Source organism: Mobilisporobacter senegalensis (assembly GCF_003752155.1).
In the GTDB taxonomy this organism is placed as follows: domain Bacteria; phylum Bacillota; class Clostridia; order Lachnospirales; family Lachnospiraceae; genus Mobilisporobacter; species Mobilisporobacter senegalensis.
This window is the reverse complement of the sequence record NZ_RJVG01000001.1, coordinates 230,686-288,356: the sequence shown is the minus strand read 5'-3', so window position 1 is coordinate 288,356 and position 57,671 is coordinate 230,686. Positions and strand designations below refer to the sequence as shown.

Annotated in this window: 54 protein-coding genes (2 of these 54 only partly in view); 49 read left to right on the top strand and 5 right to left on the bottom strand. The window is 35.3% G+C overall.

Annotated features, from left to right (window positions below):
* Positions 1–623 carry the end of a glutamine-hydrolyzing GMP synthase gene (gene guaA, locus EDD66_RS01205; protein WP_123607721.1) on the top strand. The gene continues 919 nt to the left of window position 1, outside the view, so 623 of the gene's 1,542 nt are visible here — the last part of the coding sequence; the start codon falls outside the window, past its left edge; it ends in the stop codon at positions 621–623.
* A gap of 74 nt (positions 624–697) precedes the next feature.
* Here guaA and EDD66_RS01200 read toward each other — a convergent pair whose 3' ends face one another.
* Together EDD66_RS01200 and EDD66_RS01195 are read right to left on the bottom strand one after the other, a co-directional pair.
* Complete coding sequence (locus tag EDD66_RS01200; protein WP_123607720.1) at positions 698–2,764, bottom strand: AIPR family protein; 2,067 nt, start codon at positions 2,762–2,764, stop codon at positions 698–700.
* Between the two features lie 93 nt (positions 2,765–2,857).
* Positions 2,858–3,364 (bottom strand): helix-turn-helix domain-containing protein, encoded by a 507-nt coding sequence (locus EDD66_RS01195; RefSeq protein ID WP_123607719.1) that lies wholly within the window; start codon positions 3,362–3,364, stop codon positions 2,858–2,860.
* 432 nt (positions 3,365–3,796) lie between these two features.
* On the opposite strand from EDD66_RS01195, the gene EDD66_RS01190 reads away from it, so the two are divergent.
* The 20 genes from EDD66_RS01190 (at position 3,797) to EDD66_RS01095 (ending at position 26,816) form a co-directional block, all read left to right on the top strand.
* The gene (locus EDD66_RS01190; protein ID WP_123607718.1) at positions 3,797–3,985 is read left to right on the top strand and encodes a MerR family transcriptional regulator; all 189 of its coding nucleotides are present in this window, start codon (positions 3,797–3,799) and stop codon (positions 3,983–3,985) included.
* Positions 3,986–4,006: 21 nt separating this feature from the next.
* Positions 4,007–5,116 (top strand): site-specific integrase, encoded by a 1,110-nt coding sequence (locus EDD66_RS01185; RefSeq protein ID WP_123607717.1) that lies wholly within the window; start codon positions 4,007–4,009, stop codon positions 5,114–5,116.
* On the top strand, positions 5,094–5,414 hold the full coding sequence (locus EDD66_RS01180) for a plasmid mobilization protein (RefSeq protein WP_123607716.1): 321 nt from the start codon (positions 5,094–5,096) through the stop codon (positions 5,412–5,414). Before EDD66_RS01185 ends, EDD66_RS01180 begins: the two co-directional genes overlap by 23 nt.
* Positions 5,415–5,422: 8 nt before the next feature.
* On the top strand, positions 5,423–6,400 hold the full coding sequence (locus EDD66_RS01175; RefSeq protein ID WP_123607715.1) for an AAA family ATPase: 978 nt from the start codon (positions 5,423–5,425) through the stop codon (positions 6,398–6,400).
* A 160-nt stretch (positions 6,401–6,560) separates the two neighbouring features.
* Complete coding sequence (locus EDD66_RS01170; protein ID WP_123607714.1) at positions 6,561–6,941, top strand: TnpV protein; 381 nt, start codon at positions 6,561–6,563, stop codon at positions 6,939–6,941.
* A 658-nt stretch (positions 6,942–7,599) separates the two neighbouring features.
* Positions 7,600–8,916, top strand: coding sequence for a plasmid recombination protein (locus EDD66_RS01165; RefSeq protein WP_123607713.1), 1,317 nt, complete (start codon positions 7,600–7,602; stop codon positions 8,914–8,916).
* Between the two features lie 81 nt (positions 8,917–8,997).
* Positions 8,998–9,411 carry a hypothetical protein gene (locus EDD66_RS01160; RefSeq protein WP_123607712.1) on the top strand — a complete coding sequence of 138 codons (414 nt, stop codon included), beginning with the start codon at positions 8,998–9,000 and terminating at the stop codon, positions 9,409–9,411.
* 144 nt (positions 9,412–9,555) lie between these two features.
* On the top strand, positions 9,556–9,828 hold the full coding sequence (locus EDD66_RS01155) for a helix-turn-helix domain-containing protein (protein ID WP_094378059.1): 273 nt from the start codon (positions 9,556–9,558) through the stop codon (positions 9,826–9,828).
* 14 nt (positions 9,829–9,842) lie between these two features.
* Positions 9,843–12,842: an Eco57I restriction-modification methylase domain-containing protein gene (locus tag EDD66_RS01150; RefSeq protein WP_123607711.1), complete on the top strand. Its 3,000-nt coding sequence runs from the start codon at positions 9,843–9,845 to the stop codon at positions 12,840–12,842.
* Positions 12,843–12,850: 8 nt separating this feature from the next.
* On the top strand, positions 12,851–14,479 hold the full coding sequence (locus EDD66_RS01145; protein WP_123607710.1) for an Eco57I restriction-modification methylase domain-containing protein: 1,629 nt from the start codon (positions 12,851–12,853) through the stop codon (positions 14,477–14,479).
* A 44-nt stretch (positions 14,480–14,523) separates the two neighbouring features.
* Positions 14,524–15,534, top strand: a complete 1,011-nt coding sequence (locus EDD66_RS01140) for a hypothetical protein (RefSeq protein ID WP_123607709.1) — start codon at positions 14,524–14,526, stop codon at positions 15,532–15,534.
* A complete protein-coding gene (locus EDD66_RS01135) occupies positions 15,531–16,985 on the top strand; it encodes a hypothetical protein (RefSeq protein WP_123607708.1) in 1,455 nt (484 codons plus the stop codon). Before EDD66_RS01140 ends, EDD66_RS01135 begins: the two co-directional genes overlap by 4 nt.
* Positions 16,986–17,042: 57 nt before the next feature.
* Positions 17,043–18,179, top strand: a complete 1,137-nt coding sequence (locus tag EDD66_RS01130; protein ID WP_123607707.1) for a ComEC/Rec2 family competence protein — start codon at positions 17,043–17,045, stop codon at positions 18,177–18,179.
* A 681-nt stretch (positions 18,180–18,860) separates the two neighbouring features.
* Complete coding sequence (locus EDD66_RS01125; protein WP_123607706.1) at positions 18,861–21,821, top strand: DUF3427 domain-containing protein; 2,961 nt, start codon at positions 18,861–18,863, stop codon at positions 21,819–21,821.
* Entirely contained in the window at positions 21,818–22,222 is a 405-nt protein-coding gene (locus EDD66_RS01120; RefSeq protein WP_123607705.1) for a (deoxy)nucleoside triphosphate pyrophosphohydrolase, read from the top strand. The genes EDD66_RS01125 and EDD66_RS01120 overlap by 4 nt, the downstream gene beginning before the upstream one ends.
* A gap of 19 nt (positions 22,223–22,241) precedes the next feature.
* Entirely contained in the window at positions 22,242–22,493 is a 252-nt protein-coding gene (locus EDD66_RS01115) for a kinase to dihydroxyacetone kinase (protein WP_123607704.1), read from the top strand.
* Positions 22,494–22,919: 426 nt separating this feature from the next.
* Positions 22,920–23,987 carry an iron-siderophore ABC transporter substrate-binding protein gene (locus tag EDD66_RS01110; RefSeq protein ID WP_123607703.1) on the top strand — a complete coding sequence of 356 codons (1,068 nt, stop codon included), beginning with the start codon at positions 22,920–22,922 and terminating at the stop codon, positions 23,985–23,987.
* An 11-nt stretch (positions 23,988–23,998) separates the two neighbouring features.
* The gene (locus tag EDD66_RS01105) at positions 23,999–24,982 is read left to right on the top strand and encodes a FecCD family ABC transporter permease (RefSeq protein ID WP_330510791.1); all 984 of its coding nucleotides are present in this window, start codon (positions 23,999–24,001) and stop codon (positions 24,980–24,982) included.
* Positions 24,979–26,013, top strand: coding sequence for a FecCD family ABC transporter permease (locus tag EDD66_RS01100; RefSeq protein WP_123607701.1), 1,035 nt, complete (start codon positions 24,979–24,981; stop codon positions 26,011–26,013). Before EDD66_RS01105 ends, EDD66_RS01100 begins: the two co-directional genes overlap by 4 nt.
* A complete protein-coding gene (locus tag EDD66_RS01095; protein ID WP_123607700.1) occupies positions 26,010–26,816 on the top strand; it encodes an ABC transporter ATP-binding protein in 807 nt (268 codons plus the stop codon). The genes EDD66_RS01100 and EDD66_RS01095 overlap by 4 nt, the downstream gene beginning before the upstream one ends.
* A gap of 222 nt (positions 26,817–27,038) precedes the next feature.
* Here the strand turns inward: EDD66_RS01095 and EDD66_RS01090 are convergent, their stop codons facing one another.
* Positions 27,039–27,797: a MurR/RpiR family transcriptional regulator gene (locus tag EDD66_RS01090; RefSeq protein ID WP_123607699.1), complete on the bottom strand. Its 759-nt coding sequence runs from the start codon at positions 27,795–27,797 to the stop codon at positions 27,039–27,041.
* A 187-nt stretch (positions 27,798–27,984) separates the two neighbouring features.
* Between EDD66_RS01090 and EDD66_RS01085 the strand changes: the two genes are divergently transcribed.
* From EDD66_RS01085 to EDD66_RS01000, 18 genes are all read left to right on the top strand, one after another.
* On the top strand, positions 27,985–29,328 hold the full coding sequence (locus tag EDD66_RS01085) for a PTS sugar transporter subunit IIC (protein WP_123607698.1): 1,344 nt from the start codon (positions 27,985–27,987) through the stop codon (positions 29,326–29,328).
* Positions 29,328–30,275: a GNAT family N-acetyltransferase gene (locus EDD66_RS01080; protein WP_123607697.1), complete on the top strand. Its 948-nt coding sequence runs from the start codon at positions 29,328–29,330 to the stop codon at positions 30,273–30,275. The genes EDD66_RS01085 and EDD66_RS01080 overlap by 1 nt, the downstream gene beginning before the upstream one ends.
* A 168-nt stretch (positions 30,276–30,443) precedes the next feature.
* Positions 30,444–31,118: a PIG-L deacetylase family protein gene (locus tag EDD66_RS01075; protein WP_123607696.1), complete on the top strand. Its 675-nt coding sequence runs from the start codon at positions 30,444–30,446 to the stop codon at positions 31,116–31,118.
* 27 nt (positions 31,119–31,145) lie between these two features.
* Entirely contained in the window at positions 31,146–31,448 is a 303-nt protein-coding gene (locus EDD66_RS01070; protein ID WP_123607695.1) for a PTS sugar transporter subunit IIB, read from the top strand.
* Between the two features lie 3 nt (positions 31,449–31,451).
* Complete coding sequence (locus tag EDD66_RS01065) at positions 31,452–31,790, top strand: PTS lactose/cellobiose transporter subunit IIA (protein ID WP_123607694.1); 339 nt, start codon at positions 31,452–31,454, stop codon at positions 31,788–31,790.
* Positions 31,791–31,795: 5 nt separating this feature from the next.
* Positions 31,796–32,701 carry an N-acetylmuramic acid 6-phosphate etherase gene (gene murQ / locus EDD66_RS01060; protein WP_123607693.1) on the top strand — a complete coding sequence of 302 codons (906 nt, stop codon included), beginning with the start codon at positions 31,796–31,798 and terminating at the stop codon, positions 32,699–32,701.
* Positions 32,698–33,774, top strand: coding sequence for a MupG family TIM beta-alpha barrel fold protein (locus EDD66_RS01055; RefSeq protein WP_123607692.1), 1,077 nt, complete (start codon positions 32,698–32,700; stop codon positions 33,772–33,774). Before murQ ends, EDD66_RS01055 begins: the two co-directional genes overlap by 4 nt.
* 281 nt (positions 33,775–34,055) lie before the next feature.
* Positions 34,056–34,946 carry a Cof-type HAD-IIB family hydrolase gene (locus tag EDD66_RS01050; protein WP_123607691.1) on the top strand — a complete coding sequence of 297 codons (891 nt, stop codon included), beginning with the start codon at positions 34,056–34,058 and terminating at the stop codon, positions 34,944–34,946.
* Positions 34,939–36,873 (top strand): BglG family transcription antiterminator, encoded by a 1,935-nt coding sequence (locus EDD66_RS01045; RefSeq protein WP_123607690.1) that lies wholly within the window; start codon positions 34,939–34,941, stop codon positions 36,871–36,873. The genes EDD66_RS01050 and EDD66_RS01045 overlap by 8 nt, the downstream gene beginning before the upstream one ends.
* Positions 36,854–37,987: an amidohydrolase/deacetylase family metallohydrolase gene (locus tag EDD66_RS01040; protein WP_123607689.1), complete on the top strand. Its 1,134-nt coding sequence runs from the start codon at positions 36,854–36,856 to the stop codon at positions 37,985–37,987. The genes EDD66_RS01045 and EDD66_RS01040 overlap by 20 nt, the downstream gene beginning before the upstream one ends.
* Entirely contained in the window at positions 37,956–38,330 is a 375-nt protein-coding gene (locus EDD66_RS01035) for a PRD domain-containing protein (RefSeq protein ID WP_170164203.1), read from the top strand. Before EDD66_RS01040 ends, EDD66_RS01035 begins: the two co-directional genes overlap by 32 nt.
* Positions 38,323–38,688 carry an SFCGS family glycine-rich protein gene (locus EDD66_RS01030; RefSeq protein ID WP_123607687.1) on the top strand — a complete coding sequence of 122 codons (366 nt, stop codon included), beginning with the start codon at positions 38,323–38,325 and terminating at the stop codon, positions 38,686–38,688. Before EDD66_RS01035 ends, EDD66_RS01030 begins: the two co-directional genes overlap by 8 nt.
* 1 nt (position 38,689) lies before the next feature.
* The gene (locus EDD66_RS01025) at positions 38,690–39,004 is read left to right on the top strand and encodes a DUF4312 family protein (RefSeq protein ID WP_170164202.1); all 315 of its coding nucleotides are present in this window, start codon (positions 38,690–38,692) and stop codon (positions 39,002–39,004) included.
* Entirely contained in the window at positions 39,005–39,718 is a 714-nt protein-coding gene (locus tag EDD66_RS01020; RefSeq protein WP_123607685.1) for a DUF4311 domain-containing protein, read from the top strand.
* Between the two features lie 12 nt (positions 39,719–39,730).
* Complete coding sequence (locus EDD66_RS01015; RefSeq protein WP_123607684.1) at positions 39,731–40,381, top strand: DUF4310 family protein; 651 nt, start codon at positions 39,731–39,733, stop codon at positions 40,379–40,381.
* Positions 40,382–40,396: 15 nt separating this feature from the next.
* Positions 40,397–41,503: a DgaE family pyridoxal phosphate-dependent ammonia lyase gene (locus tag EDD66_RS01010; RefSeq protein ID WP_123607683.1), complete on the top strand. Its 1,107-nt coding sequence runs from the start codon at positions 40,397–40,399 to the stop codon at positions 41,501–41,503.
* A 4-nt stretch (positions 41,504–41,507) separates the two neighbouring features.
* Positions 41,508–42,242, top strand: a complete 735-nt coding sequence (gene dagF / locus EDD66_RS01005; protein ID WP_123607682.1) for a 2-dehydro-3-deoxy-phosphogluconate aldolase — start codon at positions 41,508–41,510, stop codon at positions 42,240–42,242.
* A 17-nt stretch (positions 42,243–42,259) separates the two neighbouring features.
* A complete protein-coding gene (locus tag EDD66_RS01000; protein WP_123607681.1) occupies positions 42,260–42,520 on the top strand; it encodes an HPr family phosphocarrier protein in 261 nt (86 codons plus the stop codon).
* A 54-nt stretch (positions 42,521–42,574) separates the two neighbouring features.
* Here EDD66_RS01000 and EDD66_RS00995 read toward each other — a convergent pair whose 3' ends face one another.
* Positions 42,575–44,761 (bottom strand): DNA topoisomerase III, encoded by a 2,187-nt coding sequence (locus tag EDD66_RS00995; protein WP_123607680.1) that lies wholly within the window; start codon positions 44,759–44,761, stop codon positions 42,575–42,577.
* 552 nt (positions 44,762–45,313) lie between these two features.
* Between EDD66_RS00995 and EDD66_RS00990 the strand changes: the two genes are divergently transcribed.
* From EDD66_RS00990 to EDD66_RS00980, 3 genes are all read left to right on the top strand, one after another.
* Positions 45,314–45,982 (top strand): YkgJ family cysteine cluster protein, encoded by a 669-nt coding sequence (locus EDD66_RS00990; RefSeq protein ID WP_123607679.1) that lies wholly within the window; start codon positions 45,314–45,316, stop codon positions 45,980–45,982.
* 68 nt (positions 45,983–46,050) lie between these two features.
* The gene (locus EDD66_RS00985) at positions 46,051–48,945 is read left to right on the top strand and encodes a hypothetical protein (RefSeq protein ID WP_123607678.1); all 2,895 of its coding nucleotides are present in this window, start codon (positions 46,051–46,053) and stop codon (positions 48,943–48,945) included.
* An 80-nt stretch (positions 48,946–49,025) separates the two neighbouring features.
* Entirely contained in the window at positions 49,026–50,303 is a 1,278-nt protein-coding gene (locus EDD66_RS00980; RefSeq protein ID WP_123607677.1) for a LysM peptidoglycan-binding domain-containing protein, read from the top strand.
* 252 nt (positions 50,304–50,555) lie between these two features.
* On the opposite strand, the gene EDD66_RS00975 is transcribed toward EDD66_RS00980, so the two are convergent.
* A complete protein-coding gene (locus EDD66_RS00975) occupies positions 50,556–50,771 on the bottom strand; it encodes a hypothetical protein (RefSeq protein ID WP_123607676.1) in 216 nt (71 codons plus the stop codon).
* Between the two features lie 295 nt (positions 50,772–51,066).
* On the opposite strand from EDD66_RS00975, the gene EDD66_RS00970 reads away from it, so the two are divergent.
* From EDD66_RS00970 to EDD66_RS00940, 7 genes are all read left to right on the top strand, one after another.
* Positions 51,067–51,564, top strand: coding sequence for a hypothetical protein (locus tag EDD66_RS00970; protein WP_123607675.1), 498 nt, complete (start codon positions 51,067–51,069; stop codon positions 51,562–51,564).
* A gap of 44 nt (positions 51,565–51,608) precedes the next feature.
* The gene (locus EDD66_RS00965; RefSeq protein WP_279232874.1) at positions 51,609–51,989 is read left to right on the top strand and encodes a VOC family protein; all 381 of its coding nucleotides are present in this window, start codon (positions 51,609–51,611) and stop codon (positions 51,987–51,989) included.
* Positions 51,990–52,438: 449 nt separating this feature from the next.
* Complete coding sequence (gene iolD, locus EDD66_RS00960; protein ID WP_207667740.1) at positions 52,439–54,358, top strand: 3D-(3,5/4)-trihydroxycyclohexane-1,2-dione acylhydrolase (decyclizing); 1,920 nt, start codon at positions 52,439–52,441, stop codon at positions 54,356–54,358.
* 27 nt (positions 54,359–54,385) lie between these two features.
* Entirely contained in the window at positions 54,386–55,168 is a 783-nt protein-coding gene (locus EDD66_RS00955) for a 5-deoxy-glucuronate isomerase (RefSeq protein ID WP_123607672.1), read from the top strand.
* A 117-nt stretch (positions 55,169–55,285) separates the two neighbouring features.
* Positions 55,286–56,308 carry a sugar ABC transporter substrate-binding protein gene (locus EDD66_RS00950; protein ID WP_123607671.1) on the top strand — a complete coding sequence of 341 codons (1,023 nt, stop codon included), beginning with the start codon at positions 55,286–55,288 and terminating at the stop codon, positions 56,306–56,308.
* Between the two features lie 129 nt (positions 56,309–56,437).
* Positions 56,438–57,442, top strand: a complete 1,005-nt coding sequence (locus EDD66_RS00945) for a Gfo/Idh/MocA family protein (RefSeq protein ID WP_123607670.1) — start codon at positions 56,438–56,440, stop codon at positions 57,440–57,442.
* Positions 57,443–57,479: 37 nt separating this feature from the next.
* Positions 57,480–57,671: the beginning of a sugar ABC transporter ATP-binding protein gene (locus tag EDD66_RS00940; protein ID WP_123607669.1), read on the top strand. 1,311 nt of this gene lie beyond the right edge of the window; 192 of the gene's 1,503 nt are visible here — the first part of the coding sequence; its start codon is at positions 57,480–57,482; its stop codon lies off the right edge, out of view.

The following is a 57,671-nucleotide window of genomic DNA, read 5'->3' as shown; positions in this document are numbered from 1 at the left end:
GTGTCTTCGAAGAAGAAGCAAAGAAGATTGGAGTGGTCGACTTCTTAGTACAAGGTACCATCTACCCGGATGTTATCGAAAGTGGTCTTGGAAAATCAGCAGTCATTAAATCCCACCATAATGTTGGAGGACTTCCTGATTATGTAGACTTCAAAGAAATCATTGAACCACTTCGTGACTTATTTAAAGATGAAGTTAGAAAAGCAGGACTGGAACTTGGAATCCCTGAACAATTAGTTTATAGACAACCATTCCCAGGCCCAGGCCTTGGCATCCGTATCATCGGAGCCGTAACCCCAGAAAAAGTACGTATCGTACAAGATGCAGATTTCATTTACCGTGAAGAAATCGCCAAAGCAGGTATTGATAAGCAAATCGGCCAGTACTTTGCAGCATTGACTAATATGCGTTCCGTAGGTGTCATGGGCGATGAAAGAACTTACGATTATGCCATTGCGTTAAGAGCGGTTACTACAACGGATTTTATGACTGCGGAATTTGCTGAGTTGCCTTGGGAAGTAATTGGTAAGGTGTCCAGTAGGATAGTGAATGAGGTTAAAGGTGTGAATAGAGTAATGTATGATTGTACCGGGAAACCACCTGCAACGATAGAGTTTGAGTAATAAAGGAAAATCCTACATCCCAGTGTTTATGAGGGTTGTAGGATTTGTTTTTTGGGGTTGATATTAAATTGATATTAAAAGTTATTGTCAGTAGAATGTCTTTGTTTAAAATTTTGTGCAAGTTCTAATTTATTAGAAACTAAAGTCTTCAAGTCCTTGTTAAATTTATTATAGATTAAAAAGGATTTGTCTTTTCTACTTTGTCTATTTTTTTCATCTAAGCCATCCCTAATTTCAGAGAAAAAGTCTGGGGATATCAATTTTTTTATAGTTGGCTTATTAGCAATAAAGGTTTCTAAGAAACTTAGATTTGTTTCAAAGTTATATCTTAAGTCGCCATCAAAGAATCCCATATTATAAAAAGGAGTTAAATATTCATCAATTTGTGAAATAAATACAGTAGCTTGATTTATATCTTTTTCATTCCATTCAATTTCAGAATATAAAAGTAATTCATTAACAATTCCAAGTGTTTTATTTGCTTCTGTATTATTTAAGTTTTTGATAACATCTTTAACGCATGTTTTTGCTGCTTCTAATAAAGAGAAGAAACTGCTATCATCATTTACCGCATTAAGTAACTTTAGGCAATAATCTTCCATTTTACGAGAGTTTGCCGGCGGTGTTTTTTCTTTAACCCAAACTAAATGAGATATAATCATTTCAATATGATATTTGAATTTATAATATGTTTGTTCTATTAGTTCATTTTTAAATGTATTTTCAATTCTATAATTTAGAAAACTAGAAGTATAATACATTATAGGTTTATGGTCATTCACAAATATTTTTTTACTGACTTCTTCTTGCAGTTTGCCAACAAATCTACTAGCTATATGAGGAGAAGCTAAAAACACAGAAGCAAAACATTTCATTTGTAACTCTGGACTTATAATTTTAGAACTTTCAACATCTTGTCTATCACGGTATTGTCCATCTCTTCTTTCATAATATAATTGTGTAAAAGTGTCGTATGTATTGTAGAAACTTTCCAACTCTTCTTGATATTCATCCATTGATAACAATTGTATTTCTTGAACTTCTGTTTGGTTATTTGTAGCTTTTACAATATCTTTTATTATTTTGTCATTTTGAGTAATTACGATTTTAACGCTTATCCACATTTCTGCATTGATGAGATCTCTGTTTTCATATAATATATTTGTTGTTTGACATCCATTCACGATATAAAAGTTTTTAATAGTATATTGTCCTTGTCCCTTGTCTAATGACTTGCCAACTATAGTTATACCATTATTTAGCAAGCCAAATGTTTCTTTATGGTCTGAGTTAAGTGTTTGGATAATATCTTGATTAACACGATTATCTTCTGAACCAGCAAAATCACGTACATTCAATTCAAATATACCACGACGAATTCGGTCACTATCATCAATTATTATTTTCAAATATTCTTTTATAGGCATAACTGCAAAATAAGATTCTTTGACGCCGGCTATATATGGAATTTCAATTTTATTATTCAATTCAAAAGTTGCACTATTTTGAACTTTCGTTAATTCGTATTGTTTTCTGATAAATGCTTTATCTAGTATTTGAATGCATATATCATCTTTCTTAAAAATATCTAGTAACAATAGCGTCTCCATTATTCTATTTTTGGTTGATATATGGTTATCATCTTCAACATAAGTACCAGGAGTAATATAGTACAAATTAATTTTTATTGTTTTAATAAATTCATAATTTTGAAGAATTTTTTGAACCATATTATATTTTTCAGTTATTAATTCGTTCATTTTTTTCTTTGTTACATCAACAGGTCTAAACATATCTGCAACGCCATCACCGAAAGTACCAATTTCTTTTGTTGTAAAAGCCTCTGAGGTTTTTGATTGAATAAAGAAAAACTCAATCGAAAAATCCATTCCGGTATTGATTAAAGTAGTTAATTCTGAGATATTATTAATGTAACGATTATTAATGGAGAGAGCAAATCCGTCAATTCCAGCGTCGTCTCCATTTCCTACACATGATGAGAATAAATCAAAATTTAGTATGTTCTTTGAGGATAAACATATATAATTAATAAATTTTTCGAAGTTCTTCTCGAGATTTTTTTTGTCTAAATTCTGTTCAGTAATAAATTTTTGAAAATAATTGTTCAATATAATGTCCATATTTGGCTAATCTCCTTTGTATTTTAGGATTGAGTATAGTAAAATAACTTTCACAAGAATCAAAGTAATAGATGATGTTATATAATTAAAAGTTTATATAGATTTATAATCCCACTGCAATTTCCACTCCACATATTCTTCCTTCGTGATTACCCCATTATGGTAGTCACGTTTTTTTTGTTGCCATTCTTTAAAACATCTTCGATATTCCGGTAATGCAAACATTACTGCAATCGGCGATTCAATAGCTTCTCCATCTGTACCAGCTGGAATCTTCATTGACGGCTTATCAATATCCTTATCCGTCTGAAATTCAAACAGAGCTATCTGCAACGGAAATTCCTCTTCAAACCAGAAAAAAGATTCCATCACATCCAATGGATTATCAAATTCATATGTCTTTAGTGCATTGTAATTTACTTTTAAAATTTCAGCCATCTGGTGCAGCATAGGCTCCTTGATGGTTTTTCTGTTGTCAGATTCATATTGTGAAACTCTGATGTCTGCACTTCCTGCATCAAATCCCAAAGCAATTCCGAGTTCTTTTTGTGTCATACCTCGAAAGGTACGGATAAATCGAATTCTCTTACCTGTTGTCATAGGAAACCTCCTGTATTTTTTATTAAATCTAGTATAGCAGAGCCTGCTCTGAAACTCAACACAAACTTAATAAAATTGTTTTAATAAATAAAATTACATTTAGTTAATGAAAATATGTTGACTAATAGAAAAACATTAAGTATAATACAACACATAAACATGACTTAACGAAATAACATTAAGTGAAAAAAGGAGGACAGATAAGAAAGAAATGAATTACTGAAAATTGAATAGCGATATATCTTGGCAACAGATTTTGCGATAATACCAGAAATGGTGGAGCAAAACATAATGACACTCCTTTAAAAGGTGGGAAAGGATCTTGAACAGAAGAAGCCCACAGCTGATAATGCAGCAGAGGTTGCCTGAAATGGGAACACCAAGATATATGTAGAATGCAAAACAACTAATAATACGAAAGGAGGCATGTGAATGGAAGTAAGTATGTTTATGGATGTAAATGAAGTGGTTGAAATCTTAGGAGTGAAAAAACCTACTGCATACAAGATTATTAGACAACTGAATGACGAGTTGAACGGCAAAGATTTTGTAACAATCGCTGGCAGAGTCAGCAGACAATATTTTATGGAACGTTTTTATGGCTTACAAAAAGCTAATTAATAGAATTAAGGAGGGCAATGGATGTCAGCATACAAAGACCAGAAGACCGGCAAGTGGTATGTATTTTTCTACTACCGCAATTGGAAGGGAGAGAATAAAGGTAAAACCAAACGAGGCTTCGCAACAAAACGCGAGGCCTTGGAATGGGAACGGAATTTCAAGTTGAAGCAGAGCGAAAACTTGGATATGACCATGAATGAGTTTTACAAATTATATGAAGAGGATATGAAGCCAAAGTTGAAATTAAACACATGGCTTACGAAGAAACACATTATCACAGGAAAAGTATTACCATACTTTGGAGAGCGTAAGATGAATGAGATTACAGCCGCAGATATTTTGAAATGGCAGAATGTAATGATTGAATCGAAGAAAGAAAACGGTGAACGATTTAAGCCCGGCTATCTGAAAACAATTCATGATGAGCTGTCATGTTTATTTAATCATGCGGTCAGATTTTATAATCTGAATGAAAATCCATCTAAGAAAGCTGGGAATATGGGGAAAGAGTCCAAAGAAGAAATGCTATTTTGGACAAAAGAGGAATATTTGAAATTTGCAGATGTAATTAAAGATAAACCTCAATCCTATTATGCTTTTGAGATTTTATATTGGTGTGGTATCCGTGTCGGAGAACTACTTGCACTGACCATGAATGATTTTGATTTGGAGAAGAAAAATTTAACCATTAATAAATCATATCAGAGATTAGAGGGCAAGGATGTAATTACTTCACCAAAGACAGCAAAAAGTAATCGTTTCATTTCTATGCCGGATTTCTTGGTAAGTGAAATGAGGGATTATATGAATATGCTTTATAAATGCAAGCCAACAGATCGTTTGTTTCAGGTAACGAAAAGTTTTCTTCACCATGAAATGGATCGTGGGAGCAAAGGATCAGGAGTTAAGAGAATTACAATTCATGATCTAAGGCATTCACATATTTCTTTGTTAATTGATGCTGGTTTTACTGCGGTAGATATTGCAAATAGGGTTGGGCATGAAAGTATTCGTATTACCTATCATTATAGCCATATGTTTCCGAGTAAGCAGATTGCAATGGCAGAGAGATTAAATTTTGAAAGAATGGAAAGTGAGAGCATGAACGATGAGTCAGAAGATACTAGATAAAAAGAATCGCTGGAGAAGCTTAAATGTTGGATTTCGGATGTCTCCAGAGGAGGCAAAAGAACTGAATGACCGTGTAAAATTATGTGGGATACAAAAGCAGGATTATTTGATACAGAGTGCATTGTATCAGCAGATAACTGTAAGAGGTCACAAGGCTATGTACGATGAATTTCGGAAGCATTTACAGCATATCGAAAAGGAGCTAATTCGTATTGAGAAAGCTTCAGACATGGAAGAGGAACTTCTTACTCCACTTCGAACAATTCTGGAGATTATGTCAGAAGTAAATAAATTGTAGGAGGCGCTATGGAAGAACAGAATATTGAACTTAAGATGATTAATATGGCGGATATCATGGCAAGTCAGGTGGACTGGCTGTGGTATCCGTTTATCCCTTATGGGAAGCTTACCATTATTCAGGGAGATCCAGGAGATGGAAAAAGTACTTTGATACTAAATATTGCGGCTAGACTATCCAAAGGGGAAGGATTTGAAGAGGATATGACACCGATGGAGCCAATGAATGTGATTTATCAGACTGCTGAGGATGGACTTGCTGATACGGTAAAACCAAGACTTGAACAGGCAGGAGCAGATTGTAGTCGTATCTCTATTATTGATGAAAGTGAGAAATCCATTTCTATGGTGGATGAACGATTGGAGGAAGCTATTGTTAGGCAGAAAGCAAAGCTTCTGATATTAGATCCAATTCAGGCATATTTAGGTGGCGGTACAGATATGAATCGTGCTAATGAAACTAGAGATATGACAAAGAAGCTTGGATCATTAGCTGAAAAAACAGGATGTGCCATTGTTCTTATCGGTCATATGAATAAAGCTGGTGGAAATAAGGCGGCATATCGTGGAATGGGTTCCATTGATTTTTTCGCAGTAGCAAGAAGCGTCATTCTTGTTGGAAGAATTGAAGGGCAGGATAATATGCGAGCAGTGATACAGATAAAAAATAATCTAGCAGCGTTTGGTCATGCCAAAGCATTTGAACTGTGTGAAGAGGGATTTCGTTGGTGCGGTGATTATGAAATCACTGCTGACGAAGTTCTAGGTGGAATTATTCCAAAAGGTAGTAAACTTGAGCAGGCGAAACAGTTCTTAAGAGAGTTGTCGGGAGATAACGTGAAGATTCTCAGCACAGAAATTATTGAGCAGGCAAAGCAGGAGGGAATATCTAAGCGAACCTTAGAAACTGCCAAAAGCGAACTTGGAATCAATGCGAAAAAGGTTAATAACAGTTGGTATTGGGATCTAAGCAATGATGAAGCATAGGGTATTTAGGAAGAACGCAACATTGCAAAGTATCATGATTTGCGGACTTGTCTTTGCGATGTTGTTCTTATAATAAATCAAGAGTGCAAAATGTAAGGTTGCAATTAGAGGCTCCTTGCGGTGTTGCGGTCTTGAAATGAATGAAAGGAATTATAAAATCATGAGAAAACAAACCATATTTGAAAAATTAGAAATTGAATATCAGGAAATTGATGGGATATTTTATCCTGTCTTATCTGTTCCAACAGAAGAAGAACAACTGAAAGACGTGGGAAAGTATGGAAGAATGTGGATTGGTCATATGAAGAGTATTTATCCAATTCGATATCGTAGTCTGGTGAGATTCGGAGAGTTGAACAGCAAAGCTATGGAAGTAAATGAAGTTGCATATGATTTGCTTGATGATATTGAAAGTGGCTGGTTGCAGAAGCATAAACCGAGAAATGCAAATTCTTTTATGGAGCAGTTGCATTTACGGAATCAAGCGAGAATGATGGCAGAAGAAATGGTGTTTCATGACGTAGTGTATCAATTTCATTAATATCATGTTCTCAGCTTGGACTAGGTGCAAAAATTGTGTTCGAAGGTTGCAATTTATGTGTCTATGTCCATGGGAACATTTTGCAAATTGTGATAGCAGTTCATGCTGTCATTTTGGGGTAGTGATGGTAAAAAGTGCTATCGCAGAGCCGATGTGATAGTAAAAAGTGCATTCACTCGAAAAACTTTAGTGAGTGCACAAAATGCTATCAAATCAAGTTGGTGATGGCATTAATTGCTATCAAAGGGAGAAAGTGAGTGTATATTGTGCTATCACTCGAATTAATATGGGTAATCGTGGTAGGAGTTCTCAATACCATATTTACGGAATGGTAGGACTTTGTCCTACCATTTGTATTTTTGACAGGACAAAGTCCTACCAGAAATTATTATATTAAGGATTTATTTATGATATGCGGAGTCACCATGGTGAGTCCGCTATATTTAACCCCGAAGGGCGCAAAACCTGTTTTATCAGGTTGCATTTTTGTCGGCAATGGCTCACGTAGTGGGACTTTGATGACAAAAGTGCTTTTGCGTTACTTTTGACAAAAGTAACAAAACTTTCCTTGAGAAATCGTTCATTACGTGCCGTGACCGGCACCTATTACAGATAAGAGAGGGTGGTGCGATGCCACAATAAATTGGAGGAGAAATGTATGGAGAGGACAATAAGTATTATGAATGGAGAAGGCTCCTTGAATCATAACAACAGAACATTTACTGCTGATAATGTGGATTCAAGTAGAACTGCTCTCAATGTAACTTTTATCAATGACAATATAAAAACAGTTTATCATGAATTGTTTGATCAGGCATTAAAAAGTTACAACGATAAACAAACACGGAAAGACAGGCAGATCAAGAACTATTATGAAAAGATTTCACGGAGTAAGCAGGAAAAAACTTTTCATGAAATTGTGATTCAGATTGGAAATAAAGATGATATGAATGCTCGTGATTGGAAAGGTGAAACTGCTAGAAATATACTGAGCGAATATTATCATGGATTTCAGAAACGTAATCCAAATCTAAGAGTATTTAATGCAGTGATTCATATGGATGAAGAAACACCACATCTTCATGTGGATTATGTTCCTTTTATTGCAGAAAGTACTAGAGGGCTTACTACAAGAGTTTCTTTAAAAGGAGCTTTAGCGAAGCAGGGTTTTGTTGGAAGTTCAAGACAAGATACAGAATGGCATCGCTGGGTAGAAGCAGAAAAGCGGGAGCTTGCCGCTGTTATGGAGCGTTATGGTGTGAAATGGAAGCAGCTTGGTACTCATAATCAGCATTTATCCGTTTATGACTACAAAAAGCAGGAACGGATAAAAGAGGTTGAGGCTCTTGAAAAGCAGGTTGATAGTACAGAGGAAGAATTCCTTAAAACAAATAAACTTCTTGGGAAAAGCAAGCATGAACTGGAGAATTTGGAAACTATCAAGACGATGACCCAATTGGAGAATGAAGCTCTAGTGGACAAGAACAATCAGCTGAATAAGGAATTTGCTGCAATAAATACTAAATTTATGGCTATGTCAGAGGCGGTTGCTTCTGTGGATTCAATTATGTATGAGATTGATAATGGTAGAGAATATCAAATAGAACAGCCAACAGCGTTAATGTCTGCAAAGAACTATAAGGAGAAGATTGTAGATCCATTTATAAAGAAGCTTAAGCAGTTGGTACGAACGGTTTACGGTAAATATGCTGATTTGAAAGTGAAAATTAGACGATTGGAATTTGAAATGGAGACTATTTCAGAGAATGTGGCTGATCTTAGGAGACAGATAAAAGAAAAAGATGCTTGCATATCCACGTTACAGGTAAAGGCGGATAATTTTGATAAGATTGCAGAATATTTAACACCAGAGCAGATTGACGAGATGATTAAGGCAGTGGAAGAGATTCGGAGAATGCATAAGCAACAGAGGGAAATGAATAAGTATTATGAGGAGTGGAGAAAAGGTCGGTAAACAATGAATAAATTTTCTGGAAACTTCTTTTGTTTTTTGTCGTACTGATATAAAATAGTAGGCAGGAAGGAGGGGAGTGAGATGGAAAAGTGGAAAAAAAGTAATTTGCCTAAATCTGATGCACAACAGCCATCTGATGGAAGCAATCCAACTTGTAATCTTCGCTTATCCCAAGCGGAATATACCGTTGGCGGAACTAAAATTGACCAGAAAAGTTATTTTAGAAATGACGTCTTCAGCGGATGCGATTGGATACCTACAGAGAAAGGTGAAAAAACTGAAATCAAAGTTGATTTACAAATAGACGGAGAAAGTAAGGGAAATTACCAACTCAAAGTAACTCATGAACTACATCGTGAGTCTAATCAAGACAATGTTACAACTATTTTGCATTGGGAAAATGCCATACCAGCGTTGACAGATCAAGATATTACTGGCAAAGATTTGACATTATCAAGCGAAGAAGATGGAACATTTGTTATATCTATCGATTAATTATTAAAAAGTAATTGTGACCAATTCAAGGATTACAGTTACTTTTTTTGATATATAAATATCAAATATTTGTGTTTTAACATAATAATTAATGTGTTATAATGGTATAAATTTATGTAATTATGAAAGAACAAGGTGATCAGAATGGGATTCGAGGTATTTCTAAACGATTATTATGATTTATTAAAGCTAATGCACGATAATGAAGCTATTGTATTGGATAAAAAGATTATACCTTTAACACAGTTAGAAATAGCTGAATCGCTTAATTATAGTAAAATGAAAGTAAACTCTATGTTTGGTGTATTACAAAAAGAGGGATTTATTGAACAGCAAATGCGTGGAAAGTACGTTCTAACGGACAAGGCTGAACTTATACTTAAAGCAGTAGAATCAATTAATACAAAAATTGGGTAATGGAGGTGTGATATATGAGAGAAGATAGATTAAAACGGTTAATATTACAATATCAGAAAAGTATGAATTATTACAAGGATAAGAAAAATTCATATAATGAACAATCTTGTCGAGATGAATATATCAGTCCATTACTAGAATGTTTTGGATGGGATGTTCAGAATGAAAAAGGGAAATTGCCACAGTATAAAGAAGTAGTGGTTGAGCAGTTTTCAAATAGTTCGGAAAGACCAGATTATACATTAACGCTCAATGGTGTTTCTAAAATGTTCGTAGAAGCAAAGAAACCGAGCGTTGATATAACTGCTGACATTGAACCATCGATGCAAGCTAGAAAATACGGATGGAATGCAAAACATGTTCTGGCAATATTGACCAACTTTGAAAATATGATCGTATATGATACAACAAATAAACCAAAAGAGGGCGATGGGGTAAATACTTCTGTATTTCGAAAGTATCATTTTATGGAGTATGCAGAGAAATACCAAGAGATATATGACTTAATTTCTAGAGATAATGTATATAACGGAAAATATGATGAATTTGCTAAAACTAATCTACAGGATAAAAATAGATTTCATACAGAAATCGATGATACATTCTTGGAGCAGATTAATAAGTGGCGATTGAGACTAGGAAAATATCTATATACAAAGGATAGCAAATATCAAAATATAGACGTTTTAAACGATACAGTGCAGGATTTTATAAATCAGGTAATTTTTCTTCGTATTTGTGAAGACAGAAATTTACCGTTGTATTCAAAACTCTATGAGGTGGCTGCGAACAAGGAAGATTTACAGAATTCATTGACACAAGTATTTAAGGAAGCAGATAAACGCTATAATTCTGGACTTTTCAAAGGAGAAACTCCTATTTTTGATTTGAATAGTGATATTATTTTTGAAATAATAATGTCCCTTTATTATCCAGCTACGCCTTACTTGTTTACAATAATCGAGCCAAGTATACTTGGTAAGATATATGAAGCATTTTTGACAGAATGCTTAATTGTTGTGGATGGAAACGTAGAGTTAGCAAAGAAAAATGAATATAAGTACAGATCAGTTGTTAGTACTCCAACAGAAATTGTTAAGTATATGGTGAAAAATACTTTGGAATCAATTTGTGAGAGTAAAAGTCCAACAGAAATCTTGAATCTCAGAGTTATAGATATTGCATGTGGGTCAGGAGTTTTCTTGGAGGAAGCGTATCAGTATCTGGTTGATTATTGTACACAATGGTACGAAATAAATAAACCAGAATACTTATTAGAAATGAGTAATGGAAAACATAAATTGCCAATTAAAGATAAGAAGGAAATATTAAAAAATTGTATTTATGGGATCGATATAGATATTCACGCTGTTGAAGTAAGCAAGTTTTCGTTAATATTAAAGTTGATTGAAGATGAAACGGAACCATCTGTGAAAAACGCTACGCCTATTTTACCTGAATTATCTGCTAATATAATGCATGGTAATTCACTGGTAACAGATAAAGATATTGAAGGGATTAATATCTCCACAAAAGAGCTTTTAGAAATAGTTCCATTTGATTGGAACGAAATAAATAATGGAGAAAAATTCGACGTTGTATTAGGAAATCCGCCTTATGTAAAAACAGAAGATATGCATTCATTATCAAATGAAACTGAATTTGGTATTTATAAAGGTAAGTATTCAAGTGCATATAAGCAATTTGATAAATACTTTTTATTTGTCGAAAAATCATTAGAAGTCTTAAAAGATTCAGGTGTACTTTGCTATATCATACCAAACAAATTCTATAAAATAGCCGCGGGTCAAGAACTGAGAAAACTTCTATGTAAAAACATCAAGAGAATGGATGATTTTGGAGATGCACAACTATTTCCTGATAAAACCATATACAGCGCTATCGTAACAATTGGTAAGAATACATGTGATGAAATGAATTATTCTCATGTGTCTTCTTTAGCAGAACTATGGTCAGGAGAAGAGAATCAAAGTGTTAAAATCAAAAATATAAGATTGAATCAAGAGCCATGGAGTCTATCAACTGACATAGAATTTTTGAAAATACTCAATGCTTTAGAAGGGAAAACCATACCGCTTTCTAAAGCGGCAAATGTATTTAATGGAATCCAAACAAGTGCAGAACGAGCAGAATCTTTTTCTGACAAAAAAGAAGTGTATTGGTTTGATGAATCATGCATTATAGAAGAAAATGAGCAAGAAGTTAGAATAAATAAATTTGGTTCAGAATATAAGATTGAAAAAAACTTACTTAAACCTTATTTCAAGCCAACTAAGAAAACTGAAAAGGGAATGAAGACTTATTCTATTTTGAAAACGGATAAGAGAATTATTTTTCCCTATGATTCAGAAGGAAAGTTGATTGAGAAAAGTGTAATGAAAAGGCAATATCCAGGGATATTCCAGTACTTAGAAGCTTGCTATGATAGATTAGTGCCTAAATGTTTGAATGGTGGAATCGGACGCGATATCTCAGATGCAACAGAAGACACTTGGTATAAGTATGGGAGAACACAAGCTTTAACTGCATTTATTAACACACCAAAACTTATTGTACGTGTGTTAAGTAAAGAACCAATGTATGCATATGATGATAGTGATATGCTAATCGCATCGGGTGGCACTGCGGGATACTGTGCTATCAGCGAGTTATCAGATAGTAACTATTCGTTAGAGTATATTCAAGCATATTTATCACATCCATTTACAGAAAAGATTTTTCAGATGAATGGGAGTGATTTTGAAGGTGGATTTACTGCCAGAGGTACATTTTTATTGAAGAAAATACCGATCGTATCTTTGGATTTTAAGGATGAGAAGCAAAATAATTTATATAATACAGTTGTTTCTAACACAAAGAGAATATATGAGTTGAATTATGAAATGGAAGAAAAATCGGATAAAGCAACATTAAATATTCTTGAAAAGGAAAAAAATAAGTTGATAAAGCAAATCGAGGAACTAATAACTCGTGTTTATCAGCAGAAATTTTAGGTGATGATATGAAATTGAAAGAGGATAGCACAGAGCAGAAGTTAAGAGGTGCTTATTACACACCATTGCCATTAGCCGAAATGATGGTGGAGTTATTTCGAGATGATGAAAATATAAATGAAATACTGGAACCAAGTTGTGGTGACGGAGTATTTATTGATGGATTAATAAAGACTGGATACATCGAAAAAATAGCTTCCATCACAGCTGTTGAAATTAAGAAAAGTGAAGTGAAAAAGTTAAAGAGTCGTTTAATAAATGAAAAGAAAGTTAATGTATTAAATAAAGATTTTTTTGATTTTTATAAACAGTATTCTGATAAAAAAAAGTATGATTTAATTCTTGGAAATCCTCCATATATCAGATATCAATATCTTGAAGAAGAACAGAGAGATATGATGTCTACAATTTTGACTTCTCATGGGATGAAGGCAAATAAGTTAGTTAATACGTGGGTTGGATTTATTGTTGCATGCGTCCATATGCTGAGTGATAATGGGAAAATAGCATTTGTTATTCCAGCAGAAATATTACAAGTGGCATATGCAGAAGACTTAAGATTATTTTTGTCAAATTCGTTGTCAAAGATTACATTGATAACATTTGAAGAATTGGTTTTTCCTGATATTGAGCAAGAAATAGTGGTGTTTATTGGGGAAAAGGGAAAACAAGAGAAGGGAATCCGAATTGTTGAGCTTAATAATTTGGATGATTTAGAAACGTTTGATATTGAAACCAACGGATTTCAAAAAATGCAGCATGTACATGAAAAGTGGACGAAATATTTTACAAATAAGAAAGAAAATGAATTAATACGGAAAATAAAGGAAGATGAAAGATTTCAAAAGCTATCAGATGTTGCGCTTATTAACGTGGGAATAACAACTGGTAATAATAAATATTTTTCCGTAAGCAGTGAAGTGGTAAAAAAATATGAATTACAAGAGGTGGTTCGTCCTCTCATTGGAAGAAGCTCTCATGCGCATAGTATTTATTTTGAGGATGAGGATTGGCAAAAAAATGTTAAGAAAGAAAAAGCAGCATATTTAATAGATTTTCCCGACAAAGATATTAGTGATTATCCTAAAAAACATAGAGAATATATCAAACTTGGAGAAAAAAATGAGGAACATATAGGATATAAATGTTCAATCAGGGATAGATGGTATCGAATTCCGTCTATATGGGTTCCTGATGCATTTTTCTTAAGAAGAAATAACTTATATCCTAAATTCGTGTTGAATAGGTGTAATGCTGTTTCTACTGATACAATGCATAGGATCAAATTTAATACTGGAATTGATCCTGAAAGAATAGTATTATCCTATTATAATAGCATTTCTTTTGCGTTTACAGAGTTATGTGGAAGAAGTTATGGCGGTGGAGTCCTTGAAATATTGCCAGGTGAAGTAGGAAATATTTTGGTGCCAAAGCTTAATCAGATACCGCTGGAGAAGGTAAGAGAAGTGTTAGCAAGAATTGACACAATCGTAAGAAATGAGGAAGAAATAGAAAATGCATTAGATATTGTGGATCAAGAAATCTTGGTTGACGAAATCGGGATTGATTCTACGATGTGCGAAGAAGCTAGGTTGATTTGGAAAAAAATGCAGGGAAGAAGATTAAAACGAAGTTAAGAGGATTATGAGAAATATATTATTTTGAAAGGTTGGGAAATTCAATGACTAAACGAAATGCATCTGCGACTGTTTTTGGTTGGGATTTTCAAATCAATGCGGCAATTGTATTAATGCTCGATAATATCACAGAGGCTCAAAACGTACGCGTTGAGGGAAAAACAGAAGATATAGAGATACTTCTATCAAATGGAAAAACTATTTACTCTCAAGTTAAATCTGTTGAAGAAAGTAGCACGGATTTTAGGAATGTAAGAAAAAAGTTGAATGACGCCATAGCATCTTTATCTGATGCATATCAGGTAGGAAATTCTGAGCAATTAGTTTATATAACGAACTCACCCAACCCTTTCAATGATGAAAAAAATAAGAGTATATTTTACGGAAATGCAGTCAGGTCATATGATTCTTTGCCAGAAGATTATCAAAAAAATATTAATAAAATGATATCAGCTTTAGAATATGACATTTCAATGGATGTTAACCAATTTGCGATTAGAATTATTCCATTTGAAACAAATAATTTTGAAGAACGATATAAAGAGATTAAACATAAAATTATAGAATTTTTGTATGATATTAGCCCTAATGTAACTGGTATGGGGCAAGAAATAATGGAGATATGGCAACGTGAATTATTTGAAAATGCCTCTACTTCAAAACCAGATATTACGGTATCTAAAAAAGAGTTGATTTGGCCAATTATTGTCCTTTCAACCGATGTACAAAAATGTGATTCGTATATATTAGATGAAATTGATGAGTGTAATTATAGAGACTTAGTCAATACATATAAAACTTTGATAAATAGTCGTATAGAGAGATTTGAATATGCTACAAAAATCATTTCAGATTACCAATCTTATGATTTTCAAGGGAAAGTTAGTGATAAACTTAGGAGTTTCATTGCAAATTCTTGGGAAAATCATTTGGATGAGTTTGAAAATATAGAAGTTGATGAAGAAATCAAGCAACAGTTAATACAGATAATTATGTATAATATTTTGAAACAGAAAAGAATGATTTCCGATATAAAAAAGAAGGTGAGACTTTGAAATTTATTAAAACATACATACGAGAAGGAATGTTTGAAAGAAAAATTATATGGGATGAAAAGGTGAATCTTGTATTTAGTAGTAAGAACACGAGAGGAAAAACGACCTTGTTGAGAATACTTCTATTTTCTTTAGGATATCCAATTCCTAATACAAAGAAAATAAAGTTTGAAAAATGTATTTTTGAAACAGAAGTATACTGTGAGATTGGAAATGTAATTATAAGAAGAGAAAATGATTACCTTCAGGTTAATTATCTGCAAGAAGAAAAAAAATTCTTTTTGCCTCATGATCAAATGGAATTTCATAAATTATTATGGAATACAGATAACGTAGATATTTTGGAAAATATACTAGGGGCTATTTATGTCGATCAGGAAAAAGGGTGGACCCTATTAAATCGGGGAAAGGCAATTGGAAGCATACATTTCAATATTGAACAATTAATAAGAGGGCTTTCTGATAGAGAATGTAAAGAATTAATTTTTAAAGAAAAACATTTGTCTAATGAGCTGAAAAAATATAGACAGATGATGAATATTTCCAAGTACAAGGAAGAAATTAACGATTTAAAAGATGAATTAGTTTCTGAATCATATGATGAAGAGCTACAAAACAAATTAGATATTCTTAACTTTGATTATGACATGGTTAAAAAAGAACTTAAAAGAATTGACGATGTTATTAAGAAAAATGATTCTTTTCGTAAATATGTTGAAAGCATGAAGATTAGAGTAAGGTCAAGTTCAGGGGAAGAGATTCCGGTAACAAAAGATACCATAGTTGATATGGATGAATACGAAGATTTACTAGCAGCAAAAAGGAGACTCATTGCTTCTGAATTATCTTCAATAAGCAAAAAAATTGATAAGATCAAGTTAGAATTACCTATTCAAGATGATCAGTTTTCATTTGGAAAATCAGAATCGATTTTGAAAGAATTTGATAAAAATATTGTCAAATTTAATATTGACATAACAACTATTAGTAATATAATTTCTAAACTTGAAAAAGAACATTCATTGGTAGTCGCTGGGATTACAGAAGCAACAAGACATAATAATGCAATTGTTGACGAAATGTTTAAGGTAATCATAAAATACACCGATGAATTAGAACTTGGATTAAACGAGAAGGTTAATTATTTATTTACAAGCAATTTGAAAGAGTTATCTGGAGCAGTTTTGCATAAAATGGTATTTGCATACAGGTTAGCCTGTATTATTGAAATTCAAAAGAAGTTAAATATCAAACTACCCATTATATTGGATTCGCCAAGTGGAAAAGAAGTGGATAGACAGAATGTAAATGCCATGATGAATATTTTGAAACGAGATTTCTCTGAAAATCAAGTTATTTTAGCATCTATATATTCATATGATTTTGACGATATAAATTTGATAGAGATAAAAGATAAACTGATTGATCAGATGGTTGAAGAATTTAATTAAATTTAGACATGAAAGCATATTTAGATACTAAACTAAGGAGAATGAAGAGGATACATAGTGATTGATAAGATAAGAGTATATAATGCAGGGTTTGGAGATTGTTTTTTAGTATATGGTACAACTGATAAAAACAATTTAAGTTTTAAGTTACTTGTGGATGCAGGAACAGCAACCCCTTCGGCAACAAACGAAATAGATATTATAAAAGATATAAATACTGAAAGTGGCAAGGGAATATATGGTATGCTAACACATTTTCATGAAGATCATTACAAATGGTTTGAAAAGTTAAAGCGAGATTCATTTGATGTATTTTATTTGCCAAATTTTTTCACAGATATGGAAATAAAGTTCCAGTTACTTGCATTAACTTTCTTAAGTAGACGTTCTGCAATATATGAATTTGCACATCAGTTACTTTTGATAGTACCGAATTTATTACATAATAATATAATTAAGAATAATGGAGAAGTTCATTTTGTAAAGTTGTATGATCGTATAGTTGACGATATTGAAATTCTATGGCCTGAGTCTAGGAGAAATCCTAATATGGAAGAAATAATTGAGGAAATTGAAAATAAGATTACAGTTGAGCAAAATAGACTGATTAATGAAATTGTCGACTTATATATGGAACTTTTAACCGGGGAGATTATAGTGCAAGGTGAAAGGATTGTTTCAATAGTTGATACTATTATTAATTTGACTAATCAACTTATTGGGAATAATGAGCGAGGAAATATACTTTCAAGAAGTGATGTTGAGAAAATTAAAAAGGTTCAGAATCAGTATTCAATTGTATTTCATACAACATATGTTACTCAAAAGAATATTTTGTTTTTAGGAGATGTGAGCAGTGAAAACTTTGATAAATATATTTGTCCGAAAATTAATGATGGATATAAAATACTCAAAGTAGCACATCATGGTACAAAAGATTATTATTCAGATAAATTACCTTACTCTGAGAAGTTTATTATTTCTAATGCAAAAAAGGGGAATTGGGATATTACTGCAAAATATGCTATGAAATATCCGAATCCAATGTTTGTGTGTACCAATAATTCGGGGTGTGAAATATATAATACTTTAGGTCAAGATTGCATGATTATTAAAAGGGCACTTTCCACACATCCAAAAGGATGCTACTGTTCTATAGGAGCTGGGAATTTTTCTATGGATATCAATTTATAGTATTATAAAATTGATGTGATTCTAGCGAATGATATAAAAGTATTAAATTTATTATTGATATTAAATTGATATTAAAAGCTCCCCAAAAACCATATAATATGTATAATAGGTGTAAAAACTTAATGAAAATATATTAAGTTAAATCAAAAAACACTATATACATCTTTCCCGGTAGGGAGTTTGAATAAGCTACATGCCATGCGGCTACAAAATAAAGATGCCCGACGAGTGTTTACACTCAGAAGGGTATCTTTTGTTTTAGGGCCATAAAGCGACAGTCCGCCAGCGAGATGGAATCGTTGAAACCTAATATGATTTTGTAATATACTATGTTTCAGAGAGTCTATTAGATTAGCTGACTTTTCAATAATTCCATATTTTTGCATAAGGGTTAATGAAGAATGCGTACAAATAAGGACATAAATAAGAAATGGAAGAGATAAGATAGGGCAACTGGTGAGAAAGGTAAAATAATTAATCGATTTAAAACATAACATCAAATTGAGAAATTCAATTTAATGTTATATAATAATAGGTATAATTGTAATAGATATATTAAGAAGAAAAGAACGTGTTTTAATTGAAATTATTTGTAAAATTTGTTCATCATTGAATTGCGGAACATGCCACATAATAGAGATGGTTAAGGAACTTGAAAAATAAGAGTTGGGGGGTTACACTGTGGATAAAATTAAAGAGTTGCAAGATGGATTAAGTACAGCATTTATAAATACAGGCTACAATTCTAATCTTGCATATAGACCAGAATTTATTTCTAATGACTATAAAAAAGGGAAAAAAGTGTTAGCATCTATTGAGCAGGAACTGCAAAATTGTGATGAGTTTTGCATAAGTGTAGCATTTATAAAACAGAGTGGAATTGAGCCGTTGCTCATGACGTTGGAAGAACTGGAAAAAAAGAATATACCAGGTAAAATTCTGACGACAGATTATTTAACATTTAGTGAACCAAAAGCATTGAAATGTCTTGCATCATTAAAAAATATAAAACTGAAAATGTTTCGAACCAGTTCCGAGGCTGGTGGATTTCATACAAAAGGTTATATTTTTAGAAAAAAAGAGATTTATCGTATTATTATTGGAAGTTCTAATTTGACATTGAGTGCAATAACGAAAAATCGTGAATGGAATACAAAAATAGTGTCTGCAGAGGAAGGACAGGTGACACAAGACATCTTGCGTGAATTTAACGAGCTTTGGTCAGATAAGTCTTCTCTAGATTATGATGATGTTATCGATGATTATCAAAGTGAATATTTGAAAAATCAACTTATAAAGAAACAGCAAAAGCAAGCATTACAAGATCAGGTTATTGATTTGGACAGGTACACATTAAAACCCAATAAAATGCAGAGGACCTTCATTGATAATGTAATGAAAATGAGACAAAATGGGGTTGATAGGGCTTTGCTTCTTTCCAGTACTGGTACAGGAAAGAGTTTAGCATCAGCATTTGCACTTAGGGAAATGCAACCTAAAAAAATGTTGTTTTTAGTGCATCGGGAACAGATTGCAAAGCAAACAATAAGGAGTTATAAAAGAGTGTTCGGTAACACAAAAACATATGGCCTTCTTTCTGGTACAAGCAAAGACAAAAACATAGATGCTGAATATTTGTTCTCCACGATTCAGATGATGAAAAAACCAGAGATACATACGCAATTTGCAAAAGATGAATTTGATATCATTGTTCTTGATGAATGTCATCATGTGGGTTCTGATAGCTATCAACAAACTATGAATTATTTTAAACCAAAATTTTGGCTTGGAATGACTGCAACTCCAGATACAAAAAATTATGATATTTATGAAATATTTAATCATCAAATTGCTTATGAGATTCGCTTACAGCAGGCTTTAGAAGAAGACTTATTATGTCCATTTCATTATTTTGGAATTACTGATCTAGAAATTAATGGAGAGGTATTTGATGATAATGCGGGGGTTCGAAATTTTAGTAATCTAGTTTCTGATGCTAGAGTGGAATATGTTATTCAGAAAGCAGAGTATTATGGATATAGTGGAAATCGTGTCAAGGGCTTAATATTTTGCAGCAGAAAGGATGAAGCAAAGGAGTTATCAGCTAATTTTAATCGACATGGATATCGTACAGAAGTATTAACGGGTGAAGATAGTCCGGAAAGACGAGAAATGGTTATTGAACGATTAACTGATGATGATAACATTGATAACCAGTTGGATTATATTTTCACAGTAGATATATTTAACGAAGGAGTTGATATTCCAGAAATCAATCAGGTTATTATGCTTCGACCAACAGAGTCTCCAGTTGTGTTTATTCAACAATTAGGAAGAGGATTGCGAAAATATGAAGATAAGGAGTATGTTGTTATCCTTGACTTTATTGGAAATTACATGAATAACTTTATGATTCCGATTGCGCTATCAGGAGATAGAACTTATAACAAAGATGCTATTAGAAAGTACGTTATTAGTGGAAATAATGTGATACCAGGAGCATCAACAATTCATTTTGATGAAATATCAAAAAATAAGATTTTTAATTCAATTGATGGATTCAAAGGGATAAAAGAGATAATAAAACAAAGTTATAAAAATCTAAAAAATAGATTGGGAAAGATCCCTTATTTGATGGATTTTTATAATGAAGGTGAAGTAGATCCCTTATTAATTTTGAGTAAATACAAAACGTATCAGGCATTCCTTGAAGCAATGGAAGGAAAAGGACAAAAGGGAAAATTATCTGAAAGCGAAATCACAACGTTAGAATATCTTTCGAGAAATATTTCAAGTGGAAAACGACCACATGAGTTAGAAATATTACAAGAGTTAATTTCAACAGAAACTGTTTCTAAAGAAGATGTTCAAAAGCATATCTCAAAAAAATATGACATTTATGTTAATATGGAAAGTATAGATAATGCAATCTCCGTTTTGGAAGGAAAATTTGTAAGTAAATCAGATGAGTTAGAAAAGTACTGTCATATAGATATTGTTCAACAAGACGTACAGGGGAGACTTAGAAGATTGTCTAGTTTTTATGAAAGATTAAAACATGCGGAATTTTCAAGACAATTAAATGATATCTTATTATTGGGATTAAGAAGGTACCAGGATAATTATACAAATAAGAATAATTATAGAGAAAACTTTATTCTATATGAAAAGTATTCAAGAAGAGACGTTTGTTTACTTTTAAATTGGGGAAAAGACTACTCTTCAACAATGTATGGAATGAAACGAATAAAAGATAATGTATGCCTCTTTGTTACATATCATAAAGTTATGAGTGAAGATGAGCAGAAATATGTTAATGGAAAGCCTGATTATGCTGATGAATTCATGAATAATCAAACATTTTTGTGGGATTCACAGATTGGAAAAGGACCAGATAGTTCCTATATGCATGATGTTAAAGAAGCAAAAAATAAGCATTTGTTTGTTAAGAAGAGCGATGCTGAAATGGATTATTATTATATGGGGATGTTCGATATTGTAAATATTGAAAAAGGAGAGAAGAAAGATAATTCTGGTAAACTCAAAGATATTGCAAAGGTAGAATTAAGAATGCATGATTGCGTACGAGAAGATTTACTAAAATACCTTAAAAGTATAGATAAGGACGGAGGAGAAAAGTGAGAATAGTTAATGTTGTTGCAGCAGTTATAAAAGAAGGCAACAAAATCTTTGCCACACAACGTGGTTATGGTGAATTAAAGGGATGTTGGGAATTCCCAGGAGGCAAGATAGAAAGTGGTGAAACACTAGAAGAGGCATTAAAAAGAGAAATAAAAGAAGAACTTGATATAATAATTGAAGTTGGTGAGTTACTAGATACAATAGAATATGATTATCCAACGTTTCATTTGTCTATGAGTTGTTTTGTATGTAAAATTGTGTCAGGAAGTTATGTTTTAAAAGAACATTATGATGCAAAATGGCTTACAAAAAACGAGTTGAGAGATGTGGATTGGCTGCCAGCGGATATAGAATTGATTGATAAAATCGATATTTTATTAAACGAAGACGTTCTTTCTTAAATGTAAAAGGAGACTTATTATGCTTAAATACAGATTTGACACGCAGCTATTAATTGAAGGAGAAAATCTTTCAGAAGATAAAATAAACGATTACATTACGAAAAACATTGAAGGAGATTGTTTACTTGCTGTTGGTGATGAAGAATTGATAAAGATTCATTTTCACACGAATACTCCTTGGAAAGTACTTGAATATTGCGCATCATTAGGTGATGTTTATGATATTGTTATAGAAAATATGGAACGACAAGCCAATGATCTTCAAGGTTAAATAACAAAGATGAATTTATAAATAATCTGAAATAGCTGAATAAAAATTGCAACATCCCAAACAGCAGTGCCTTCATTTGGGATGTTTTTTACTTAAAAATTTATTACCTTTGATTCACCTGTAAAGTTAAACCTTGAACCTAATGTCAAAGGTATGAATAGCTATCCGCAAATGATAATCTTTCTCAAAATATAAAAGGAAGATTAGATCACAAGAAATCTATCAGATCTTACAAACCCCTTAATTTACTGGAATTCAGCAAACCCAAACACCAAAAAATTTCATAAATTTGAACTATATAACGATAAAAACTCTGTATTCAGAGCGCTTGACAAAAATAATTACGGATGTTAATCTATCAAAGTTAGCAAGGACTAACCCAACCCGATATTATAAAACATAGTAGCAGAAAAAGGAGTTAAATTTATGAAATTAAAAAAATTGAGTGCTATTTTAGCCATTGCATTATCAATATCTTTAACAGCTTGTTCTAACAACAAAGCTGATACATCTGACAAGGACAATGCACCTGTTGCAGAGGAAGAAACTACTGAAACAGATAATACTACAGAGGCTGAAGTAGAATATCCTATAACGATAAAGCATGCATTTGGTGAAACTGTAATTGAGAGTAAACCGGAACGAGTTGCAACTATTTCCTGGGGAAATCAGGATGTACCTTTAGCTTTAGGAGTAGTTCCTGTTGGTATCTCTGAAGCGAATTACGGTGTAACGGATGGAAGTCGTCTTTTACCTTGGACAGCAGAAGCATTTAAAAATTTAAATGTTGAAAGTCCTGTTCTTTTTAGTGATACAGCCGGTTTAGATTTTGAAGCGATTAGTGATACTCAGCCTGACGTAATTCTTGCAGCATATTCAGGTATTACTCAGGAAGAATATAATTTATTAAGTGAAATCGCTCCGGTTATTGCATATCCAACTCTTGCATGGCAGACTTACTGGCGTGACCAGATCATCATGGATGCAACAGGTATGGGAATGCAGGCAGAAGGAGAAGCATTGGTTACAGAATTGGAACAGCTGATTGCAGAAAAAGTTGCTACATATCCTCAACTAGCAGGGAAGAATGCAGCATTCTTTTACTTCAACCCTTCTGATTTAGGTAAATTTTATGTTTATCTTCCAACAGACCCTCGTGCAGCATATCTGTCTGATTTGGGAATGAGCGTTCCACAAAGTGTATTAGACATGGCAAAAGAATCTACAAGCTTTGCGCTTGAAATCAGTGCAGAAAATATTGATACTCTTAAAGATGTTGATATTATCATTGCTTATGGTGATGAGACATTATTAAAAAGCTTACAGGAAGATTCACTTATGGGAACAATGCCGGCAATTCAAAGAGGATCTGTAGCATTAATTCAAGATGGTACACCATTAGCAGCATCCGGTACACCAAGTGCACTTTCTATTCCGGCAACTATTGATGAATATTTAAGCGTAATCGGAGAGGCAGCTGATAAAGTAGAATGAAGATAAGGAAGATGATGATACTAATAAGTGCCAGTGCAATCAGTATTGCTCTATGTATATTTGCGTCACTGGCATTGGGTTCACGAAATATAGGTCTGGGAGAAGTAATAAATACTTTATTCCGCCAAGGGAGTGAATCTTTTGATGCACTTGTAGTTAAAGAACGTCTTCCAAGAACTGTATTCAGTATTATTGCCGGAGCTTCCCTTGGAGTCTCCGGCGCTCTGATGCAGGCAATTACCCGTAATCCGGTGGCAGATCCCAGTATTTTAGGAGTGAATACTGGTGCTTCTCTATTTGTGGTAAGCGGGATTGCCTTTTTTCATATTAATACTGCAAGTGAATATATTTGGTTTGCGTTAGCAGGTGCAGCAGTAACTGCTATTTTTGTTTATAGAATAGGTTCTATGGGGGCAGGTGGTGCTACCCCTATCAAGCTTGCTTTGGCAGGCGCTGCAACAAGTGCTGCATTATCCTCACTGGTCAGTGCAGTAATACTTCCAAGAACAGATGTAATGAATGCCTTCCGCTTTTGGCAGGTAGGAAGCGTCAGTGGTGCTACCTGGGAGGGGATTTTGACCGTGGCTCCGTTTCTTATAGTTGGTCTAATTATTGCAGTTCTATCTACTCCTGCATTAAATGCCCTGGCTTTAGGGGATGATGTGGCGACCGGATTAGGTGTAAAAACAGGTCTTATAAGAATTGTGGGAACTTTGGCAGGAGTACTTCTTTGCGGTGCTACAACTGCTCTGGCAGGTCCCATTGCATTTGTGGGATTAATGATTCCTCATATTATGAGAATGTTTTGCGGGCCAAATATGAGCTACATAATACCTATGTCTGCAGTAGGCGGAGCTGTTCTTTTAACTACTTCAGATATTATAGGAAGACTGATCGGAAGTCCCGGCGAACTTGAGGCTGGGATTATTACAGCATTTTTTGGAGCGCCAATTTTAATATTAATTGCAATGAGAGCGAAGGTGCGTTCATTATGATAAAAGACGATTTTAATATAGTAAAATCAGGTTTTCACAAAAGAAGAGTCCGTTTTATCGTTGTGACTCTTATTATGACCATATTGACACTGATTCTTTGTACGAGCATGCTTTATCTTGGGAATACGAAGTACTCTCCTGAGGTAATCATTAAAGTTATTTTGGGAGAACAGGTAAAGGGAGCTTCCTTTGCCATTGGTTCAGTACGATTGCCGAGAATGCTTTCCGGATTATTGGCAGGAATAGCCTTTGGAATGGCAGGAAGCACTTTTCAGACTATGCTTCGAAATCCTCTGGCAAGTCCGGATATCATCGGAGTAACATCCGGTTCCAGCGTTGCTACTGTTTTTTGCATTCTCGTTTTGAACCTCAGTGGAAGTATTATATCTATAACAGCGGTCATTGCGGGACTTATAGTAGCAAGTCTGATATATATCCTTGCCCGTGGAGGAAGTTTTTCAGGGGGAAGGCTGATTCTCATTGGAATTGGAATTCAGGCAATGTTAAATGCGGTGATATCATTTTTACTTCTAAGAGCTAATCAGTATGATGTGCCTGCAGCCCTTAGATGGCTTAGCGGAAGTTTAAATGGAATGAGTATGAAGAATGTTCCGGTACTCTTTCTTGTTGTTGTCATATTTGGGTGTATCCTGGTTCTGTTAGGCAGACATTTAAAGATTCTTGAACTGGGAGAACAATCTGCGATTACGCTGGGCTTAAAGGCAGATCAAACAAGGATTCTTCTGGTCCTAAGTGCTGTATTCCTGATTGCTTATGCAACTGCAGTCACAGGCCCTATTGCTTTTGTTGCTTTTCTGGCAGGTCCGATTGCAGGCAGATTAGCAGGAAAAGGTTATTCCAATGTAATACCTGCGGGGCTTACAGGGGCAATCATGGTGCTTTTGGCAGATATTGTGGGACAGTTTGCTTTTGATACTCGTTTCCCAGTAGGGATTCTTACGGGAATCATGGGAGCACCATATCTTCTTTACTTACTGATACGTATGAATCGAACCGGAGGAGCAGCATGAAAGAAACACCTTTATTTTCAGCCAGCAGCATAGTTGCTGGATACGATAAAAAAATAATTATTAATAATATTGATGTAGTAATTCCAAACAATAAAATCAGTGTAATTATCGGAGCCAATGCCTGCGGTAAATCAACTTTATTAAAGACACTTGCAAGACTGATCAAACCTGTTTCAGGAGAAGTCCTATTGGACGGGAAAGAGATACATGAGATTCCTCCAAAGCAGTTAGCCAAAGTGTTGGGCTTGCTTCCTCAGTCACCGGTGGTACCGGAAGGAATTACAGTTTCAGATCTGGTTTCCAGAGGACGATATCCATATCAGACCTTTTTAAAAGGTATGGAAAAAAAAGATTATGAAGCGGTGGAAGAAGCACTTAATATCATGGGAATTACAGAACTTGCCAACCGTAGTGTAGATGAACTCTCAGGTGGACAAAGACAGAGGGTATGGATTGCCATGGCTCTTGCCCAACAGACGGATATCTTACTTTTGGATGAACCAACTACATTTTTGGATATTACTTACCAGGTTGAAATTCTGGACCTGCTCACGGATTTAAACCGGAAGCGGGGAACAACCATTGTCATGGTACTTCATGATATCAATCTATCTGCCCGGTATGCAGATTACATATTTGCTGTGCAAAAGGGAAATCTCATTGCTCAGGGCTCTCCTTCAGAAATTATTACGGAAGATTTAATGCAGCAGGTCTTTGGACTTGACTGTGCGGTAATAAAAGATCCTGTTTCCGACTCTCCTTTTATCGTACCAAAGGGAAGATACCATGTTATGACAGAGTGAGTGAAATTTAGTGGCTTAAATAAGCAAAGATCAGAGAAAACTGGATGAGAAAAAGAATAGTATTGCAGAAATCTTTAAAAAGATTAATAAAAAATAGTCATGATTAAAATACGGGTATGCTCCCTGAGAGCATACCCGTATTTTATATTTTAATGACAGTATCTGTTCAGCCTAATGCTTAAAAATATTATATGTGGAAATAGTTTTATAAAAGCAATAAAATTAAAGCAATTTTGATAATTTATTAATGATCAGGTCAATAGTAATAAATAAAATAGCCTGTGAATCAAGAAATAACTGGTTTTTATCCAAATTAAGAGAAGGAATAGAAATAAAGCAGTCATATTTGTTAGAATATTTAGCCTTATTGTTCTGGGTAATAATTGCACAGGGAGTAGAGCGGTCAAAAGAAGTTTTTGCAGCCGCTGTGATGTAGTCAGTAGTACCTGATACAGATATAAAAATATGAAAATCAGAAGGAGTCGAAAAAGAGGCTTTTTCACTAAAGATACCGCCATGGATTATTGCTTCAGAATCAATTCCCAGAGAGGCAAGACGGTAGGTAAAATAAGTGGCAGAAAGACCGCTTTCATGGAGACCAAAAATTCTTATGCGGGAAGCTTTGCTGATATAATTACCAAGTGAAATAAGGCGGTCTTCACTTATATAGTCTGGAAGTTTCTGTATGCAGCTTACGTAATTTTCAATGATATCTATATTAGAGTTAACAACAGGTGGATTTTTAAACCTACCGGATTGGAGGTACTTAGAAACTTCGTATTTAAATTCAGAATATCCATTGTAGCCTAATTTTTGGCAAAAACGCAGCAAGGCAGATTTAGATACACCTGCTTTGGCGGCAACATTAATAATAGGATAGGATGATATATAGTCTGGGTTATTAATGACAAATGTTTTTATTTTCTCATCCGATTTTGTAAATTCTGATTCATGTAAATTAATTAATTCCATAGGGTTCATATAATTTCTCCATATATAATAATAGAATAATTTTAACTGTAAAAATTATAACATAGGATGGATAAAAACAAAAGTGGTAAATTTCCCAAAAAAAATGAGAAAAGTATTGAAATAAAATAAAAACTGTTGTATAATGTGAACACACAGAATAAAGAGAGATGTTAGAAAGGGTAAGGTATTTTATTTTATGGAAACACAAGCAAAAAAAACAGTATTGGAAAGAAGTACAGATTTTATTGAACAAAAGATTGCACCGCCTCTGTTAAGACTGTCACAGGTACGATATCTCGAAGCATTGCAGAGGACTTTTATAACATTGATGCCGTATATGGTATTAGGTGCTACTGCGACTCTTATTTTAAACCTGAGTGGATTGTTCCTTGAGGAAACCGGATTAAATATGCCTGGTGTTGCAAAAGCTATTGATAGTGTGATCAATCCATGTAAACCATGGCTGTTTCAGATTGTTTTTGTGACAATTAATCTGTTGGCAATGATTGCAGCAGTATTGAATGGTTACTTCCTTGGAGATTATTACAACAAGAAGGATTCCAATGTTACTGCGGTAGCATCGGCAGTTGTAGCCATGATAGCATTTTTGAGCTTTATTGATTTTTCACAACTCAGCGCTAATTTTGACTGGCCGGCATATATATTGGGATCACCGAGTTTATTTGGAGGATTATTGATTAGTATTTTTGCAGTAGAAATTTATAGATTCCTGATTGGAAGAAAGATTACAATTAAGATGCCGGAAGCAGTACCGCCAATGATAGCATCAGCATTTACCAGTATGATTCCAGTTTGTGCAGTTATTATATTATGTACTTTGATTGGACAGGGGTTAGGAGATTTTGATTTTCTGAGTATGTTAAATAGGGGAACAGCATATCTGGTAGTAGGCGGAAGCGGCCCGGTTGCACAGGGAATTGGTTTTGTTTTGGATAGAATTCTCTGGTTCGTGGGATTACATGGCTCCAATATTGTTTCTTCTGTTATGCAGCCGGTATGGACTACTATGATAACTGACAATATTAATGCATTTGCAGCCCATCAGGAAATACCATATATGTTTACAGAACAATGGATTAATTTTTATGTAAGATGTTCTATATTTCCGGTAGCACTTCTTTGCAGTATGAGTAAGGTAAAACGCTTTAAAGTGTTAGGAAAATTATCTCTTCCAGGAACTATTTTCAATATTGCAGAACCTGTTATGTATGGGTTACCAATTGTGTTAAATCCCCTTATGTTTGTTCCATGGGTACTTGGATTCGCTGTACTTTACGTTTTTAATGCAATCCTTGGAGTATTAGGAATCACTCCTGCGGTTGTTGCAATGACTGTATGGACTATGCCTGCTCCATTGGCATCTTTTATTGGCAGTGGGTTTAATATTGTAGCTCCAATCATCACTTTATTGAATATTACCATTATCTTCTTTATGTTTCTCCCATTTTTCAAAGTAATGGAAAAACAGGTGTTAAAAGAAGAAGAACAATATGAAGCAGAACAAGGCAGGGATAAATAATGGAAAAATATCGAATAGAACCATACAAACAGGAATATATGGAGCAGATTGTTGCTGGATGGAATGAGACATTAATTTTTGATCCAATTAGTGAAGAAAGATTTTTGCAACAGGTATTACTGGATGAAAATTTTGATTCTAAGTTGGCACTTGTTTTGTTGATAGAGGATAAGGTGGCAGGATTTTGTTTTGGAATCAAAAGAAAATATCCATATTTAACACGAGGCCTCGAAGAAAATAGAGGCTGGATCAGCACTATGTTTGTTCGAACAGAGTATCAAGGAAGAGGATATGGAAAAGCGTTGCTAAATGAAGTGGAAAAACGCCTTAAGAAAGAGCATGTAAAAGAAATCACCCTATGCGCTTACAGTCCAAATTATTTTACTCCCGGAGTCGATTTAAAATATGAAAAAGCGTTGCCTTTTTTTGAACAAAATGGTTATGTAAAAGGTCTGGATGCTGTAAGTATGCAAAGAGAGCTGTTTTCCTATAGTATTCCAGGAAAAACTCAGGATATGATAGAGCAGTTGAAGGAAGAAGGAATAAGTTTCAATACATATTCATTTTTATATATGGAAAAACTGTTGGACTTTGTCAGAAGAGAATTTGATGCCGGCTGGGTAAGAAATATTTTACAAGCGATTCGCAATGGAGAAGCAGAAGATACTATTTTAATTGCAACAGACATAGAAGATCAGGTAATTGGATATTGTATGCGAAAAATTGATGGTAATGATGCGAGATTTGGCCCTATTGGAGTAAAAGAGTCCATTCGCTCAAAAGGAATCGGAGGAATTCTGTTTGATTTGCAGATGAGAGAAATGCAGAAAAGAGGAATTTATTACGCATACTTTTTATGGACTCATGGCGCTGCAATAAGGTTCTATGAACGCCATGGAATGAGTGTATACAGAACATATCAACTTTATCGGAAAAATATTATGTAATTGCGAAACTCTAAAACTATATTTATTTGTAAAACAATTAATACAATTCTGGAGCGGAAGTTAAGGGTCAGGAGCGGAGGAATTCGTATTAATTGTTTCACAAATTCAGAAAACTTAATAGTTTCGCAAATGCCTATAAAAAATGTATAAGTAAGGAGAAATATTAGAATGGCAAAATACAATAGAATCGTATCCATTGGTGCCCATCCATTAGATGCGGAACTCATGGGCGGACCAATGCTGATAAAATATGCCGAGCAGGGCGCTGGCTGTACATTCGTACATGTGACTAAGGGACGCCTTACAGATTTAACAGCAACTGAGGAAGAGAAAAAAGCATATGAGGATGCATTAGACGATGAGATTAAAAGTGCAGCTGCTGCTATGGGATGCGATAGCTTTAGTATGAATTATATATCAGCGGAATTGCCCGCAGTGGAAGAATTTACGAAAATAATCCTGGAATATCTAAGAAAAGAAAAAGTGGATTGTGTAATTACCCACGCCCGTGGAACATTGCATCCCAGACATTATTATACTTATGAGGCAGTAACACAAGCGGTAAGAATACTTCATGAGGAAGGAAATCCAATACAGATTTATTACGGAGAGAACTGCGAAGATTTGATTGGATTCACGCCAACCGTATATGTCAGTATGAGTGAACAAAAGGTGGAAACATGGTTTGAAGGATTAAAGAACTATAAAATTTTTAATGGTAAAGTTAATGATGTTCCATATTATAATTATTATCTTTCTATGGGAGCGGTAAGAGCGATTGAAGCAGGGCGTCATGGTTTTGTAAAAGCGTATATGCACGGAGCATTGGTAGATAATGAATAAAGAGAAAAAGAAAGGCAGGTTTGAAGTATGAAAAAGATTGTTTTAATATGTGTGGCAGGAATGTCAACAAGTTTACTGGTATCTCATATGAGGGATGCTGCGAAAGCAGATAATTATGAATGCGAAATAAATGCATACCCTATAGCAAATGCACCGAATGTAATTCCTGAAGCAGACATTGTTCTATTAGGACCCCAGGTTAAATATATGGCTAATAAGCTAAAAACTGAATATCCTGAAAAATTAATTGAAGCAATCGACATGCGGGTTTATGGAATGATCGACGGTAAAGGTGCATTGGCACAGGCCAGACGGGTTATGGGGGAATAGAGGATGGAGAATTTCGAAACTATTTTATTTCAGATCATTTCTTATGTAGGAAGTGCCAGAAGCAGTTATATAGAAGCAATTGGACATGCTAGATCTGGAGATTTTGATAAATCGGATGAATTGATGAAATGTGGAAAAGATCAATTTAATGAAGGGCATCATGCTCATATGGAATTGATACAGAAGTCAGCATCCGGAGAGTTAGATATAGATAATTACCAATTGCTTTTGATGCATGCAGAAGATCAATTGATGAGTGCTGAAGCATTTGGAATTTTGGCAGAGGAATTTATGGAACTATACAAAATTTTAAACGACAAAGGTATCATCGGAAAGGCATAAGTAAAATGATAAATTTAGCAGCATATACAACAGAAAAAAGAAACAGTGATACAGTGAACCTGGATAATATGAGCTCTATGGAAATTGCCATGGTTGCAAATAAAGAAGATGAAAATGTAGTAAAAGCTGTTCAAACGGTTATACCACAGATTGCAGACACCATTGATATGGCTGCGGAAACACTTGACCAGCAGGGGCGGTTGATTTATATTGGCGCTGGAACATCAGGACGCCTGGGTGTATTGGATGCCAGTGAATGCCCACCAACTTTTGGAGTGTCAGAAGGATTGGTAATCGGTATTATAGCAGGAGGAAGAGAAGCACTTTTTCATGCAGTAGAAGGAGCAGAGGACAGTAAGACACTTGCAGAAGAAGAATTAAAAAAACAGGAACTAACATCAAGAGATATGGTAATTGGATTGTCTGCAAGTGGTAGAACCCCTTATGTATTCTATGGATTAAAATATGCAGCAAGTATAGGGTGTAAAACAGCCGTTATAGCCTGCAATAAGGATTCAATAATAGGGAAAGAGGCGGATATAGCCATAGAGCCCGTTACCGGTCCGGAGATATTGACCGGTTCTACAAGATTAAAAGCGGGTACTGCGCAAAAAATGATCTTGAATATGATTTCCACAGGGAGCATGGTCAAAATTGGGAAAGTATATGAAAATTTAATGGTTGATCTGCAAAATACCAATGAGAAATTAGGAGTCAGGACAGAAAATATTGTAATGAGTGCAACTGGTTCTGATAGAGAAACTGCCAGACAGTTATTGAAAGAAGCAGACGGAAGTGCAAAATTAGCAATAACCATGTTTATATTAGATAAGCCTGGGAATGAAGCAAAGGATATATTAAAATCCGCACATGGAAGCATTCGTAAGGCAATAAGGGAGAATAAAGAGTGAAGATAGGAATTTCCATTTATCTAGGGACAACTCTGGATAAAAATATAGAAATCTTAAAAAAAGCAAAGGAAGCAAAAGTTCCTTATGCATTCACATCTTTGCAAATTCCGGAAGAAAATGTGGATGATTACGAAAGAGAGGCAAAAAAACTTCTGGAAAAATGTAAGGAGTATGGAATACAGTTAATTGCAGATGTCAGTCCGGAGACGGTAAAAAAACTGTCTTGTAATACAATAGAAGAATTAAAGACCTGGGGCATTACATCAATAAGGCTGGATTACGGATATTCACCAGAAGAAATAGCCAACTTGTCAAAGACATTTCAAATTGTATTGAATGCTTCTACAATTACAGCAAAAGATATACGAGATTGGAAAAATGCCAAAGCTGATTTGTCAAGATTCATTGCCTGCCATAATTATTATCCCAAGGAATATACGGGGCTTTCCATTGAAAGAGTGCATGAGATAAATGAATGGTTAAAAATAGAAGGCTTTCAAACAATGGCATTTGTACCGGGAGATATGACAATGAGAGGACCATTGTTTGCAGGGTTACCCACAGTGGAGGCACATCGTTTCAGTAAGAATGATATTTTGCTAAATATGTTGGAAATGTATTTTGATGGAAAATGTGATATGGTCATGGTAGGAGATGTTGATGTGTCAGAGGAAGCATGGAACAATATAGGGATGCTAAATCAGGACATGATTGAGATAAAGGCAGCATTAGATAAAAAATACCATTTCATATCCAATGGGATTCATCATGACCGGGTTGACTCCAGTGATTTCATTTTTCGTTCTGTTGAGTCACGTATGTTAAAAAATAGAATTGAACCGGAAAATTGTGTTGATCGTAAAAAAGGAAGCATTTGCATCTCCAATAGTAAGTATTTAAGATATGAGGGAGAAGTAGAAATAGCGAGGCATGATTTACCTCAGGATGAAAGAGTAAATGTAATTGGCCATGTGGATCTGGCATATGTAAAGTATCTTCCATATATTAAGAATGGAATGGGGATAAAATTAGCGGAGTATGTAAAAGAATCCTTAACTCCAGAGAATAATTAGATATAGCAGTAATAATCTTAGAGGCAAAGTTTATAGGTCAACTTAAGTGACCTACAGACTTTGCTTCTTTTTTAATGGTAAAAGAGTGACACAGAAGGAAGAGCAGTATAAAATACAAGAGATGTTGAGATAATTCAATAGTGTCTTTCCCGCAGTTTCAAAATTGCAGAAAAAAAGCCGGAAATTGCAAAATAATAAGGTAATACGCGGGAAAAAGTATGATAACATAATATTAACAAGAATTTAACAAAGGCTTAATAAAGACAGGGGGTGCCAAAAAAGTGATAAAATGGATTGTTTTAGATATGGATGGCACACTTTTAAATGAAAGAGATCAGATTACAGAGAGAACAAAAAGTTGTTTGTTACGTTGCCAGGAGAAAGGAATCCGAATTATTCTGGCCAGTGGGCGCAGCTATACACGTCTGCTTCCTTATGCAGGTCAGATCCAGTTAAAAGAGTATGGCGGTTATCTGATTGAAGTAAACGGCATGGCAGTGTACAATCTGGAAAAGGAAGAACGGAGGGTAATGAAACAGTTACTCGAAGAAGATATCCGGGAACTATTCACATATGGGAAGAGCCTAGAAGTAGAAGTCCAGTGCTTTGAAGACCAGGCAATTTATTATTGGATACCCAAGTGGCAGATTCCCATAAAAGAGAAAGAACGGATGGAGCGAGGGCTGCCGGATGATTATCCAATGATCGGTGGAGCATGGACATGGATCACCGATACTACAGATGGATATCCGTTACAGAAGCAGATACAGTCTGCAAAAGAGATACCAAAGAAGCTGAATAAAATAAGTTATGTGGCAGATCCAAAGACAATTCAAAAAGTATATGATTGTCTAAAGAAACAATATGATGAAAATTATGAGATTGTAAGAACCTGTCCAAGACTGATTGAGATTTCACCTAAAGGGATTACAAAGGGGCAGACTTTAAAACAACTTATGGGAAAACATGCAATCAAACGTGAAGAAGTGATGGCTTTTGGAGATGGTGAGAATGATGTGGATATGTTCCGCCAGGTGAAATACAGTGTTGCCATGGAAAATGGAGAAGATTTTGTGAAAGAGCAGGCACATCTGGTGACAAAAAGTAACCGGGAAGAAGGCGTAGCACAGGTTTTGGAAAAACTTCTGGAAAGGATGGAGGAAAGTGAATGAAAAAATGAAGCCGAGGCAGTATGAGATATTAAAGTTTTTGGTAACTTCTTCTGCTCCCCTGGATATTGTATTTTTTCAAAATGAATTTAAAAAGAGTGAGCGAACCATCCGGTATGATATGAATGAACTAAAAAAGATCTGTGCAGAAAAAAATGTAGAGATACGCTATCGGACAAAGTGGGGATTCTATATACCGGCAGAACAAAAAGCAAAATGTTCCAAGATATTAATTGCCGGACGTCCTCAGAAAACTACAGGGTTTCTTAAGAATACAGAGGAAAAACGTATTTTAGAACTTTTTTTCTATTTCTTTGTAAAGAAAAAGGATATCTCAGCAGAACAAATAGCAGGAGAATTTTATATTTCCAGATCTACTTTAATGAGGATTATTCCAAGGTTTGATGAGTATTTTGATTATCGGATTCATCTGTCCTCTCATAAAACAGGAGGTTATGAACTCCAGGGCGATGAACTGATCCTCCGCCATATTGTTGCAGAGTATCTGGCTCAACGTTTTAAAGGCAGTTATACTGCAGAAGATTGGTATTTGCTGATGCCCGATACATTAAAAAAATATATGAATCTCCAAAGGCTGATCACAATCAGTAATGAAATCAAAAAGGTAAATGCAAGATATAATGTGTGGATATCCAACAGTGGATTTTTAAATCTTTTATCCTATTGTATCGCCAGTGACATCCGGAAACATTTTTGCAAATCTGAAAATTCTATCAGTGAGGCACAGGGATATGGAGAGACTCTTTTAAGCAGGCTGAATAAAAGAGTAGATAGTATAGAACTGGGCTATCTCAAAGATATTCTGATAGAGAATGAAATTGTGGTGAATATTCAGGAGACAGATGAAAAGAAAGTAAATTCCAGTTTGGAAAAAATCATAGAATTCCTAGAAAAAGAAGAAGCAAAATCCAATTATAAGTTTGATATGACAGGGCTTTTTGAGGATCTATACGGGCATTTAAAACATTCATTATTTTTATTCATGATTTCAAAGGACAAAAATAATGAGAAAGATGAAAATTATATTGTCATTCAGGAGGTAAAAGAGAACTATTACGATTTTTACTGTATGGCAGTAGAATGTTCCAGAATATTAGAGCAGGAATTTGAGATTGATTTCACGGATACGGAAATTTGTTATATTGCTGTCTATTTATATAAAAACTGTAAAAAACAAATTAATAAGAAGAAAAACGTTCTGCTGGTCTGCGCTACAGGAAAAGGATTGTCCCATCTTCTGGCAATCCGGTTGGAAAATGTATTCCCAATGTTGAATGTTGCGGGACAGATTTCTCCCTATCAGTTATCTAATATGAATTTTGGAAAAACAGTAGATTTTATTATATCAACTATACCTCTGAATGCTGTAGGAATTCCGGTACTGAAAATATCCCGGATTCTTTCCATGGAAGATATAAAGAGGATTCAGGAATTTTTAGACTATGGGAAACTGGTGGATGAAATTCCTCTACAAGAGAGAGACAGAGCATCCTTTAATTCAAAAGCAGATCCCTTCGAAATTTCCAAGACAATTCAGCAGGAAACCAATTTTAATAGTCTGACCAGTGCAGCCGGTATCATCAGTAAACTCATTTTAACATTGCTGGAATACACATCAAAGTTCCCGGAAGAATACAGAATGAGCCAGGATGTACTCCTTGGGATGATCATTCATATGAGTATGGCTGTTCCAAGATGGTTCCAGGGGACGAATCAGGATACTTTAAAAGAGATAGAAGAAGAATACACAAAGATAGAAAAAGATCACAGGGTAATTTTTGAGATCATGGAAAAATTTTTTACTTTGGTGGAGAATTCTCTTCAGGTGAGTATAACCATAGAAGAAAAAATTGCATTCTTCTTATACATTATAAAGGAGGAAAAAGAGGATGAAAGTACTTACTATTAAAAAAGGCAGGCTGGTTTCTCCAGTTAATGGATATCACGGGGATGTGAAAGATATCCTGGTGAAAGACGGAGTAATTGCAGCCATTGAAGATAAGATTGATCCACAGGGTACAGTTATTGACGTAGCGGGATGCATTGTTACACCTGGTTTCATTGACATCCATACTCACTGCTATCCAAAAGTATCTTTGGGATTAGAACCGGATGAACTGGGAATTAAGAGGGGGGCCACCGCAATTCTGGATGCAGGAAGCAGCGGAGCTGACAATTATGAGGATTTTTGTAAAAATTATATTGAAAAAAGCAGGACCAAAGTATATACCCTTTTAAATCTGTCCAAAGATGGCCTGATTCATGGACATGAATTAAGTGACATGAAAAACATTGATATTTCAAAGTTAAAAGAGACCATTAGGAAGTATTCGGACAATATCGTAGGACTAAAAGCCAGAGCCAGTTCCAGTGTGGTAGGAGAAATGGGTCTTGCACCTATTGCACTTGCAGCGAGGACAGCACAGGAAGTAGAAAAACCGTTGATGGTACATGTTGGAAACCATCCCCCTGAACTGACGGAGGTATTGGAACTCCTTCAGAAAAATGATGTTGTGACTCACGCTTTCCATGGAAAAGCAGGGGGTATTCTTAAGGGAGATGGACATATCATTCCGGAAGCCTGGAAAGCCAGGGAAAGGGGTGTTCTGTTTGATGTAGGACATGGAATGGCAAGCTTTAGTTTTCGTGTTTTCAAGCAGGCGTTAAAAGAAGGATTTGACTGCGATATGATATCTACAGATTTACATATTGAAAATTATAATGGACCTGTTTATAATCTGGCAGCTGTTGTCAGCAAAACAATTAACTGTGGGGAAGAATTAGAGAAGGCAGTGGCAAAGTGTACCAGTATACCAGCCAGACATTTTGGATTGGAAGGACTTGGAGAGCTGGCAGTTGGAATGACAGCCGACTTAAATGTGATGGAGCTGGTCAACTGTCGTGAAGATGCGAAAGATTCCGTTGGAGATTCTTTGGAACTGACCCAGAAACTGGTATTAAACAAAACAATTTACAGCAGAGGTAATGAAAGTGAAATTTTTGAACACACTGTTAAAAAATAGTGAACTGGACCCACAGATCAGAGATGAGATAATTCAGTCCTATCAGGAAGTAAAAGAAAAATTAAAGGTAAGTGAAATTTCTATGGATGAAGACGGGGAATTTATGTTCAGCAACCATATTCTAGCTTTGATAAAAAGAGTAAAGACACATTCATTTGTTGAGGATATGGAGGAAGAAGATTTTGAACAGGTATCAAAAGAAGCATTTGATACAGCAGAAAGTCTTGTAAAAGATCTGTTTGAAAAAGAACATATTCCTATCAATAAAACGGAAGTATTCCTTGTGGCGACTCACATAGAAATGGCAATACAGAAACAAAAGGAGGTAAAGGACTATGAGTAAAGAAGTATTGGTAGTAATCGGACACCGTATGGGAAAAGGGCAGGCAGTTGCCCGTGGTGTAGAGAAAGCAGGTGGGAAAGCTATTGTAATTCCGGGGATGGCCGCAGATATGAAGCTGGGGGATGTGATGCATGAAAATAATGCAGATCTTGGAATCAGTTTCTGTGGGAGCGGTGGTGCAGGTGCATTAACTGCAAAGAATAAGTATGGTTATCCGGCCAAATCAGAACTGCGTTCTGTAGATGCAGCCTGTACGGCAGTAGAAGAAGGCTGCAAGGTAGTTGGTCTGGGATTTTTAGATGTAGAAGAACTGGGAGAAAAATTAGTAGAAACTTATCGAAAAGTACATGGAGAATAATATGCATAATGATATATGTGAAAAGCAGTTATTGGAAGAACTACGTCATGAAATCGTGGTGACAATGAGTGGAGATTCTTTGGAAGATGTAACAGGAAAGATTTTTCAGAGTATGCGTAAGCAGATATTCATTGATATCATGAAACCAATTATTCAGATGGAAGCAGAAGAAGTTTATTTTCAGAAAGTGGATGTAAAACGGAAGACAGAACATTTTATGTTTTTTTTCTGGCCACGGGAGAAAGTGACATATACAATTACTGCCAAGATCGTAGTAAAAGTAAAATATCTAGATATTATAAAGGAGGATCTATAGATGTTAGAGATTATTATTTATTCATTGGTTATTGGGGCTTTAGGTGGAGGCTGTATTGCTGCTGGCGCGGCTCGTATGTTTCATGCGCCTAAGGTACAGGCTATGGGTGCATTCAGAACATTGGGTGAAATGAATGCTTGTAACGGAGATCCGATTGCCCATTTTTCATTTGGTCTGGGCTTCTTCTTCTCCGCAGCAGCTTCTGCTGTTGCAGCTGGTGCGTTGACAGGAGAGGTGCTACATAGAATTGTCCCTAACTGGAGTGCAGCATCTTTACTCGTTAAGAACAAAAATGTGGAAGAGACAGTTTGGAATCCAAGAAAAATGATGTTAGCCGGTTCTGTAGTTGGTGCAGCCGTAGTTGTTTTCCTAAATACTATGGCTCAGTTAATTCCAGAGAAATTATCCCTGATCGCACAAAATGTACTTACTCCTGCTACCGGATGGCTGATCAATCCAGTAATGCCGGCTATATTCTGGCTGGCTGCCATGGATGCGGGCAAGGTTGTTGGAATGTGGGGAACAGTACTAGGTGGTGTATCCGCATTGGTATCTGGAAATGCAGTACCTGGTATTGTACTTGGAATCCTGATTGGAAAATCTGCAGAAGAAAATGGATATAAGAGTAAAATGGTTCAGATATTGATTGGAATCGTAGTTGTTATGTTTATTGCAATTGCTTACTTTAGAGGATTTTTTGAAAAGTTCATGTAGGAGGAAATAAAGATGGAAAAGAAAACATTTACAGAGAAATTTGATGATTTTATGATGAAAGACAGTACCTTTATTCTGCTGGTTATGGGAGCAGCAGCGGCCATATTTGCAGGAACTTATATGTTCATTAAGTTTGGTACTGGTGCATTTAATGAAATATCTATTGTTGCCATGTTAACAGATGGAATGGGTAGTGGGGATTATGCGGCAGCTGCAGGATTTGCAGCCGGATTTCTAATTGCCAGAATACTGGAAGGCCCATTGGTAGGATTGATGGATATTGGGGGCAGTTTAATGACAGGTGTAGGTATCGGAATCCCAGCAGTATTTTTGTCTATGGGATGGAAGTTCCCATTTTCTAACTTCTTTGCAGCATTGGTAGTTGGTGCAGGAATTGGAATTACCATAGGTATTATTATCATGGTCATCCGTAAAGTAGTACCAGAAGGTATGGCGGTAGGCGGAACGAGCATCATGATGGGAGCTGGAAATGCGGTAGGACGTTATCTTGCTCCACTCATCGTAATAGCAGCAGCACAGTATAACGTATATGCAGGAATCGGTGCTGTTATCGGAGCCGCTATTTTCTATAAATGGGGAAAAGAAACAACCGGAGGCGCAATTTTAGGCGCAATGATTCTGGGCGCGATTTTTCTGAAATAACTTGGAGGTATAAAAATGAGCATATATCAGGATATAGGATTGAAGAGGGTAATTAATTCTTGTGGACGTGTAACAATATTGGGTGTTTCTACTTTGAGTGATGAAGTGGCCGAGGCTGCAGTTGCAGGAGGCCAGTCATATGTGGTAATTGAGGACTTGATTAATCGCGCAGGTGAGATTATTTCCGAGTATACAGGAGGAGAAGACAGTTGTGTGGCATCCTGTGCTTCTGCCGCAATTTGTCTCACAGTAGCCGGATTAATCTCGAAAGGGAAAAAATCCATTATGGATCGTCTCCCAGATTCGAAAGGAGTACCTAATGAGATTATTCTTCAGAAAGGACATAGTATCGAATTTGGGGCGCCTATATCAACGATGCTCAGACTTGGCGGAGGAGTGCCAATAGAAGTAGGTACAGTAAATGAAATAATCCCGGAAGATATCGAAGAAGCAATTAATGAAAAAACAGTAGCTTTATTATATGTTAAGAGCCACCACTCCGTTCAAAAAGGAATGGTTGATATTGAGACAATGATAGAAATTGCACACCGTCATGATCTTCCACTCATAATAGATGCAGCGGCAGAAGAAGATTTCAGGAAATATATTGCTATGGGAGCAGATCTGGTAGTATACAGCGGGGCAAAAGCCCTGGAAGCTACAACTTCGGGATTTGTGACTGGGAAGAAGGAATATATCCAGTATGCCAAAAAGCAATACCATGGAATCGGACGGCCAATGAAAATTGGAAAAGAAGGTATTATGGGGCTTTTGAAAGCATTAGATCTCTATGAGAACAAAGACATGAAAAAAGAAGTAGAAGAGAATCTTGCAAAAGTGCAGTACCTGTGTGAGGAAATCAATAAGATTCCGGGACTAAAAGCAATTCAGATCCAGGATGAAGCAGGAAGGGCCATTTACCGTACCAGAATTATGGTAGATCCAACAGTGAGTGATAAAAAGATTGGAGAAATCAACAAAGAGCTCCGTGCTGGAGATCCAATCATCTATTGCAGGGCAGAGTTTTTAAATCAGGGACAACTTGATTTTGACCCAAGACCATTGTGCGAAGGAGATAAAGAATTAATTGTAAGCAGATTGAAAGAACTTATGAAGGGATGAAATCATGGGAATAAATTATTATAACAATCGTGTATGCCTGAATGTACTGGCTGGAAATTTAAAGAATGCAGAAGAAATTTATGAAGCAGCAGAAAAGCATGTGGTAGTCGGTGTACTTTCTGCAAGCTATCCGGATATTCCAAGTGCAGTAGAAGATATGAAAAAGTATATGGAAGTTCTGGAAGGAAATCTTTCTGTTGGTCTTGGCGGCGGAAATCCGGCTCAGTGGAAAGCCGTAGCAGATATCGCAAAAGAAGTTAAAGCCAATCATTTTAATCAGGTATTTTCGGCAGTGGGATATACAAGAGCAAATGTAGAGAATGAGACAAGCCATATCAATGCATTAGTATCCCCTTCAGGAACACCAGGCATGGTCAAGATTTCTACAGGACCTCTATCCAAAGACTGTGAAGAACCAGCTTTCATCCCTGTGGACACTGCAATTACTATGATTAAGGAAATGGGTGGAAACTCCATCAAATTCTTTCCAATGAATGGTCTGGAGTGTAGGGAAGAATTGAAAGCAGTAGCGAAAGCCTGTGCCAGACACCATTTTGTTCTGGAACCAACTGGAGGAATCGGTCCGGAAAATTTCCGTGAGATTATGGAGATCATCTTAGAGGCCGGTGTGGAAAAAGTTATTCCACATATCTATAGTTCCATTATTGATAAGGAAAGCGGAAATACAAAGGTTGAAGAAATAAAAAAACTGTTGGCAGTCATAAAAGAATTAGTATGATTTTAGGATAGGTGGATATGAAAGAGTTTAAATATACAATCAAAGATCAATTAGGTATCCATGCAAGACCGGCAGGAATGTTAGTGAAAGAGGCTAAAAAGTTTAAAAGTGTCATTACAGTTGGCAATGGAAATGGACAAAGCGCTGATGTGTCCAGGATGATGAGTCTGATGGCACTGGGAATCAGATGTGGTGATGTAATTACCATAGAAGCAGACGGTGAGGACGAAGAAATTGCCATTGCAGCCATGAAAGCATTGATTACTGAAAATTTATAAGAAATGACCGCTGTGCACAGAAGATGGGTACAGTGGTCATTTTTGTGATTTATTCTATAATTTCAATTTGGAAAAGGCATCTGCAAATGCCGTGTTTACTGATTCTTCTTTCTGGGTTTTCAAGTATTTCTGTACATCTTTTTTATTGACTCCGGCACCTTCTTTTTCTCTTCTGTTCTTGAAAGAGGAGAGCTTTTCTTTGTAGCCGCAGGAACATATAAAGGTTTCATCTTCTCCCTTTTTGATCAGCTCCATCTTCTTATGACAGTTCGGGCACCGGGCGTTGGTCAGTTTTGCAACTGTCTCCCGATAGCCGCATTCCCTGTCCTGGCAGACAAGAAGACGGGCATTTTTCCCATTTACAGATAGCATTCGTTTTCCACAATGAGGGCACTTATTATTCGTCAGGTTATCGTGGCGGAAAGAACCATCACTTTGGCGGATTTCCAGAATTAGCTCCTCTGTATATTTTTGAATGTCATCAATAAAAATACTGCTTTTTCTTTTGCCAAGAGCAATACTGGAAAGCTCCATCTCCCATTTGGCAGTCAGTTCTGGTTTTTTCAGATCCTCAGGAATCAGTTCCAGGAGCTGTTTTCCTTTTGAGGTAATTAAAATTTCGTTCCCCCGTTTTTCCATCAGGAAAGAATGGAACAGCTTTTCAATAATATCGGCGCGGGTGGCTACAGTGCCAAGACCTCCCGTTTCACCAAGGGTCTTTTTTGCCCGGGCATCATCGGAGTCCATATATTTTGATGGATTTTCCATAGCGGAAAGAAGGGTAGCTTCTGTAAAGCGGGCAGGCGGCTTGGTTTTTCCGGTCGTCCCCATAACATTAGAAATGAGCAGCTGTCCCCCTTTTGCTAATTCAGGAAGAGCCTGATCAGATAAACCGCTGCTTAAAGCAGATTCCTCCTCATCTTCCAGGATTTCTGTTTCATAAACAGCTTTCCATCCGGGAGAATGGATGACTTTCCCTTTTGCAACAAAGGTCTGATTTTTAGCAGATGCTTTCAGAGTAGTTTGTTCATATTCGAAAGGGGGATAAAGAACACTAAAGAATCTGCGTACTACCAGATCATAGATTTTACGTTCTTCATTTGTCATATGGTCCAGTTGGACAAATTGTTCTGTTGGGATGATTGCATGGTGATCGCTTACCTTCTTATCGTCCACGAAAGATTTATTGGTCTGAAGTGGTTTTGTGATCAATTGACCGGCCAGTTTCCTGTAAGGTCCTGTGCTGCATGCCTGCAATCGCTCCTTCAATGTAGGAACGATATCAGAACCGATATAGCGGGAATCGGTCCGTGGATAGGTAAGCACTTTATGATTTTCATACAGACGCTGCATGATATTCAATGTCTCTTTGGCTGAAAAGCCAAACCGTCTGTTGGCATCCCGCTGCAGTTCAGTCAGATCATAAAGACCTGGTGAATAAGTTTTCTTTGCCGATTTATTTATTTCATTTATGGTTAATTTTTCTTGTTCCAGTTCCTTGGACAATGTCTCCATAAATTCTTTCTGAAAACAGCGGAAACTTCCGTTTTTTAAGTTCTGCCAGGTCCATTTGATGCTCCCTGCCATACATTCGATTCCATAATATTCTTCAGGGCGGAAGTTTTTGATCTCTTCTTCCCGTCTGGCGATCATGGCCAAAGTAGGAGTCTGTACACGTCCGCAGGATAAACTGGCATTATATTTGCAGGTCAGGGCACGGGTCCCGTTAATTCCCACCAGCCAGTCAGCTTCGGCACGGCTTTGTGCGGCATGATATAAAGAGTTGTAGTCACGTCCGTCTTTTAACCGGGCAAACCCCTCTTTAATTGCTTTGTCAGTGACTGAAGAGATCCAAAGTCGTTTTATCGGTTTATGGCAGCCTGATTTTTCAAGAATCCACCTTGCCACCAACTCTCCTTCCCGGCCCGCATCTGTAGCTATGATGATTTCAGAGACATCTTTACGGAACAGCTGGGTTTTTACTGAGCTATACTGCTTGGAAGTCTGCTTGATTACTACAAGCTCCCATTTCTTTGGGATCATGGGTAAATCCTCTATTTTCCACTCCTTATATTTCTTATCATATTCTTCAGGATCTGCCAGGGTAACCAGATGTCCCAGTGCCCAGGTAACAATATATTGATTGCCCTCCAGAGCACCGGGGATTTTTTTCTGGCATTTTAACACCCGGGCAATATCTCTGGCAACAGAAGGTTTTTCAGCTAATATTAATGATTTCATAGATTTTTCTCCTAATTCTAATAGGTATTTGCGAAACTCTTTTCTGTTGTTGCTGATGTTCCCGTGTTCTTAGGCTGTCTGCTACAGTTAGGAGTTTCGCAAATTTCCCTTTCTAAATACTGAATGAAATAAAAGTTATTATTATTAGTTTAAATGATAATAATGCCGAAATCAATAAAAAGGGAAACGAATTTTTGAAGGAATGACATTTTAATATATGCAGGAAAGAGCAGAGTATGTAGAAAGGGCAGACCAGTGAATATTGCTTGATTATTCATATATAAGGTTATATAATGGCTTTTACAATAACTTATAGAGTGGATTTATTGGAATATGACTATAGATTCTTTAGTACTTGCAGGAATATAATAGGTAATTGCGAAACTCCAAAGCATTGGCTATTTGTGATACAAATAATACAATTCCGAAGCGGAAGCTAAGCGGAAGGAGCGTTGGAGCGTAGGAATTTGTATGAGTTGTATCACAAACTTGGAATATTTATTAGTTTCGCAATTACCTATTACAGGAATATAAACAAGAGGGGAAATCAAAATGATAAGAAATATTAACTTTGATGAAATATCTGACGGAAAATTATATGATATAAATGATATGGTAAAGGCAGGATGTAATGACTGCAAAGGATGTTCTGCCTGTTGCCAGGGTATGGGAAAATCAATCGTTTTGGATCCTCTGGATATTTATCGTTTATTGACAAGCTTAAATATTACCTTCGAGCAATTAATGACGGATAAAATTGAACTCAGTGTAGTAGATGGAATTATCCTGCCTAATCTTAAGATGTCAGGAGATTCAGAAAGATGCTCATTTCTTAATAGTGAAGACAGATGCAGTATTCATTCAATCAGACCGGGAATCTGCAGGCTTTTTCCTCTTGGAAGGTATTATGATAATAATTCATTTAAATATTTTCTGCAGATCCATGAATGTAAAAATCAGAACCGGACAAAAGTAAAAGTTCGTAAATGGATTGACACACCGGACTTAAAGAATAATGAGCAGTTTATTATAGATTGGCACTATTTTTTAAAAGATGTACAGGATATCATGAAAGATACCAAGGATGATAGTCTGATGAAACAGATTAATATGTATGTATTGAATAATTTTTATATACAACCATTTGAAGCAAATATAGATTTTTATCTGCAATTTAATGAACGGTTAAATGAGGCTAAGAAATGGATAGCAAGGTTTTAATGTTGCTTTTATAAACATCTGGCACATTTTATCGAAAAAAGTTATAATAAGCAAAAGGGGTGAAATGTGTGATTCTATTAAAAGCAAATCCAGAGATAAAGGCAGTATTTCAAAAAATGATTAATACCATGGGCGAAAAGGTCGTATGGACAGAAGTTTTTCTTATAAATAACAATGATATTATTCTGGCTGGAGAAAAGAAATCGCTATTCTTTAATTTTGATAATAAACGTATCTTTAGTAAATTTGTAGAATTGAATATTAATGAGGAGCGGGTAGATAAGATAGTAGCAAATTCCTTGTTGGAAAACACATTGAATATGATTTTATATGCTTTTGGTAAATGGGGAGAAATTAAAGGACTTAAGGTGGAGACGGAATACGATCAGCTTAACAGGCTGCTTAATAATATTTTAATTGAAATAAATATTGAGGCCAGTCTTACAGATGAGAATTTCCGTTTCTTTAAAAATGGAATATTGATCACATACGAAGAAGTGATTCAATCTATATTAGATAAATCCAAATTAGAAGAAAAAGATAATAAAGAAGAGACACAAGAAAATGAGGAGGATGGAAACAATCCAGAAGAAGAACCGAAAGAGGAAGGATATGCCCTTGGGTTATGGCATAATATACAATGGATATCAGGGCAGTTTTCATTTGGAAAGGTTGAATTAACAGAAGGAGAGCGGGGAAAATTACGATTAGGTAATAATTTTTACGTAGTCAATTATAAATGCCCTGATTGTGGTGAAAAACTATATATGGTAGTTTATCCTGTGGGAAAAGAATTCCGGATAGAAACAGATGAATTGCCTGTTTATATGGCCCGGGCTTATACCTGCAATACCTGTAATCATTTTTATACTCCAAAGCCTCATAAATTGTTGATGGAAGGGGACGTTTATCATCTTATTTTTGAAGATGATAAAGTGGCTTATGAGGACTATCTTGAATTATTGGGCAGATGGGGAGAAAGAACTGCCAATAGCAATTTCAATCTCTATGAATCTGAATACAATAAGAAGCAGGAAGAGGAACCAGAGGAATTAGAGAAGATTAGTAATGAGCTGGAATCTATGACAGAGGAAAAACTTGCAGAATTACAAGACAAAATGGATTCTGGGTTTTATCCTCTGTTAAGTGTGGAGCGATACCATAATAAGATAGACAAAGAGCGAAAGAAAAGAAAACAGAATAGACGGAAAGCCAGAGAAAACGCTGGGATGAAAGAAGGCTTAAAAAGGAAAGAAGTAAAAGAGAAAGCACAGGATTTTAAACGTATCAACAGCAAAGATATAAAAAGACCACGTTTAAAAACCAGTTCTCCATCTATTCAACCTGCTAAAACATTAATGAAGGGATATACTACACCTCCAATAAAAAAGGGAGTAAAACCTTATTTGGAGAGAATAAAGGAAGAAAAGTCAGTAAATGATAATACGAAACCAAGAAATACAACCTCATCCTCTGGAAGGCAGTCCATAGATCAGAAGATGGGAAAGGGACATGAAAAAAGTATAAATCATTCAGCAGCTGATTCAATTTCAAGGTCATCAGATAGTCTTAAGGAAAATTTTCTAAAAGAGATACTGGAAGATATTATAGAAGGAATGCATGATATTTTCGAAATTAAATTAGATAAATTATCATTAAAACAATTAACTGATCTAAAGGCGCTCGTTCAATCAGAACAAAGATTAGATAACAGTAAAAAATATGGTTATATAAATAAGATAGAAAAAAAGCAGACAAAGGAAAAGATAAAGGAACTGAATCAAAAGATTGGATTAAGCCAGGATAAAAGCTATATAGAAATCTTAAGGACCATTGATGACGTAAAGAAGGAAGACTGGGAAGAAAGTGTAAAGAAACCATTTTTGGAATCCTTAATGGAGTATCTCATAAGGAGCGGGGAGAAAGAATTAAAGAATCTGGTTTTAAATATTCCTGAGAATCTTAATAAAAAGCAATATATTCAATTTACAGATAAAATGGAACAGTATAAAGAGATTGACACCAATCGATATAAAAAGATTCTGGATGAGAAACGTGATGGAGCGGAGAAACAAGAAATCATCGCGTTTATCAAACGAGCCAATGCCACAAATCGAACTTCTTTATTTGATCTATTTCATAAAATAAAAGAACAGGATTTTAGTGAAAAAAATCTTTCACCATATTTAGAAGAAATTCATGATAAGATTTATGCTTTGGATGAAGCTGCAATTAAAAAAATATGTCCTGACCCGGCGGAGATTAATTTTGAGGAAGGGCTACGGATGTATGAGGAAATATCTTCTGGAGATTTCCTGCCAGAGCTGAAGGTAAACACCCTTGGACTGATTGACCAGCGGCTTAAGAAAATCAAGATGGATGAATGTGAACAATTGGTTAAGAAACTTAGTAAGGATATGAAGTGGACCAGGGAAGACTTTCCAAGAATTTATTTTTTTGATGTGAGAAAAATGATGAGAGGAAATGGAAATGATGAATCATCCATAACTGTTCATAATGCTCTAAATACATATGCAGTAAACAGAGGGAAATATGAATATCCCATTTTAATCTGTGATACTTCTTCTTCAGGAAATGGAAAAGTAGGATTTGTATTGACTCCGGATCATATTTTCTATAGCAGCCTTATTAGTGCCGATGTGATGAATGTAATGAATGTAAAAGAGGTGTTTGGATATAACGGCTTACTTGGAAAAGGGATTTATGTAGAACATAAACACTCTGGAAGAATAAGAATATCAAAATCAATTAAATCAGTGAAACTAAAATCATTTGGGAAGATTTTAAATGAATTTATTGAGTATCTGAAGGAAAAACCAGAATCCAGGAGTATTTCCTACCTGGCAAAAGAAAAACATACGGTGAAATGTTGTTACCGCTGTGGGTATGTTTATAAAGGCGGCAGTGTATGCCCAAAATGTGGAAGTAAAAACAATAAATAACCGGAAACGATTTTTCTGAAAGAATCTCCTTTATAAATGATACATAGAATATAATAACAAAATCAACCAATGAGGTTATTATGATTATTCATGTAGTCAAACAAGGAGAAACAATTTTTTCAATTGCAGATTATTATAAAGTTAGTGCGGTCAGGTTAATTCAAGAGAATGATTTAATGAACCCCAATAATTTAGTTATCGGCCAGACGATAATTATAGTTTATCCAGAGCAGACACATACCGTAATACAGGGAGAGACCTTACCCGGTATAGCAGACAGGTATAATGTGACCCTCATGGACTTATTGAGGAACAATCCTTATCTTCTGGACAGAGAGTATATATATCCAGGAGAAATTTTAGTGATTCGTTATATTAATGAAAAGAGTGGAAGTATTAAAATAAACGGATATGCCTATCCATTTATTGATAGAAAGATATTAGAAAAGAACCTGCTCTATTTAACTTATTTATCTATATTTAGTTATACAATATCAGCAAATGGCGAATTAAATGATATAGATGATGCAGAACTCATTGATATGGCAAAAGGTTATGGAGTAGCCCCTATTATGGTAATATCAAATGTTACCAGTGAGGGAGCATTTGATAGGGACATCGCACATAATTTCTTGGCGGATAAAGATATACAGGATAATTTAATTGAAAATGTTTCCTCTGTTCTAAAGGAGAAAGGTTATTATGGGTTGAATCTGGATATGCCATATATATTACCGGAAGATAGAGAAAAATACATTGAATTTATTATTCGTCTAATAAGCAGGTTAAAGAGCCAGGAGATTAAAGTTTTTATTACTATATCGCCCAATGCTTTTCAAAGGGATGAAATAACGGATTTTAGAGAGATAGATTATACCAGGGTATCCCAGATAATTGATGGGGTGATTCTTATTTCATATTCCTGGGGATATACTACAGGAATTCCATTGGATGAAATACCGTTTAATTATCAGCAAATACTGCTGGCATATATTGAAACCCAGATACCGTCTGAGAAAATAACTTTTGGTATCACAAGTATTGGGTATATTTTCAGATTCCCATTTATAGAAGGGGTTTCAAGAGCAGAAGCCATAAGTAATGCAAATGCCATACAACTGGCGAGTAATGCAGGTACAGAAATTAATTATAATAAGAATAATCTCACATCTTATTTTTATATATCAAATAGCGAAGATTATTTAGTATATTTTCATGATGGAAGAGGTTTGAGCACTTTTCTGGAATTAGTGTCACAACATAATTTGGATGGGATTGCTTTTTGGAATATAATGTATTTTCTGGCTCAAGAATTTCTCATTATTAATACCCAGTATTACATTGAAAAGGTCATCTAGAAAATTAAATAAATAGTATTAAATGCCATTGATACTTATTAAAAGAAGGTCTACCTTAAAGATTTAGTTTAGTGTAGACCTTCTTTTGTCTGATAGATCACAGGACGATAACTCACGAGGGGTGTGAGTAAAAAAATTGATAATAGTAATTGGAAGGAGTTTTATTTTTACTACATTAATATTTAGGAGTTAAAAATTATGATTTATATGTCGAGGTAAATGGATAAGTCATGTTATTAGTCCAAACGACATTTACGAAGGCGATACGTTATAATAGTTATGAATAATGGTTTGAGGAATTAAATTAATATCTTCTGCCTCTGCAACCACAATCATCTTTGTCGTGTTTTCTCCGACGACTGCCTCGATTGCCATATTTGTCACGTCTATAGTCATCGTCGTCTCTAAAATAATTGTTGTATCTATAGTGTTCATATTTATCCCGATCTCTGTAACGACCCATACCATCCGCTCCTTGTTAAAGTATTGGGAAACCAGTTCCCACTATTATAATATGCACAATATAGAAGATAGTGTCATTCAATTACGAAAATTAGATATTTTTTTATAATTTTGTATTAAATGCTTATATATAGTGGGATAGAAAAGACATTTCCTATAAGCATGATGGAGAATGAGAATTGTATTTGGATTTCTTTGATGATATAATTATTCCTATAAGAAATCTTATAGATTTGACGTAAAAGAAATTTTATATTTATGGGGTTTGGATAGTCTGGGAGTAATTAAATGGGAGGGCAGTATGGAGCAATCAAAGCCAATCGTAACTTTTTACAAAATATTTGGGACATTTTGTCTTGTGGCAGGGATAATTTGCAATATATTGTTCGGAGCCATATCATTTGAAATGATCACGGATGATGTAGATGATTCATTTGGAAGTTTTATAGAGATGTGTATTGGCTTTATAATATGTATGATACTGATTGGTGTTGGTAAAACGTATATCAGTATGGTGTCTGATTTTAAAATATATATGTCCTGGCTGGCTGTTAATAAAACACGTTCTATCAAAAAACTGGCGGACGGCATGGGCCTGACCCAGGAAATTATTATCAGTAATTTAAATCAAATGATAAGTAGTAAGATTTTAAAGGGTGTGTATATAGATATGGAAACAAATCAAATAATATTTTCTGATGATTATATCACTGTAGAGTGCCGAAGCTGTGGAGCGGTCAATAAAATAAAACCTGGCATAGGTACAAAATGTGAACATTGCGGTACATATATTAAATAATACTATTGAGTATTTTACTAAAACTTCACAAGGAGATGATCAAAGTGATAAGCCATATAGCTATTTATGTAGAAAATCTTGAACGTATGAGAAATTTTTATGAAAAATATTTTGGAGGAATCTCCAATAATAAATATCATAATCCAAAAACAGGATTAGAAACTTATTTTGTATCATTTGGGGATGGATGCAGACTTGAATTAATGACAAGACCAGACCTTATACCTCGTGAAAAGGAACGAACCGGTACAGGATATGTCCACCTGGCATTTAGCGTAGGGAGTAAAGAAAATGTAGACAGTATAACAGCACAGCTAAAAAAGGATGGATACGAGGTAATCAGTGGTCCGCGAACAACAGGGGATGGATATTATGAAAGTTGCATTTTAGATCCAGAAGAGAATCAGATTGAGATAACTAAGTAGCATTATAAAAACAAATGGGATAATGTTAGCATCAAGCGTCAAACATTGATATAATTCAATGGCAGGCGCTTTTTTGCATTCTGTTGGAAGATATATATAGTTGTCCTTTATATTGTATTCATATAGAATAAAAACACAACGTATTTTCAACTAAAATTATTCAAATGTAACAAAAAGTTTAAGGATTACAGATATTACAAAAGAATGGTGAATTTACCTAAAAAATGAGTAAAAGTAGATATGTTTTAGATTAAAATGATAAAAATGTATTGACAAAGTGACATAGAAAATGTAATATATAACAAAGAGTTGATAATATTAGTACAAAAACATAACCAAAACGTATCCAAACAAGGAATAGTGCAAATTTACTCAGGAGTTTAGGTGACAGCTAAGTAATATGGTAGATTGGAAGGATTAAGGAGGATGAAGTAGTGGAGACATTAAGAATGACTACGGCCCAGGCATTGATTAAATTTTTAGATAATCAATATGTGAATGTGGATGGACAGGAGATAAAGTATGTAACAGGAATGTTTACCATTTTTGGGCATGGAATTGTATTAGGAATTGGTCAGGCCCTTGATGAAGATCCAGGAAGCCTGAAGGTGTATCAGGGCAGGAATGAACAAGGTATGGCTCATGCCGCAACTGCTTATGCGAAACAGAATAACAGAACTAAAATAATCGCTTGTGCATCTTCCATTGGACCAGGAGCAGCTAATATGGTAACTGCTGCAGCACTGGCTTCTGTAAATAATATTCCTTTATTATTATTTCCGGGAGATACTTTTGCTACAAGACAACCGGATCCAGTATTACAACAATTAGAGCAAAGCAATAATCTTACAATAACAACAAACGATGCGTTCCGACCTGTAAGCAAATATTGGGACAGAGTAACAAGACCGGAACAATTGATCACTGCCATGATTAATGCAATGAGAGTCCTAACAGATCCTGAATTGACAGGGGCAGTATGTATTGCATTACCACAAGATGTTCAGGGTGAAAGCTTTGATTTCCCAGTCGATTTTTTCAAAAAACGTGTACATAGAATAACACGGCCAACGCCAGTTTCAGAAGAGATAGAGGATATAACAAAATTAATCTTACAAAGTAAACAACCAATGGTAATCTGTGGCGGCGGAGTAAGATATTCCAATGCAGGGGAAGCTCTTACTAAATTCTGTGAGGAGTTCAACATTCCTTTTGCAGAAACACAAGCAGGAAAAAGTGCATGCATATCCAGTTCGCCATATAATCTGGGGGGAGTTGGAGTAACCGGTAATCTTGCAGCCAATACCATTGCTGAGAAGGCAGATTTAATCTTTGCAATTGGTTCCAGATTATCTGACTTCACAACTGGTTCTAAATCACAATTTAAGAATCCAAATGCAAAGTTTATCACTTTAAATGTTTCAAAATTCCATGCAGGTAAATTAGACAGTGTAAAAGCAATCGGTGATGCAAAAGCTGGTTTGGAAGCAGTAGGTATGGTACTACGGGAAGCTGGTTATCATGCAGCTTATACAAATGAGATACAAGAAGCAAAGAATGCATGGCAAAAAGAGATGGATTTCTTTAAAGACTATATTTATGATGAAGAATTTAAACCAATCGTAAAAGCCGGCAATCCAGGATCTATTGAAGAATTTACGAAATTAACAAAGAGTAACTTAACTCAGGTGGCTGCACTTTGTATGATCCGTGAATTGATTGATGAAGATGCAATTATTACAGGAGCATCTGGAAGTCTTCCGGGAGATTTACAAAGAATGTGGACGACGGATGCGAAAGACAGCTATCATATGGAATATGGATATTCTTGTATGGGTTATGAAATTGCAGCAGCATTAGGAGCTAAGATAGCAGATCCTAAGAAAGAAGTATATGCTATGTGTGGTGATGGAAGTTACCTGATGTTACACAGTGAAGCATTAACTGCAATGCAGGAGAGAAAGAAAATCAATATTTTACTATTTGATAACAGTGGTTTTGGATGTATTAATAATCTCCAAATGTCTAACGGTATTGGAAATCTGGCAACAGAATTCAGATACAGGGACAATGAGGAAAGTTCGTCCCATGACGGAGACTTAATCGCCATAGACTATGCAATGTCAGCAGCAGGATATGGATTAAAAACATATACAGTAAAAACATTAGAAGAATTAAGAGAAGCATTAATAGATGCAAAAAAACAGGAAGTATCTACACTAATTGATATTAAAGTGCTTCCAAAGACTATGACAGAAGGCTATAAATCATGGTGGAATATTGGTATCGCCAGCACGACTACCAAACAGTCTGTGCAGGATGCTTATATAAGAAAAGAAGAAAATCTCAAATCTGCGAGAATTTATTAGGAATTAAAAAAGAAAGGAGGGTAACATATGTTTGAAATGTTCGGATATCCAGAGTTTTCTACTGCGGGTGAGAAGGTACTTACAACCCGTGATGGAATATATAAGGATATGATGATGGACATCAGAATCTACAAAATGCAAAAAGGGCAGGAGAAAGTCTTTTGTATGGAAAAGGATGAAGCTGCGTATCTTCTGATTTCTGGCAGTATAGAGTATTCCTATGAAAATCATAAAATTACTGCAAACAGAAAGAATTGTTTTGAAGAAGGGGCATATTGCCTGCATGTAAGTAGAGGAACAGTCGTTACGATCAAAGCATTTGCTGAGTCAGAAATACTAGTTCAAACAACAGAAAATGCAACTGAGTTTGTAGGAAAATTCTACACACCGGAAGATTGTATGGAATCAACAGCAGGAATTGGTCTATGCAACAATACAGCAGTCAGATTAGTTAGAACTGTTTTTGATTATTCCAATGCACCATATTCAAATATGGTATTGGGAGAGGTTGTGGCAACACAAGGTGGATGGTCTAGCTATATTCCGCATCATCATCCACAGCCAGAGGTATATTACTATCATTTTGATTTGCCTCAGGGGTTTGGTGCATGTTTTATCGGAGAAGATGCATTTAAAATCAAAGATGGAAGCTTTTGCGCCATACCAGGTGGATTGACCCATCCACAGGTGACAGCACCAGGTTATCAGATGTACACTTGCTGGATGATCCGCCATTTTGAAGGTGACCCATGGAAAGCAAGAATTGATGATCCAGAGCATATCTGGATGCTAAATGCTACTTTTGAGTAACGAATATGGGTAAGTTACAAAGGCAGCATTCCTGAAAAGGAGAGGAATTAGGTAATAGGAAACTTGTTAACTGAAAAAAGTAAAACAAAAACTTGTAAAAGTGAAAGGGGATTTATTATGAAGAAAAAATTATTAGCTTTATTTATGGTACTGGCATTAACAGCAGGTTTAGCAGGATGTGGAGCGAAAGAGGACACAGCTGCAACTACTCCGGATACTTCTAAGGAAACAACAGAAGAGACAGCAGAAACTCCAGAAGAAACAGCTACAGATGGAGACATTCGAGTAGGTGTAATCTTAAAGACATTATCCAGTGAATATTGGGGTTATGTTGCAGCAGGTGTTAAGCAGGCAGGTGAAGATCTAGGTGTAACTGTAGACTTACAGGGACCGGCTTCAGAAACAGCATACGATGAACAAAATAATATGATTGAAACTATGCTTTCTTCACCAGATCTTGATGCTTTCGTTATTTCTCCATTACAACCAGATTCTGTTGTTTCTGTATTAGGAGATACTTCTGTTCCAGTTTTATTTGTAGATACAGATGCACCATATGATAAGAAAGTAACTTACATTGGTACAGGTAACTATGATGCTGCTTACCTTGGTGGTGAATATGCAGCGAAAAAAGCTGGCGAAGGAGCAAGAGCTGTAATCATTGGCGGCGTTCAAGGTAATACAACAAGTGATGAACGTGAAAATGGATACAGAGCTGCACTTGAAGCTAACGGCGTAAAAGTGGAAGCTGTTCAATATGCAGAAGGTCTTGCAGATAAAGCAGCCAGCATTATGGAAAACCTTTTAACAAGCTTAAATAATGATGTAGATATCGTACTTTGCAATAATGATGAAATTGCTTCCGGTGCATCAAGAGCAGCACAACAAGCTGGTTTAAAAGATATTATTATCGTTGGCTTTGATGGTATTCAGGCAGGTGTTCAAAATGTTATTGATGGAACTTTTGCAGCAACAGTAGCACAATCTCCATATAACATGGGATATATGGCAGTTGAAAAAGCTGTTGCAACAGCAAAAGGAGAAACAATAGACAAGAGTGTTGATACTGGTGCAACTGTAATTACTTCTGAAAATGCACAGGCATATTTAGATGAATTAAAAGCTGTTCTTGGAAAATAAGATTTAAATAATAATTCTGTTATTTTATTAGTTAAAACATTTACTCCTGCAATAAAGTGGGAGTAAATGTTTTAAAGTAAAATACTTCTGATATGCAGCAGAATTTGCTGAACCCAGGGAGGAAATGAAATGGAATTAAGAATCGGAGTCGTAGGAACCGGTGCAATTGGTGAAGATCATATTAGACGTCTCACAGAAGTAATTACAGGAGCCACAGTCGTAGCATTATCAGATATAAATGAAGAAAATGCAAGACGTATCGCAAAAAAATATAATGCTGTCTTTTATAAAACGGGAAATGAAGTAATCTGGTCACCGGATGTTGATGCAGTATTAATTGCATCGTGGGATCCCACTCATGCCGGATATGTTCTGGAATGCATTAAAGCAAAAAAATATGTGCTATGTGAAAAACCTCTAGCAACTTCAGCAGAAGAATGTTTAGAGATAGTAAATGCAGAAATTCAAGGGAAAAAGAAATTAGTTCAGGTTGGATTTATGCGTCGTTATGATACTGGATATAGAGAGCTAAAAGAAATGCTAAAAAGCGGAATAATAGGGGAACCACTAATGGTACATTGCTGCCATAGAAACCGGATACCTGGTCCGCAGCACACAACTGATATGACAATCAAAAATTCCGGTATTCATGAAATAGATGTTTTACGTTGGTTATTAGATGAGGAATATGAATCTGGCCAGGTGTTGACAGTCAAACAAAACAAAAATGCAGAGAGTGAATTAAAAGATCCGCAGATTATGCTATTAAAGACAAAAAGTGGTGTTCGAATAGATGTTGAGGTTAATATGAATTCACACTATGGATATGATATCCAATGTGAAATTGTAGGAGAAAAAGGGGTAATCCGTCTTCCTGATCCCAATACCATATTAACAAAATTATCTGGCAGGAACTCATATGAAATATATGCAGATTGGTCATTCAGATTTACCAGAGCATATGATATTGAAATCCAACAGTGGATTGATAGTATAAAGGGATCTGGTCCCGTGGGTCCAAGTGCGTGGGATGGATATGTTGCCTGTATAACGGCTGATACTTTAATTAAAGCAAGAAAGCGGGAGACCATCGAACCAATCATAATACAACCACGACCAGAATTCTACTGCTAACGATTAATTGAGAATGAGAAGAAAAGGTGATAAGACAATGGCTGATTATGTAGTAGAATTGAAAAATGTTACAAAGCGTTTTCCAGGCGTAGTTGCATTACAAAATATGTCCTTGCAGATTAAACCGGGTGAAATTCACGGACTAATTGGTGAAAATGGAGCAGGAAAGTCTACACTGATTAAAGTACTTACGGGAGTTCACCAAGCGGATGAAGGAGAAATATTTGTA

Excerpts from the sequence above, each read along its gene's own strand:
- EDD66_RS01200 (WP_123607720.1), bottom strand. The coding sequence starts at position 2,764 with ATGGACATTATATTGAACAATTATTTTCAAAAATTTATTACTGAACAG.
- EDD66_RS01195 (WP_123607719.1), bottom strand. The coding sequence starts at position 3,364 with ATGACAACAGGTAAGAGAATTCGATTTATCCGTACCTTTCGAGGTATG.
- EDD66_RS01190 (WP_123607718.1), top strand. The coding sequence starts at position 3,797 with ATGGAAGTAAGTATGTTTATGGATGTAAATGAAGTGGTTGAAATCTTA.
- EDD66_RS01185 (WP_123607717.1), top strand. The coding sequence starts at position 4,007 with ATGTCAGCATACAAAGACCAGAAGACCGGCAAGTGGTATGTATTTTTC.
- EDD66_RS01180 (WP_123607716.1), top strand. The coding sequence starts at position 5,094 with ATGAGTCAGAAGATACTAGATAAAAAGAATCGCTGGAGAAGCTTAAAT.
- EDD66_RS01175 (WP_123607715.1), top strand. The coding sequence starts at position 5,423 with ATGGAAGAACAGAATATTGAACTTAAGATGATTAATATGGCGGATATC.
- EDD66_RS01170 (WP_123607714.1), top strand. The coding sequence starts at position 6,561 with ATGAGAAAACAAACCATATTTGAAAAATTAGAAATTGAATATCAGGAA.
- EDD66_RS01165 (WP_123607713.1), top strand. The coding sequence starts at position 7,600 with ATGGAGAGGACAATAAGTATTATGAATGGAGAAGGCTCCTTGAATCAT.
- EDD66_RS01160 (WP_123607712.1), top strand. The coding sequence starts at position 8,998 with ATGGAAAAGTGGAAAAAAAGTAATTTGCCTAAATCTGATGCACAACAG.
- EDD66_RS01155 (WP_094378059.1), top strand. The coding sequence starts at position 9,556 with ATGGGATTCGAGGTATTTCTAAACGATTATTATGATTTATTAAAGCTA.
- EDD66_RS01150 (WP_123607711.1), top strand. The coding sequence starts at position 9,843 with ATGAGAGAAGATAGATTAAAACGGTTAATATTACAATATCAGAAAAGT.
- EDD66_RS01145 (WP_123607710.1), top strand. The coding sequence starts at position 12,851 with ATGAAATTGAAAGAGGATAGCACAGAGCAGAAGTTAAGAGGTGCTTAT.
- EDD66_RS01140 (WP_123607709.1), top strand. The coding sequence starts at position 14,524 with ATGACTAAACGAAATGCATCTGCGACTGTTTTTGGTTGGGATTTTCAA.
- EDD66_RS01115 (WP_123607704.1), top strand. The coding sequence starts at position 22,242 with ATGCTTAAATACAGATTTGACACGCAGCTATTAATTGAAGGAGAAAAT.
- EDD66_RS01110 (WP_123607703.1), top strand. The coding sequence starts at position 22,920 with ATGAAATTAAAAAAATTGAGTGCTATTTTAGCCATTGCATTATCAATA.
- EDD66_RS01105 (WP_330510791.1), top strand. The coding sequence starts at position 23,999 with ATGATGATACTAATAAGTGCCAGTGCAATCAGTATTGCTCTATGTATA.
- EDD66_RS01100 (WP_123607701.1), top strand. The coding sequence starts at position 24,979 with ATGATAAAAGACGATTTTAATATAGTAAAATCAGGTTTTCACAAAAGA.
- EDD66_RS01095 (WP_123607700.1), top strand. The coding sequence starts at position 26,010 with ATGAAAGAAACACCTTTATTTTCAGCCAGCAGCATAGTTGCTGGATAC.
- EDD66_RS01090 (WP_123607699.1), bottom strand. The coding sequence starts at position 27,797 with ATGAACCCTATGGAATTAATTAATTTACATGAATCAGAATTTACAAAA.
- EDD66_RS01085 (WP_123607698.1), top strand. The coding sequence starts at position 27,985 with ATGGAAACACAAGCAAAAAAAACAGTATTGGAAAGAAGTACAGATTTT.
- EDD66_RS01080 (WP_123607697.1), top strand. The coding sequence starts at position 29,328 with ATGGAAAAATATCGAATAGAACCATACAAACAGGAATATATGGAGCAG.
- EDD66_RS01075 (WP_123607696.1), top strand. The coding sequence starts at position 30,444 with ATGGCAAAATACAATAGAATCGTATCCATTGGTGCCCATCCATTAGAT.
- EDD66_RS01070 (WP_123607695.1), top strand. The coding sequence starts at position 31,146 with ATGAAAAAGATTGTTTTAATATGTGTGGCAGGAATGTCAACAAGTTTA.
- EDD66_RS01065 (WP_123607694.1), top strand. The coding sequence starts at position 31,452 with ATGGAGAATTTCGAAACTATTTTATTTCAGATCATTTCTTATGTAGGA.
- murQ (WP_123607693.1), top strand. The coding sequence starts at position 31,796 with ATGATAAATTTAGCAGCATATACAACAGAAAAAAGAAACAGTGATACA.
- EDD66_RS01040 (WP_123607689.1), top strand. The coding sequence starts at position 36,854 with ATGAAAGTACTTACTATTAAAAAAGGCAGGCTGGTTTCTCCAGTTAAT.
- EDD66_RS01030 (WP_123607687.1), top strand. The coding sequence starts at position 38,323 with ATGAGTAAAGAAGTATTGGTAGTAATCGGACACCGTATGGGAAAAGGG.
- EDD66_RS01025 (WP_170164202.1), top strand. The coding sequence starts at position 38,690 with ATGCATAATGATATATGTGAAAAGCAGTTATTGGAAGAACTACGTCAT.
- EDD66_RS01020 (WP_123607685.1), top strand. The coding sequence starts at position 39,005 with ATGTTAGAGATTATTATTTATTCATTGGTTATTGGGGCTTTAGGTGGA.
- EDD66_RS01015 (WP_123607684.1), top strand. The coding sequence starts at position 39,731 with ATGGAAAAGAAAACATTTACAGAGAAATTTGATGATTTTATGATGAAA.
- EDD66_RS01010 (WP_123607683.1), top strand. The coding sequence starts at position 40,397 with ATGAGCATATATCAGGATATAGGATTGAAGAGGGTAATTAATTCTTGT.
- dagF (WP_123607682.1), top strand. The coding sequence starts at position 41,508 with ATGGGAATAAATTATTATAACAATCGTGTATGCCTGAATGTACTGGCT.
- EDD66_RS01000 (WP_123607681.1), top strand. The coding sequence starts at position 42,260 with ATGAAAGAGTTTAAATATACAATCAAAGATCAATTAGGTATCCATGCA.
- EDD66_RS00995 (WP_123607680.1), bottom strand. The coding sequence starts at position 44,761 with ATGAAATCATTAATATTAGCTGAAAAACCTTCTGTTGCCAGAGATATT.
- EDD66_RS00990 (WP_123607679.1), top strand. The coding sequence starts at position 45,314 with ATGATAAGAAATATTAACTTTGATGAAATATCTGACGGAAAATTATAT.
- EDD66_RS00980 (WP_123607677.1), top strand. The coding sequence starts at position 49,026 with ATGATTATTCATGTAGTCAAACAAGGAGAAACAATTTTTTCAATTGCA.
- EDD66_RS00975 (WP_123607676.1), bottom strand. The coding sequence starts at position 50,771 with ATGGTATGGGTCGTTACAGAGATCGGGATAAATATGAACACTATAGAT.
- EDD66_RS00970 (WP_123607675.1), top strand. The coding sequence starts at position 51,067 with ATGGAGCAATCAAAGCCAATCGTAACTTTTTACAAAATATTTGGGACA.
- iolD (WP_207667740.1), top strand. The coding sequence starts at position 52,439 with ATGACTACGGCCCAGGCATTGATTAAATTTTTAGATAATCAATATGTG.
- EDD66_RS00955 (WP_123607672.1), top strand. The coding sequence starts at position 54,386 with ATGTTTGAAATGTTCGGATATCCAGAGTTTTCTACTGCGGGTGAGAAG.
- EDD66_RS00950 (WP_123607671.1), top strand. The coding sequence starts at position 55,286 with ATGAAGAAAAAATTATTAGCTTTATTTATGGTACTGGCATTAACAGCA.
- EDD66_RS00945 (WP_123607670.1), top strand. The coding sequence starts at position 56,438 with ATGGAATTAAGAATCGGAGTCGTAGGAACCGGTGCAATTGGTGAAGAT.